This window comes from Wolbachia endosymbiont of Anurida maritima, from assembly GCF_042182995.1.
Lineage (GTDB): Bacteria > Pseudomonadota > Alphaproteobacteria > Rickettsiales > Anaplasmataceae > Wolbachia.
The window spans coordinates 634,384-692,054 of sequence record NZ_CP102058.1 but is presented as its reverse complement, the minus strand read 5'-3'; the positions used below and the strand labels follow the sequence as shown (position 1 = coordinate 692,054).

65 protein-coding genes and 4 pseudogenes (1 of these 69 running past the window's edge) are annotated in these 57,671 nt (G+C 34.4%); 24 read left to right on the top strand and 45 right to left on the bottom strand.

Features of this window, described 5'->3' with window-relative positions; all coding sequences use genetic code 11:
• Positions 1-92 precede the first annotated feature (92 nt).
• Positions 93-254: a hypothetical protein gene (locus NOX90_RS03820; protein ID WP_375603609.1), complete on the bottom strand. Its 162-nt coding sequence runs from the start codon at positions 252-254 to the stop codon at positions 93-95.
• A 243-nt stretch (positions 255-497) separates the two neighbouring features.
• On the bottom strand, positions 498-1,370 hold the full coding sequence (locus NOX90_RS03815) for an ankyrin repeat domain-containing protein (protein ID WP_375603608.1): 873 nt from the start codon (positions 1,368-1,370) through the stop codon (positions 498-500).
• Positions 1,371-2,098: 728 nt separating this feature from the next.
• On the opposite strand from NOX90_RS03815, the gene NOX90_RS03810 reads away from it, so the two are divergent.
• Positions 2,099-3,268 carry an IS4 family transposase gene (locus NOX90_RS03810; protein ID WP_253303197.1) on the top strand — a complete coding sequence of 390 codons (1,170 nt, stop codon included), beginning with the start codon at positions 2,099-2,101 and terminating at the stop codon, positions 3,266-3,268.
• A gap of 24 nt (positions 3,269-3,292) precedes the next feature.
• Entirely contained in the window at positions 3,293-4,240 is a 948-nt protein-coding gene (locus NOX90_RS03805) for an IS5 family transposase (protein WP_375603607.1), read from the top strand.
• On the opposite strand, the gene NOX90_RS03800 is transcribed toward NOX90_RS03805, so the two are convergent.
• Together NOX90_RS03800 and NOX90_RS03795 are read right to left on the bottom strand one after the other, a co-directional pair.
• Positions 4,175-4,483 (bottom strand): JAB domain-containing protein, encoded by a 309-nt coding sequence (locus NOX90_RS03800; protein WP_375604599.1) that lies wholly within the window; start codon positions 4,481-4,483, stop codon positions 4,175-4,177. The two genes, NOX90_RS03805 and NOX90_RS03800, sit on opposite strands and share 66 nt — an antisense overlap.
• Positions 4,484-4,513: 30 nt before the next feature.
• Positions 4,514-4,801 carry a hypothetical protein gene (locus tag NOX90_RS03795; RefSeq protein WP_375604564.1) on the bottom strand — a complete coding sequence of 96 codons (288 nt, stop codon included), beginning with the start codon at positions 4,799-4,801 and terminating at the stop codon, positions 4,514-4,516.
• A gap of 450 nt (positions 4,802-5,251) precedes the next feature.
• Here NOX90_RS03795 and NOX90_RS03790 point away from each other — a divergent pair, with 450 nt between their 5' ends.
• Entirely contained in the window at positions 5,252-6,184 is a 933-nt protein-coding gene (locus tag NOX90_RS03790) for an Rpn family recombination-promoting nuclease/putative transposase (RefSeq protein ID WP_375604563.1), read from the top strand.
• 145 nt (positions 6,185-6,329) lie between these two features.
• Here NOX90_RS03790 and NOX90_RS03785 read toward each other — a convergent pair whose 3' ends face one another.
• From NOX90_RS03785 to NOX90_RS03765, 5 genes are all read right to left on the bottom strand, one after another.
• Positions 6,330-7,331, bottom strand: a complete 1,002-nt coding sequence (locus NOX90_RS03785) for a hypothetical protein (protein ID WP_375604562.1) — start codon at positions 7,329-7,331, stop codon at positions 6,330-6,332.
• Between the two features lie 19 nt (positions 7,332-7,350).
• A complete protein-coding gene (locus NOX90_RS03780) occupies positions 7,351-7,857 on the bottom strand; it encodes a hypothetical protein (RefSeq protein WP_375604561.1) in 507 nt (168 codons plus the stop codon).
• 142 nt (positions 7,858-7,999) lie between these two features.
• Entirely contained in the window at positions 8,000-8,383 is a 384-nt protein-coding gene (locus NOX90_RS03775; RefSeq protein ID WP_375604573.1) for a transposase, read from the bottom strand.
• 17 nt (positions 8,384-8,400) lie between these two features.
• Entirely contained in the window at positions 8,401-8,766 is a 366-nt protein-coding gene (locus tag NOX90_RS03770) for a transposase (RefSeq protein WP_375603639.1), read from the bottom strand.
• A gap of 37 nt (positions 8,767-8,803) precedes the next feature.
• Entirely contained in the window at positions 8,804-9,640 is an 837-nt protein-coding gene (locus tag NOX90_RS03765; RefSeq protein WP_375604560.1) for an IS5 family transposase, read from the bottom strand.
• 100 nt (positions 9,641-9,740) lie between these two features.
• On the opposite strand from NOX90_RS03765, the pseudogene NOX90_RS03760 reads away from it, so the two are divergent.
• Positions 9,741-10,052 (top strand): annotated as a pseudogene (locus NOX90_RS03760) (transposase); the annotation flags it as partial.
• Positions 10,053-10,120: 68 nt separating this feature from the next.
• Here NOX90_RS03760 and NOX90_RS03755 read toward each other — a convergent pair.
• The 8 genes from NOX90_RS03755 to NOX90_RS03720 form a co-directional block, all read right to left on the bottom strand.
• A complete protein-coding gene (locus tag NOX90_RS03755) occupies positions 10,121-11,449 on the bottom strand; it encodes a hypothetical protein (RefSeq protein ID WP_375604559.1) in 1,329 nt (442 codons plus the stop codon).
• A 4-nt stretch (positions 11,450-11,453) separates the two neighbouring features.
• Positions 11,454-15,185, bottom strand: coding sequence for a hypothetical protein (locus NOX90_RS03750; RefSeq protein ID WP_375604558.1), 3,732 nt, complete (start codon positions 15,183-15,185; stop codon positions 11,454-11,456).
• A 21-nt stretch (positions 15,186-15,206) separates the two neighbouring features.
• Positions 15,207-15,857, bottom strand: coding sequence for a hypothetical protein (locus NOX90_RS03745; RefSeq protein ID WP_375604557.1), 651 nt, complete (start codon positions 15,855-15,857; stop codon positions 15,207-15,209).
• Positions 15,858-15,969: 112 nt separating this feature from the next.
• The gene (locus NOX90_RS03740; RefSeq protein WP_375604598.1) at positions 15,970-16,335 is read right to left on the bottom strand and encodes a transposase; all 366 of its coding nucleotides are present in this window, start codon (positions 16,333-16,335) and stop codon (positions 15,970-15,972) included.
• Between the two features lie 117 nt (positions 16,336-16,452).
• A complete protein-coding gene (locus NOX90_RS03735) occupies positions 16,453-16,644 on the bottom strand; it encodes a transposase (RefSeq protein ID WP_375604556.1) in 192 nt (63 codons plus the stop codon).
• Positions 16,645-16,704: 60 nt separating this feature from the next.
• Positions 16,705-17,865, bottom strand: coding sequence for a hypothetical protein (locus NOX90_RS03730; protein ID WP_375604555.1), 1,161 nt, complete (start codon positions 17,863-17,865; stop codon positions 16,705-16,707).
• 224 nt (positions 17,866-18,089) lie between these two features.
• Positions 18,090-18,755, bottom strand: a complete 666-nt coding sequence (locus tag NOX90_RS03725) for a glycoside hydrolase family 25 protein (protein ID WP_375604554.1) — start codon at positions 18,753-18,755, stop codon at positions 18,090-18,092.
• 54 nt (positions 18,756-18,809) lie between these two features.
• Positions 18,810-19,499: a glycoside hydrolase family 25 protein gene (locus NOX90_RS03720; RefSeq protein WP_375604553.1), complete on the bottom strand. Its 690-nt coding sequence runs from the start codon at positions 19,497-19,499 to the stop codon at positions 18,810-18,812.
• A gap of 79 nt (positions 19,500-19,578) precedes the next feature.
• On the opposite strand from NOX90_RS03720, the gene NOX90_RS03715 reads away from it, so the two are divergent.
• Positions 19,579-20,166, top strand: coding sequence for a hypothetical protein (locus NOX90_RS03715; RefSeq protein WP_375604552.1), 588 nt, complete (start codon positions 19,579-19,581; stop codon positions 20,164-20,166).
• A gap of 329 nt (positions 20,167-20,495) precedes the next feature.
• On the opposite strand, the gene NOX90_RS03710 is transcribed toward NOX90_RS03715, so the two are convergent.
• The gene (locus NOX90_RS03710) at positions 20,496-21,563 is read right to left on the bottom strand and encodes a hypothetical protein (RefSeq protein WP_375604551.1); all 1,068 of its coding nucleotides are present in this window, start codon (positions 21,561-21,563) and stop codon (positions 20,496-20,498) included.
• Between the two features lie 701 nt (positions 21,564-22,264).
• On the opposite strand from NOX90_RS03710, the gene NOX90_RS03705 reads away from it, so the two are divergent.
• Both NOX90_RS03705 and NOX90_RS03700 read left to right on the top strand, forming a co-directional pair.
• Positions 22,265-23,317, top strand: coding sequence for an RDD family protein (locus NOX90_RS03705; protein ID WP_375604550.1), 1,053 nt, complete (start codon positions 22,265-22,267; stop codon positions 23,315-23,317).
• 196 nt (positions 23,318-23,513) lie between these two features.
• Positions 23,514-25,454: an ankyrin repeat domain-containing protein gene (locus tag NOX90_RS03700; protein ID WP_375604549.1), complete on the top strand. Its 1,941-nt coding sequence runs from the start codon at positions 23,514-23,516 to the stop codon at positions 25,452-25,454.
• Between the two features lie 133 nt (positions 25,455-25,587).
• Here the strand turns inward: NOX90_RS03700 and NOX90_RS03695 are convergent, their stop codons facing one another.
• From NOX90_RS03695 to NOX90_RS03675, 5 genes and pseudogenes are all read right to left on the bottom strand, one after another.
• Positions 25,588-26,814, bottom strand: coding sequence for an IS256 family transposase (locus NOX90_RS03695; RefSeq protein WP_375604548.1), 1,227 nt, complete (start codon positions 26,812-26,814; stop codon positions 25,588-25,590).
• Positions 26,815-26,901: 87 nt separating this feature from the next.
• The gene (gene ltrA / locus NOX90_RS03690) at positions 26,902-28,224 is read right to left on the bottom strand and encodes a group II intron reverse transcriptase/maturase (RefSeq protein WP_375603644.1); all 1,323 of its coding nucleotides are present in this window, start codon (positions 28,222-28,224) and stop codon (positions 26,902-26,904) included.
• Positions 28,209-28,637: a hypothetical protein gene (locus NOX90_RS03685; RefSeq protein ID WP_375603645.1), complete on the bottom strand. Its 429-nt coding sequence runs from the start codon at positions 28,635-28,637 to the stop codon at positions 28,209-28,211. Before NOX90_RS03685 ends, ltrA begins: the two co-directional genes overlap by 16 nt.
• A gap of 186 nt (positions 28,638-28,823) precedes the next feature.
• Positions 28,824-29,480, bottom strand: coding sequence for a RadC family protein (locus tag NOX90_RS03680; protein ID WP_375604547.1), 657 nt, complete (start codon positions 29,478-29,480; stop codon positions 28,824-28,826).
• Positions 29,481-29,651: 171 nt separating this feature from the next.
• A pseudogene (locus NOX90_RS03675) lies at positions 29,652-30,029 on the bottom strand (helix-turn-helix domain-containing protein); the annotation flags it as partial.
• Here NOX90_RS03675 and NOX90_RS03670 point away from each other — a divergent pair.
• Positions 29,984-30,844: an MBL fold metallo-hydrolase gene (locus NOX90_RS03670; RefSeq protein ID WP_375604597.1), complete on the top strand. Its 861-nt coding sequence runs from the start codon at positions 29,984-29,986 to the stop codon at positions 30,842-30,844. The pseudogene NOX90_RS03675 and the gene NOX90_RS03670 overlap by 46 nt on opposite strands.
• Positions 30,845-30,879: 35 nt before the next feature.
• The gene (locus tag NOX90_RS03665) at positions 30,880-31,152 is read left to right on the top strand and encodes a transposase (protein ID WP_375604546.1); all 273 of its coding nucleotides are present in this window, start codon (positions 30,880-30,882) and stop codon (positions 31,150-31,152) included.
• A 105-nt stretch (positions 31,153-31,257) separates the two neighbouring features.
• Here the strand turns inward: NOX90_RS03665 and NOX90_RS03660 are convergent, their stop codons facing one another.
• The 10 genes from NOX90_RS03660 to NOX90_RS03615 all read right to left on the bottom strand — a co-directional run bounded on the left by NOX90_RS03660 (position 31,258) and on the right by NOX90_RS03615 (position 39,515).
• Positions 31,258-32,793, bottom strand: a complete 1,536-nt coding sequence (locus tag NOX90_RS03660; RefSeq protein WP_375604545.1) for an ankyrin repeat domain-containing protein — start codon at positions 32,791-32,793, stop codon at positions 31,258-31,260.
• A gap of 41 nt (positions 32,794-32,834) precedes the next feature.
• The gene (locus NOX90_RS03655; protein ID WP_375604544.1) at positions 32,835-32,975 is read right to left on the bottom strand and encodes a hypothetical protein; all 141 of its coding nucleotides are present in this window, start codon (positions 32,973-32,975) and stop codon (positions 32,835-32,837) included.
• A 10-nt stretch (positions 32,976-32,985) separates the two neighbouring features.
• Positions 32,986-33,369 carry a transposase gene (locus tag NOX90_RS03650; protein WP_375604573.1) on the bottom strand — a complete coding sequence of 128 codons (384 nt, stop codon included), beginning with the start codon at positions 33,367-33,369 and terminating at the stop codon, positions 32,986-32,988.
• A 17-nt stretch (positions 33,370-33,386) separates the two neighbouring features.
• Positions 33,387-33,752, bottom strand: coding sequence for a transposase (locus NOX90_RS03645; RefSeq protein ID WP_375603639.1), 366 nt, complete (start codon positions 33,750-33,752; stop codon positions 33,387-33,389).
• Between the two features lie 12 nt (positions 33,753-33,764).
• Positions 33,765-34,154 (bottom strand): hypothetical protein, encoded by a 390-nt coding sequence (locus NOX90_RS03640; protein ID WP_375604543.1) that lies wholly within the window; start codon positions 34,152-34,154, stop codon positions 33,765-33,767.
• 483 nt (positions 34,155-34,637) lie between these two features.
• Positions 34,638-36,620, bottom strand: coding sequence for an ankyrin repeat domain-containing protein (locus NOX90_RS03635; protein WP_375604542.1), 1,983 nt, complete (start codon positions 36,618-36,620; stop codon positions 34,638-34,640).
• The gene (locus NOX90_RS03630) at positions 36,617-37,507 is read right to left on the bottom strand and encodes an ankyrin repeat domain-containing protein (protein ID WP_375604541.1); all 891 of its coding nucleotides are present in this window, start codon (positions 37,505-37,507) and stop codon (positions 36,617-36,619) included. The genes NOX90_RS03635 and NOX90_RS03630 overlap by 4 nt, the downstream gene beginning before the upstream one ends.
• Positions 37,508-37,560: 53 nt before the next feature.
• Positions 37,561-37,842, bottom strand: a complete 282-nt coding sequence (locus NOX90_RS03625) for an ankyrin repeat domain-containing protein (RefSeq protein WP_375604540.1) — start codon at positions 37,840-37,842, stop codon at positions 37,561-37,563.
• 134 nt (positions 37,843-37,976) lie between these two features.
• Positions 37,977-38,924, bottom strand: coding sequence for an IS5 family transposase (locus tag NOX90_RS03620; RefSeq protein ID WP_375603607.1), 948 nt, complete (start codon positions 38,922-38,924; stop codon positions 37,977-37,979).
• A gap of 138 nt (positions 38,925-39,062) precedes the next feature.
• Positions 39,063-39,515: an Hsp20/alpha crystallin family protein gene (locus tag NOX90_RS03615; RefSeq protein ID WP_375604539.1), complete on the bottom strand. Its 453-nt coding sequence runs from the start codon at positions 39,513-39,515 to the stop codon at positions 39,063-39,065.
• Between the two features lie 228 nt (positions 39,516-39,743).
• Here NOX90_RS03615 and NOX90_RS03610 point away from each other — a divergent pair, with 228 nt between their 5' ends.
• The 3 genes from NOX90_RS03610 to NOX90_RS03600 all read left to right on the top strand — a co-directional run bounded on the left by NOX90_RS03610 (position 39,744) and on the right by NOX90_RS03600 (position 41,858).
• Complete coding sequence (locus NOX90_RS03610; protein ID WP_375604538.1) at positions 39,744-41,015, top strand: MFS transporter; 1,272 nt, start codon at positions 39,744-39,746, stop codon at positions 41,013-41,015.
• 122 nt (positions 41,016-41,137) lie between these two features.
• A complete protein-coding gene (locus tag NOX90_RS03605) occupies positions 41,138-41,338 on the top strand; it encodes a transposase (RefSeq protein ID WP_375604537.1) in 201 nt (66 codons plus the stop codon).
• Entirely contained in the window at positions 41,331-41,858 is a 528-nt protein-coding gene (locus NOX90_RS03600; protein WP_375604536.1) for a transposase, read from the top strand. Before NOX90_RS03605 ends, NOX90_RS03600 begins: the two co-directional genes overlap by 8 nt.
• 302 nt (positions 41,859-42,160) lie before the next feature.
• Here NOX90_RS03600 and NOX90_RS03595 read toward each other — a convergent pair whose 3' ends face one another.
• The 6 genes from NOX90_RS03595 to secG all read right to left on the bottom strand — a co-directional run bounded on the left by NOX90_RS03595 (position 42,161) and on the right by secG (position 46,902).
• The gene (locus tag NOX90_RS03595; protein ID WP_375604163.1) at positions 42,161-42,928 is read right to left on the bottom strand and encodes an IS5 family transposase; all 768 of its coding nucleotides are present in this window, start codon (positions 42,926-42,928) and stop codon (positions 42,161-42,163) included.
• A 37-nt stretch (positions 42,929-42,965) separates the two neighbouring features.
• Positions 42,966-43,124 carry a hypothetical protein gene (locus tag NOX90_RS03590; protein WP_375604535.1) on the bottom strand — a complete coding sequence of 53 codons (159 nt, stop codon included), beginning with the start codon at positions 43,122-43,124 and terminating at the stop codon, positions 42,966-42,968.
• Positions 43,125-43,206: 82 nt separating this feature from the next.
• Positions 43,207-44,376 carry an IS4 family transposase gene (locus NOX90_RS03585; protein WP_253303197.1) on the bottom strand — a complete coding sequence of 390 codons (1,170 nt, stop codon included), beginning with the start codon at positions 44,374-44,376 and terminating at the stop codon, positions 43,207-43,209.
• Between the two features lie 153 nt (positions 44,377-44,529).
• A complete protein-coding gene (locus tag NOX90_RS03580; protein ID WP_375604596.1) occupies positions 44,530-44,937 on the bottom strand; it encodes a nucleoside deaminase in 408 nt (135 codons plus the stop codon).
• 40 nt (positions 44,938-44,977) lie between these two features.
• A complete protein-coding gene (locus tag NOX90_RS03575) occupies positions 44,978-46,582 on the bottom strand; it encodes a CTP synthase (RefSeq protein ID WP_375604534.1) in 1,605 nt (534 codons plus the stop codon).
• Positions 46,582-46,902 carry a preprotein translocase subunit SecG gene (gene secG, locus NOX90_RS03570; RefSeq protein WP_375604533.1) on the bottom strand — a complete coding sequence of 107 codons (321 nt, stop codon included), beginning with the start codon at positions 46,900-46,902 and terminating at the stop codon, positions 46,582-46,584. Before secG ends, NOX90_RS03575 begins: the two co-directional genes overlap by 1 nt.
• Before the next feature lie 144 nt (positions 46,903-47,046).
• Between secG and NOX90_RS03565 the strand changes: the two genes are divergently transcribed.
• From NOX90_RS03565 to NOX90_RS03540, 6 genes are all read left to right on the top strand, one after another.
• The gene (locus tag NOX90_RS03565) at positions 47,047-47,586 is read left to right on the top strand and encodes a gamma carbonic anhydrase family protein (RefSeq protein WP_375604532.1); all 540 of its coding nucleotides are present in this window, start codon (positions 47,047-47,049) and stop codon (positions 47,584-47,586) included.
• Positions 47,587-47,623: 37 nt separating this feature from the next.
• Entirely contained in the window at positions 47,624-47,989 is a 366-nt protein-coding gene (locus NOX90_RS03560) for a transposase (protein WP_375603639.1), read from the top strand.
• Positions 47,932-48,390, top strand: a complete 459-nt coding sequence (locus NOX90_RS03555) for a transposase (protein WP_375604575.1) — start codon at positions 47,932-47,934, stop codon at positions 48,388-48,390. Before NOX90_RS03560 ends, NOX90_RS03555 begins: the two co-directional genes overlap by 58 nt.
• A 102-nt stretch (positions 48,391-48,492) precedes the next feature.
• Positions 48,493-48,648, top strand: a complete 156-nt coding sequence (locus NOX90_RS03550) for a hypothetical protein (RefSeq protein WP_375604531.1) — start codon at positions 48,493-48,495, stop codon at positions 48,646-48,648.
• On the top strand, positions 48,641-48,832 hold the full coding sequence (locus NOX90_RS03545; RefSeq protein ID WP_375604530.1) for a hypothetical protein: 192 nt from the start codon (positions 48,641-48,643) through the stop codon (positions 48,830-48,832). Before NOX90_RS03550 ends, NOX90_RS03545 begins: the two co-directional genes overlap by 8 nt.
• 434 nt (positions 48,833-49,266) lie before the next feature.
• On the top strand, positions 49,267-50,217 hold the full coding sequence (locus NOX90_RS03540) for an IS5 family transposase (protein ID WP_375604529.1): 951 nt from the start codon (positions 49,267-49,269) through the stop codon (positions 50,215-50,217).
• Between the two features lie 24 nt (positions 50,218-50,241).
• Here the strand turns inward: NOX90_RS03540 and NOX90_RS03535 are convergent, their stop codons facing one another.
• From NOX90_RS03535 to NOX90_RS03515, 5 genes and pseudogenes are all read right to left on the bottom strand, one after another.
• On the bottom strand, positions 50,242-50,385 hold the full coding sequence (locus NOX90_RS03535; protein WP_375604528.1) for a hypothetical protein: 144 nt from the start codon (positions 50,383-50,385) through the stop codon (positions 50,242-50,244).
• Entirely contained in the window at positions 50,334-50,474 is a 141-nt protein-coding gene (locus NOX90_RS03530) for a hypothetical protein (protein ID WP_375604527.1), read from the bottom strand. Before NOX90_RS03530 ends, NOX90_RS03535 begins: the two co-directional genes overlap by 52 nt.
• Positions 50,475-50,525: 51 nt before the next feature.
• Positions 50,526-50,627: pseudogene (locus tag NOX90_RS03525) on the bottom strand (hypothetical protein); the annotation flags it as partial.
• Positions 50,628-50,644: 17 nt separating this feature from the next.
• Positions 50,645-51,010, bottom strand: coding sequence for a transposase (locus tag NOX90_RS03520; RefSeq protein WP_375603639.1), 366 nt, complete (start codon positions 51,008-51,010; stop codon positions 50,645-50,647).
• A 37-nt stretch (positions 51,011-51,047) separates the two neighbouring features.
• Entirely contained in the window at positions 51,048-51,479 is a 432-nt protein-coding gene (locus NOX90_RS03515; RefSeq protein ID WP_375604526.1) for a hypothetical protein, read from the bottom strand.
• A 192-nt stretch (positions 51,480-51,671) separates the two neighbouring features.
• On the opposite strand from NOX90_RS03515, the pseudogene NOX90_RS03510 reads away from it, so the two are divergent.
• Together NOX90_RS03510 and NOX90_RS03505 are read left to right on the top strand one after the other, a co-directional pair.
• A pseudogene (locus NOX90_RS03510) lies at positions 51,672-52,102 on the top strand (class I tRNA ligase family protein); the annotation flags it as partial.
• 108 nt (positions 52,103-52,210) lie between these two features.
• Positions 52,211-52,597: a transposase gene (locus NOX90_RS03505; RefSeq protein ID WP_375604595.1), complete on the top strand. Its 387-nt coding sequence runs from the start codon at positions 52,211-52,213 to the stop codon at positions 52,595-52,597.
• A 318-nt stretch (positions 52,598-52,915) separates the two neighbouring features.
• Here NOX90_RS03505 and NOX90_RS03500 read toward each other — a convergent pair whose 3' ends face one another.
• Entirely contained in the window at positions 52,916-53,590 is a 675-nt protein-coding gene (locus tag NOX90_RS03500; protein WP_375604525.1) for a septal ring lytic transglycosylase RlpA family protein, read from the bottom strand.
• A 26-nt stretch (positions 53,591-53,616) separates the two neighbouring features.
• On the opposite strand from NOX90_RS03500, the gene murC reads away from it, so the two are divergent.
• The 4 genes from murC to fumC all read left to right on the top strand — a co-directional run.
• The gene (gene murC / locus NOX90_RS03495; RefSeq protein ID WP_375604524.1) at positions 53,617-55,041 is read left to right on the top strand and encodes a UDP-N-acetylmuramate--L-alanine ligase; all 1,425 of its coding nucleotides are present in this window, start codon (positions 53,617-53,619) and stop codon (positions 55,039-55,041) included.
• Positions 55,042-55,045: 4 nt separating this feature from the next.
• On the top strand, positions 55,046-56,320 hold the full coding sequence (eno, locus tag NOX90_RS03490; RefSeq protein ID WP_375604523.1) for a phosphopyruvate hydratase: 1,275 nt from the start codon (positions 55,046-55,048) through the stop codon (positions 56,318-56,320).
• Entirely contained in the window at positions 56,308-57,330 is a 1,023-nt protein-coding gene (cgtA, locus tag NOX90_RS03485) for an Obg family GTPase CgtA (RefSeq protein ID WP_375604522.1), read from the top strand. Before eno ends, cgtA begins: the two co-directional genes overlap by 13 nt.
• Positions 57,331-57,624: 294 nt before the next feature.
• Positions 57,625-57,671 carry the beginning of a class II fumarate hydratase gene (gene fumC / locus NOX90_RS03480; protein ID WP_375604521.1) on the top strand. Its footprint extends 1,348 nt past the window's final position, so only the first 47 of its 1,395 coding nucleotides appear in the window; its start codon is at positions 57,625-57,627; its stop codon lies off the right edge, out of view.

Here is a 57,671-nt window from a genome sequence, read left to right as displayed (position 1 = left end):
GGCAAAAATGGAATGAAATCCTTCTGGTGATAAGTTTGCATTCGGTATTTCCAACCAATTCGGATATAGTATTTTTTGATATTTACTTATTCTTAAATTGACCTTATATTGGCTGATTTAAATGGAGAGTAAAAAATGGTTAATAAAAAGATATTAGCATTAACATCCGCTCCATTTCTTACTAGGAATTTTGCTCCGTTGTTTAAGTTATTATTTTGAACTGCATCAAATAATTGTTCTGTTGCTTGATTCATGACCCACACCTATAAACATATTATTTAAGTATATTTTAATTTGGTCTAGCAAGTAAAGCATCATATTTAGCTTACACTACAACAGCAGGCTTAGAGCTACAGCACTCAGGGGTCAGGACATTTGTAAGCGCAGTCCATGTGCTTATGTCTGGGTCCTTCATTTTCTTTTTATTGACATCTGCCTCGAGCTTTGCAATACCAAGGCCGATTAATGCGCCAACAACAGGAGCAAGAACTAATGTGCTAATAGCAGCAGTCATAGAGGCTGCTATGACGAGATATGCTAGTGCTGTAGTTATTACCAACAAATGCTCCAAGGAGAGAATAACATGAATCATATGTAACATAATCTAGAGGAGTTTTTCCAAGACTGTCTTTAGCGTTAACATCCGCTCCGTGTTTTACTAAAAGCCGTACTGCGTCGATATCACCCTTTTTTGCAGCCAAGTGTAAAGGTGTAGATCCATATTTATTTTTAATATTAATTTCAGCTCCCTTTTCTATGAGAAGTTGCGCTATGTCTGTGCTATAACTGTCAATAGCACAGTGTAGAGGAGTATTTCCATCGTTATCTGTAATGTTAACGTTGTTACATTTGCCTATCAGAAGTTGTGCTATGTCTCTATTAAGATGTTCTGCTATGTATCTATCAGGATTACGATAACGATAAAGATTCTTATGAAAAATATCAGCATCAACCTCGGCGCCATTTTTTATTAGAAATTTTATTATATCTTCACGCGAATTAACTATTCCTGACATAGCTAAGTATAGAGGAGTCCACCCATTATCATCTCGGGCATTAACATCAGCTTTGTGTGTTACTAGAATCTTTATTATCTCCATATTACCATGCTTCATAGCATAGTGTAAAGGAGTTTGTTTCACTCGACTAGCGTTAGGATTAGCTCCCTTTCCTATTAGAAAAATAACTACATCTGTATAGCCATTGAGTGTAGCATAGTGTAGAGGAGTATATCCATATTCATCTATGACATTAACATTAACATCACTACCACTTTCTACAAGATATTTTACACTATCTAAGTCACCTCTCTTAACAACAGTAAACAGCAGCCTATTTAATTTATCATTCTTTTTTAATTTATCATTCATTTTCAACCTCACAATTCATTAATTATTTTAAGTTTAACATATACTTTCAAGAAAATCAACATTATTAAATTTTTAAGAATAGATCTGCTGCGAATCAGGAAGGAAAAGTTTAGAGTATGAGGTTAGGAAAAAGCATTAAACCCGAATTCTGGATTAAGGATAAAAAAGAGCAAGAATATCAATAACTTATAATTTTAGCATTTACGATAGAAAAATTAATGGGCACCTAAATTTAAGCAGCAGGCACCTTAAAACTACCAATCAATTCAGTAAAATTCAAGAATTTCAATGACTTAGCCGTATGATGCATGTAATAAACTGTCATTTTTAAATTTGATCAGACTTAGTTAAAAAGTCAAGATTTTCAATAATTTACCTAAAATCTAATCCATAATTCGCGTTTTAGAGTAGCACAAGAGACCAACCCATCCCAAAAAAATACTTCTCACAACCTTCGGTTTCGGTTGCTGGAAATGGTTGTGTTATTTAAATTCTTAATAATAGATTTTATTGAATTAATAATAATTTATTTGGAAATAACAGAGAAATTTGTGATAGTTTTGTACTCCAACATGGCTTTGTTGCATAGCGAGTAGAGATAGGAGAAAAAAAGAGAGAAAATTAAAAAAGAAGTGGTTACTCTATTGAAAAATGAATGCTTTAGGGAGTGTATGCATAAGTGTTGAAAGTAACACAAAAAAGACATAAAGAACTATTATTGCAAGAAAATGGAGGCAATAATGGATCAAATAGAAAGAGTACTAAATTTAATAAAAGATGAGGATTTAGAAAGGCTAGGAAAATTAAGTGAAGTAGATAAATGTAATACTAAATTGTTGGGCAAGATTATATTTAAAGGTCTAATGAAGTTAATATTAATGGGGCAAAAAACAAGCCTAAGAGCGCTAGAAATGGTAATAAACAGGTGTATAATGGATAAGAATAGCGATAAAAGTACAGTAACATACAGTGGTTTGTCAAAAAGGTTAAAAGTTATAAATCCAGAATATTTTAAGGGAGTATATATTGATTTGATGAGCAAGATTAAAAAGCTATTACCCCAAAAAACATCAAATAACTTACATAAGTTTGATTCGACGATCATAAATTTATCGGGATATCTCATAAAAGATGGGCTAAAAATAGGCGGTAAAAGTAACGACAGTCAAGTTAAAGTGAGTGTAGGATTAAAGGATCAATTGCCGACAAGTATAAGATTTTGTAAAGGACAAGAAGAAAGTAGTGAAGATATAGCATTAGTGAGAGCAATTAATGAAGCTAAAGTTGAAAAAGAGGATATTTTATTATTTGATAGAGGAATCAGAAAAGTTGGAACTTTTGCCGAATTTGATGAAAAGGAGTACAAATTTATCACAAGAGTTAAAGTGGGAAGAAAACATGATGTTATAAGCAGGAACAAAGTTATAAGAGAACAAAAATCGGATGGATCAGAGATTTTAGAAGATATAATAGTTAATCTTTATCGTGCACGAGGTAAAGTGGCAGAAAAGCATGATCTACGGCTAATAAAAATCAGAAATAAAATTGGAGATGAAATATGGTTTTTGACAAACTTGTTTGAAATGCCAGCTTATGAAGTAACAGAGCTATATAGGCGCAGATGGGATATAGAAGTGTTCTTTAAATTTATAAAGCAAAATCTTGGATATAAGCACTTTTTAAGCCATACTATGAATGGCATGAAGGTGTATATTTACATGATTATTATTACGGCTTTGTTATTTCTTGTTTATAAAATCAAAAATAATCTACATGGGTTCAAAATAGCATTACTGCAATTCACATTGGATCTAAATGACTCTTTTATACGTTCGATTGTTTTACTGTCGGGAGGTAATTTACATGCCGTTGATCATCTCATATCACGTTATTTTTGATACTTTCAACACTTATGGGAGTGTATGCCACAGAAAATGAAAGTCAGTAACAATAACGAGTATAATCAATTTTTAGAAAAAAGAGGAAATGTCTTTCATTTCATTGATGAAGCTATAGAAAACTGGTATGAAATTTCAGAAAAGGTTGCAGGTGGAAATAACATTTACAGCGATAAAGTTGTCATTGCAATACATATAATTGTTAATCTATTTAGAATAGGTTTAAGGCAAGCAGTTGGATTCATAAAAGGATATTTAGAAGGTATAGGGAAGAATCTGCAAGTGATGAGCTATTCACAGGCTTGTCGCCGACTAAACAAACTTAATTTGAAACTGTGTGATCACAGAACAGATAAAAATGATATGGAGAATATTGAAATTGCTATAGATAGTACAGTAATCCATATTTATAGCAACAGCACTCAACATAACAAAGATAATGCCAAGATAAGGAAATATAATGGTAGAAATCAAGCAAGAAAGCTACATGTTGCTTTAGATATAAACAGTAAAAAGGCAATAACAACTCGATATACTAATTTCCTTTCACATGATAGCGTATCAGCATCGGAAATACTAAAAGAAATAGGTGATATCTATAAGATTAAGTCTCTTCGTGCAGATGGAGCTTATGATACAGCAAATTTATATAAGTTATGCAATAAGTATAATTTAAAACCCATAATAAAGCCGAGAAAAAATGCAAAAATCTACAATGATATAGATCATTTATCGGAACGAAATAAGAACATCAATATAAGAAAAGCATACAATTTAAGTCAGTGGAAAAAGAAGACAAGGTATGGAACACGATCACGTATTGAGAGTTTTTTCTTTAGGGTTAAAAAAACATTTGGATTTAGTTTTAAGAATAAATCCAAAATAAATCGTTCTCAAGAGATGATCTTAAAATGCTACTTGATTAACAAATTTACTGATATCGGTATGCCTATTTTCGAATTTGCCTCGTAAATCCCTTACATCACACCTTCTCATTGGTAGCCATGCAACAAAGCCCCCAGGGTGGTTATGTGACATTATTATGAATGTTGCATTTTTTATTAATGCTTTTCTTGTAATTTCCTTTATGTATACTGGTGCTTTTTCCATTTCACCAATATAGGATTCTTCTCCGATTAGCTGGCGCCTGTTATTCAAGTACAGTATTTTTTTACACATTCCCTTTCTGAGTGGCCTATACTTACGTTTAAGTATTCTACTAGCCCTTTTAAGTCCATTATTGGCTCACCCTTGAGCTTTTCTCTCAGCACCCTTTCTTAGTGTTTCCTTAACGCACATAATCATTGCTAATGCAGAATCAGTTACCCCTTCTATAGTTTTTAAATCATCCATTTCTCGGCCTAAAATCCTTCCTACTCCTGCATAGGTATTCACCAGATTTTTAGCAATTTCTTGAGCCTGCGGCCTTTCATGTACTGCACTTAGAAACGTTTCCATTATTTCACGATCAAGTAGTGCTTTGCCTTTGCTTTCTAATATTCTGAATTCGATTTCTTCTTTACTTTTATTCATATAATTTACCTTTCACTAACAACAAACTTTTTTTATATATTTACTGCTGTTTTTTTATCAGCATTGGCATAAAGCCATAGCTTTTGGGTGAAGTCAAATCAATTTCTCAATCTTTTTTATTTATTTTTTTATGAGATAGTAAAGATATTAATAGTTGCTAGTTTCTTTAAACGATGTCGTCGTATTTTTATACACCAATTTGATGTCTCCTACAGCTTCAAACTCATCGCATCTATTTGCTGGCCTTTTAAGATATTTTACAGCAGGGTTGATAAAAGATGTACAAAAATTGGACGTTTAAAGCAGAGGATGCTATTCTAGGATGATCTCTGACAGCCGTTTTTTTCTCTAACATACCCAAAGTTTAAAAAAATAAGATTTAAACACAAAAGAGTTGAATATTTCTTCAGAATTGTGTATAATTATTAATGCTTTTTTGGTTTATCTCTTATGGCTCTTTCGAAGTTTCTTGACGCACGAAATGATTGCGCCTTCAAGAGAATATTTGGTACTGAGAGGAATAAAGACATCCTCATTCATTTCCTCAACGATATTTTAGGCTTTACTGGACTAGCTGCAATTCAGGACGTTCAATTTTTAGCTACCATTTTGGATCCTGAGATTGCCGCTAAAAAGCAGAGTATTGTCGATGTTCTTTGTAAGGACTCTCAAGGCTCAAGATACATTATAGAGATGCAGTTCACTAAAACTAAAGGCTTTGAAAAGCGTGCTCAATATTATGCTGCTAAAGCCTATTCAAGTCAAGCAGATCAAGGTGATGATTATCATAACCTCAAGGAAATAATCTTTATAGCTGTTGCTGATTGCATTATTTTTCCAGATAAGGCTGAGTACAAATCTAATCATGTCATCTTAGATAAGAATAGCTTTGAACATGACTTGAAGGATTTTTACTTCGTATTTATAGAGTTACCAAAATTTACAAAAACGAAAGAAGATCAATTAGAAAATATAGTAGAAAAATGGTGTTATTTTTTTCGATATGCAGCAGAAACAAACGAAGAAGACCTAGATAAAATAGTTGGTAGTGACGCAATAATAAAACGAGCTTATGAAGAGATGAATAAGTTTAATTGGTCAGAAGAAGAGTTACTAGCATATGAACAAATGAAAAAACGCATAATGGATGAGATAGCTGCTTTTGCTCAAAAGTTTGATGAGGGTCTTAAGGTTGGACACGAAAAAGGCAGAGAAGAAGGCATCCAAATCGGACATGAAAAAGGCAGAGAAGAGGGCGAAAAACAGGCTAAAATTGCTGTGGCTAAAAATTCACTTAAGGCCGGTGTCTCTATAGATGTTATCGCTAAAATTACCGGCCTTTCCCATAATGAAATTGCACAACTTAAGGAAGAAACTTTCTAGTTCACTACCTTCTTTCTGGCATTGCCTGCAATGAATACATCATCTAACCTAATTCTAGGTCCAGGTAAACCTAAGTTTTGCTGTTCTTTTATATTATCCGTATTCTCATAATATAATAAAAAATATTAACCACATCCCCAAACTATTACCTATACCATGTAATATCTCCTCTTTTTACTCCAACTTTTAATCCTAAAGTTTCAGCTTGAGTTTTGCTAATATGACATGAGCCTTTTGGCATTTTATTATCTTTATATGAATGTGGTTGCTGATCTTTTACTTTCGTTATGCATCTTGTTATCATATTCACTGCAAATAGTGTACTTGGTATATCAACCTGTGCTGTAACTTGCGTTAAAGGTGCTCTTGATTGAAAATTACCTGATTGAGAATAAGAATTTTGCTGTTTTTGATTTGCATTTCCTATCATTTTTCTACTTTCATTACTGATTCTTTCACACCATTTATGCGTCCCTCCTATCATCATTTGATTGCTATTATGTAATTGATGACTAAATTGTTTTTGAGTTGCCATATGATGCTTTCTTTCACTAATTTCAGGTTGTTTTCTGCCAATATGAGTATTGTTGATAGAGGAGGTCTGTTTATTATTTGACCACTGCTGTTTTTCAGTGCTTATAACCTTAGATTGATTAATATTTCTAATCTGGTTGCACTTTGCAACATCTACTACTTCTTTACGTTGTTGTTTCTCTTGCTTGCCGTGTTTTTTACTATGGATATCAATAGTTTTATGCTTCTGCTTACGATTTGATCTATCATATTGTTCCATATATTCAAAATCTATATCTTGTATTCGATCATAGTTTTCATAGTACTCTGGACTTTCAGCATTACTACTTAAGTTTTCTGGTTGCTCAGCAGTACTTCTATACAATCCATTTATTATATTTGATACTAACTCTCCGCTTTTTTCTTTTACCCAATTAACTAGATTATTCATTGGATTAGAAACCCTTTTTGCTGAACTTGCCATATTTTCTTCATTAACTGCACGACGGCCGCGTTGACGTTCTGTAGCATTCTGGCCTGCTTGCCTGCTATGTTCATGCCTATGCTTGTGCCTTATCTCATGAGTTTCATTAACTTCCGAGCTAATATTTGCGCTCCTTGTATGATTAAACACATCGTTGTAAACTTGATCTTTATGTTCTTTTTTTCACAACCTCAATATCTCTTGCAGCGCTTGTTTGTTCCTGATGATCTATTAAGATCATTTCTTTATCATTAAATTTTATATCTAATGTCTGCATTTTTGCTTCTTGGTAGAATCCCTTCAGAGAAATAGTACAGAGTTTGTTATCCGTTAAATTACGATCAAAAGCATTAGTGATCATCAAGTCATTCCCTGAACGAGCAAAAGTGTAGTTACCTATTTCTTTTGACACTACTATCTTGTTTCCTTCTTCTATATCCTGAGGCCTTATGACAATAATATTTTTATCACTTTCATTAAACACCAAAGGTAGTGGCTTCAATTCAAATTCTTCAATCTTCATAGGTATATTATCTATAACCACATGCAACCTTTCATACCAGTTGGTTACTAATGCATACTTTAACTTTACTCTTACTATACTTTGATTTCCCTCAGCCGGCTTTGTTGCATGGCTACCAATGAGAAGGTGTGATGTAAGGGATTTACGAGGCAAATTCGAAAATAGGCATACCGATATCAGTAAATTTGTTAATCAAGTAGCATTTTAAGATCATCTCTTGAGAACGATTTATTTCGGATTTATTCTTAAAACTAAATCCAAATGTTTTTTTAACCCTTAGAGCATGTCTTCAAACTCAAGAATGAGCTAATTTGTGAAGCATAATAGTGATCATATTAAAAAAGATGTTATTTTTTGAAGTGAGAGGAGAATGCTCATAATCCTTACTCATACGTCTAAAATTGGAGAGCCAAGCAAAGGTTCTCTCAACAATCCAACGTTTAGGAATAACCTGAAATCCTGTATCAACTACTTTCTTGGTAATCGTCAACAAACATCCAGTTTCCAATAAACAGCGGTTTTGCAATTTACCTGTATATCCTTGATCAGCAAAAAACTTACGTAATGTTGGAGCTTTGCATTTGGCTTGAACAAAAAGATTTAGTGCACCATCACGATCTTGAATGCTTGCACTGTGTACTTCAGCAGCAATTACAAGACCTAGAGTATCTACAACGATGTGGCGTTTTCTACCCTTTACTTTCTTGCCAGCATCATATCCTCTGGATCCCCTTTTTGAGTGGTTTTTACTGATTGACTGTCAATTATTCCTACTGATGGAGTTTCATTCTTACCAATTATCTTTCTTAGTTTTTTAACTAGAAAATCATGAATTTCTTGCCATATTCCACTTTTTTTTAAACGCGAATTACAACTATACACGGTTTTCCATGGTGGAAAATTCTTAGGTAGTTGTCTCCATTGACAGCCTGTTCTCATCACATACCTTATTGCATCGATAATCGTTCTGATACTGTGTTTTCTTGGTCTGCCGGTCTTTTTAGGTTCAAAATATTGCTCTATCATCTTCCATTCTTTGTCACTTATATCGCTTGGGTACATTTAAAATATATCTTATAACACACTTCTTAACTCCTTTCTACTTAGTTTGAAGACATGCTCTAAAGAAAAAACTCTCAATACGTGATCGTGTTCCATACCTTGTCTTCTTTTTCCACTGACTTAAATTGTATGCTTTTCTTATATTGATGTTCTTATTTCGTTCCGATAAATGATCTATATCATTGTAGATTTTTGCATTTTTTCTCGGCTTTATTATGGGTTTTAAATTATACTTATTGCATAACTTATATAAATTTGCTGTATCATAAGCTCCATCTGCACGAAGAGACTTAATCTTATAGATATCACCTATTTCTTTTAGTATTTCCGATGCTGATACGCTATCATGTGAAAGGAAATTAGTATATCGAGTTGTTATTGCCTTTTTACTGTTTATATCTAAAGCAACATGTAGCTTTCTTGCTTGATTTCTACCATTATATTTCCTTATCTTGGCATTATCTTTGTTATGTTGAGTGCTGTTGCTATAAATATGGATTACTGTACTATCTATAGCAATTTCAATATTCTCCATATCATTTTTATCTGTTCTGTGATCACACAGTTTCAAATTAAGTTTGTTTAGTCGGCGACAAGCCTGTGAATAGCTCATCACTTGCAGATTCTTCCCTATACCTTCTAAATATCCTTTTATGAATCCAACTGCTTGCCTTAAACCTATTCTAAATAGATTAACAATTATATGTATTGCAATGACAACTTTATCGCTGTAAATGTTATTTCCACCTGCAACCTTTTCTGAAATTTCATACCAGTTTTCTATAGCTTCATCAATGAAATGAAAGACATTTCCTCTTTTTTCTAAAAATTGATTATACTCGTTATTGTTACTGACTTTCATTTTCTGTGGCATACACTCCCTAAAGCATTCATTTTTCAATAGAGTAACCACTTCTTTTTTAATTTTCTCTCTCTTTTTTTCTCCTATCTCTACTCGCTATGCAACAAAGCCTGAAGAGATGAATAAGTTTAATTGGTCAGAAGAAGAGTTACTAGCATATGAACAAATGAAAAAACGCATAATGGATGAGATAGCTGCTTTTGCTCAAAAGTTTGATGAGGGTCTTAAGGTTGGGGAAGAAAGAGGCATCCAAATCGGACATGAAAAAGGCAGAGAAGAGGGTATTCAAATCGGTGAAGAGAAGGGCGAAAAACAGGCTAAAATAGCAGTTGCTAAGGAAATGCTTGCTGATAAAATGGATATTAATACTATTGCCAAATTTACTGGATTGCCAGTCAGTGAAATTGAAAAGCTTCAAAAATAAAACACTATTCATGATCTTGAGACCTTGTTTTTGCTGGTTGTTCAATTGCTGTACATCTAAATATGTGATTAAAATAACTCTTGAGGAGTAGTATGGAGAGTTATATTGTCATTTTCTATTTCATCGTTTCCTGTAAGGTAAAATTCGCTATTTGCATCTGTTGCTGTGTATTTTTTATTAATTTTAGAAGGATCATAAACACCATACTCTGCTTTTGTATGGTAATCACAATACTGAAACTTACCCTCTTTATTGAAAGAGCTAGATTCATCAATTAATGTAGCCATTTTCCTACCTTTTTTACCACTTATGAATTCGAACACGGCAACTGAATAGTGACCTGGAGAGCCTGGTTCAGGAGATTCTTCTGTAATAAAAAATGATGGCCGATGGCTAAGTAACTCGCCAAGATTTGGGTTATATTCTTTTTTCATACAACTTAAACTTATGAATTTATATTCGTCTGAAACGTTTGAATACTGTGGATCGTATCTTTTATATTCAAAGAATTCATTACCTAAAAAATTACAAAACGTTAATTTATAATCATCATTACTAAATTTAACAACTTTTAAATAGTGAAAATCCCTTGGGATAACTACCTTCTCTTGTGTAACATGATTACGCATGACCAATTGATCATCGAACATATAGTAACCTATTTTTGGTAAAGTAGCTATGGGCTTACCATTTAAAGCAATATTTGCTTCATAGATATCATCCGATAACTCTTTCCCTTTTTGCAAAGTGAATTTATGCTTTTCGTTGTTAGTCTTGTTTAAACTGCCTATTATTGTTGATACATCACTTATTGTTAATACATCACATTCATTTTTTGTGTATTGATACTTATAGCAGCTGCCATCTCCACACACTGGAAGATACTTTTCTTCTTTGTCTATATAGATATAATCATCTTCTATTGTAACACAAAGTTCACCTTTTTCCTCTTTTTTAATCTTGTTGAGTACTGGATCATTTTCATCATTAAAATTAATAGAGTTTAGTGCTCCGGTTAATGGGTTTCCAGAATTATAAAGCGATAAACCGACACCAAAATCTGTATCCGTTGTGTTCTGCAATGTGACGCTTATTGTTTTTCCTCCTTGAAGTTTGTTTACAATAGCATCTTTATCTTTACCTATAATAGCTTCTTGTTCTATAACAAAGTCCTGGCCATTTAATTTCAGAGCTGAGCCCCCTTCATATAAAACTACTTTATCGTTTTCCCACTTTAATTTTACATTACGAGTACCCTTTATTTCCACCGTACCATTATTGTGTGAATCGATAGTATACCCGCTGGCATTTTTCTTTAATCTGTAATACGCAGTAGGAAGTTTCATCAGCTTTTTATAGAGCGGATCTTTATTATCTATTTTAAATTTATTTCCCATACTATTACCTTAAACAATTAACAGCCTTCAGATCAATCGCCTTAAAACTACTTGGAAGAGTAACATCGCTCATAAAACCCCTTGGCCGCTCATTATCTGTTGTTATTTTTTCAGTATTAACAGCATTTCTCGGCTGCTCATTGTTTGCTAATGTTCTTTCCATATGGTCTTTAAAAATAGCCAAAAATTTATCAGTTTGTTTGAAGTTTGAACAAGCTTCTTTTGCAGATGAATACAAAATCTTTGGTATTTTTGAATGCTGATCTTTGTTTATGTGTTCGAATATAGCTGATTGTACTGATACAGGATTAAAACTTAAGTTTTTAACTGATATACCAGATTTTACTGCTGCATATTTTAACACTCTCTCAAACTCTTCTGCAATCTGTGATGAATAACCTAGCGTCTCTGATGGAGATGCAGACTGTTCTGCTGTAGAAATATACTTTTGACCTGTGATTTTTCTTATAAATACATCTAACAACGAAAGTGTGCCATTTATATCAATATCTTGAGTTGTTATAGCTTTGGAAGGTTGAGAGTTATTGAAACCTATGGCAGGCCTGAAAGAAGATGCAAGCTGAAAAGCTCCCTTAATAGCACCTACAATAGTATTAGCAAAAACATTTATCCGTGAAGATGGCCTGCTTGTTCCACTTGTCACTAGTTGATCATTAAAATATTTCTTTCTTTCAGCTTCTCTCTTTCCTCTACGCACAGTACAGACTTGATCTGCAGGGCTTGTTTTACAAAATATATCTTTAGCTTTACTATAAAAAGCTTCAGCATTGTGTTTTGATTGCAATGCTTGGTCTGCAAATTCTTCAGTATCATCTTTCATGTTTTTTACTTCAGTATTTAATCCTACAACCTCTTCTTTAGCGCTTTTTGCTTCTTTGGCGAAATTTTCAGAAGCACTTCTAGCATCTTCTGCTGCCTTTTTAGCATTCTGAATTTCAAATTTTGTTTGATTCATCTTGCGCAGAAACTGATCAGCATCTGCAGCACCTACCCCATCTTTTCCCTTTGGACCTATTGGGCCTATATCTCCTTTCGGGCCTACTAAACCCTGTGGACCAGATCTACCAATTTGACCTTTAAAACCTTTATCACCCGTATCGCCTTTAGGACCTATTGGACCTTTATCACCTTTGGGGCCAGTATCTCCTTTTACTCCATCTATACCCTGTTCACCTTTTTGTCCCCGTAAACCTTGAAGACCTTGAGGGCCTATAGGACCAGGAGCTCCATCTACTCCTTGAGGACCTACTGAACCTGTATCTCCTTTTAGTCCATCTATACCCGGCTCACCTTTCTGCCCCTGTAAACCTTGGTCACCCATATTACCTTTAGGACCAGGTAACCCATCTGTACCAGGAATTCCATCTTCTCCTTTAAGACCTTGAGGACCTACTGAACCTGTATCTCCTTTCAATCCATCTATGCCTGGCTCACCCTTGGCACCTGGAAGACCTTGTGTACCATTAAAGCCCCTCAGACCTTGCTCACCTTTTATACCTGGTAATCCAATTTCACCTCTATCTCCCTTTAGACCTGGGTCACCTTTCTCCCCTTGCGTACCATTAACGCCTTGTGGACCTTGTATTCCTTTATCACCTGTGTTTCCTTGATGACCTATTGGACCTAAATCTCCCTTATCACCTTTGGGACCAGTATCTCCTTTTAGTCCATCTATACCCCGTTCACCTTTTTGTCCCTGTAAACCTTGAAGACCTTGAGGGCCTATAGGACCAGGAGCTCCATCTACTCCTTGAGGACCTACTGGACCTGTATCTCCTTTTAGTCCATCTATACCCGGCTCACCTTTCTGCCCCTGTAAACCTTGGTCACCCATATTACCTTTAGGACCAGGTAACCCATCTGTACCAGGAATTCCATCTTCTCCTTTAAGACCTTGAGGACCTACTGAACCTGTATCTCCTTTCAATCCATCTATGCCTGGCTCACCCTTGGCACCTGGAAGACCTTGTGTACCATTAAAGCCCCTCAGACCTTGCTCACCTTTTATACCTGGTAGTCCGTCTTCTCCTTTTGTACCTTGCACACCTGGCAACCCATTTGTACCTGTCGCTCCATCAATTCCTTTATCACCTTTAGGACCAAGATCACCTTTTTCTCCTTGCAAACCTTGCGTACCATTAAAGCCTTTTGGACCTTGTATTCCTTGATCACCCTTTGGACCTACTGGACCTTGTATTCCTTTGTCACCTTTGTTTCCTTGATGGCCTATTGGACCTATGTCTCCTTTATCACCTTTAGGACCTACTGGACCTTGCGCACCCTCATCACCTTTTGTACCAGCTTGACCAAGATCACCTTTCTCCCCTTGTGTACCATTAACGCCTTTTGGACCTGGAATGCCTATTGAACCTTGTTTTCCTTCAGGACCAGTCGGACCTGGGTCACCTTTCTCCCCTTGCGTGCCATTAAGGCCTACTGAACCTACATTGCCTTGATCACCTTTAGGACCAGGTATACCTGGCAATCCATCTTCTCCTTTGTCACCTTTAGAACCGGTTTCTCCTTTTAGTCCAGCCGTACCCGGCGCCCCAGTATCTCCTTTATTACCCTTTTTCCCAGTAGAACCTTGCTCACCCTTTTTCCCTTGAAGACCTTGTGTACCATTGAAACCTCTTTGACCTTGATCACCTTTCGGACCTACTGAACCAGGAGCTCCATCTACTCCTTTAGGACCAGGGGTTCCGTCTTTACCAGCTTGACCTGGCTCACCCTTATCACCTATTGGACCAGTAGCACCTTTATCACCTCGTGGACCATCTGGACCAGGAGCACCCTTATCACCTGGTGGACCTTTAAGACTAAGATCACCTCTTAACTCCTCAACTACATCATTTTTAAGAGAGGTTAAAATCTCGCCCATTTTTAATTTTTTAATCAGATCATTTATAGCGTCTACTGGGGCAGTACATCCCGCTTCGTTACAAACTGCATAATTCTTCACAATTTGAAACATTCCCGTATCGTGCTTGAGAAGCTCGAGTATTTTTTCACGCTCAGCTGAATCGTCTAATTTTGTTAATACCTTGTTCTTATTAGCAAGATCTTCATTAAGAAGAGCAGCTAAATTTTTGCTTACGTTTCCATTACTGTCTTTATCAGCATCAGCAATTGCACGAAGAGCTGCAGGTTTTATTTGATTAGCACCACCACCAATGTTAGTGATTGGAACTTGAGAAATGACAGCATCATTATGTGAGAGAAGTGCTTTACATTGACCATGTTCATCTGAGAAGCAACCAATATAATTCCCTCCTTCTTGTTTTATTGTAAAGTAAGGATTATTGTTTGAATCACCAAAATTAATAAAGTTTAATACTCCTTCTTTCTTATTATTTCCAGTTCCATAAGATAGTTTCAATGCAAACCTGTTGTAATCATTAGCTATCTTTGCAACCGAAATGCTAACGTTCCTATTTGAATCTAAAGAAGAAATAATTTCATTTCTATCTGCACCAATAATGTCTTCTTTGCTGACTTCAATTCCTTGGATAGCTGATCGTTTTTGATAGATTACGTACTTGCTATTGTCACCTTTTGTTAATTTTAAGCCAGCTGAAGATCTTATATCTATTGTCCGGTCATTGTAAATAAGCACTTTACTACTATTGTCATATACATAATAGGGTAGCGGCAGATTAATTAAGCCACCAGCTACCTTCCCTTGACTAACTTTAAAAATATATTTTTCTGACATTTTCAAAAATGTTATAGTTTCTTAAATAACAGAAAAAGAATTGAAATCAGTGATAGGAACAATAAATTCGCTATTATCGTATTGAAATGCTTGATTTATAGCATCTTCACTACTTTCTGACTCTTGCTCGATAGCTTCCCTTCTAGAACGAGTTGAACATCCTTGCTGTTCAGGATTCATTTTACAAGCTATTTCTTTTGCATTGCTTGCAAAAGCTGCTGCACTTTGTGATGATGATTCTGCTCCCATAAGATGCTCTTCAGATCCATTTGCTGCCTCCAGTGACCTTTGTTCATGCTTTTCAGATCCATCTGCCGCTTTCAGTGACCTTTGTTCATGCTCTTCAGATCTATCTGCTGCTTCCTGTGACCTTTGTTCATACCCTTCAGATCTATCAGCTATACTCTCCTCCTTTTCTAGAAGAGTATCGGCTTTATCACCATCCTTTTTTGTTAGCCCTTTAAAATATCCAGCCTTATCTGCCTCTGTTTTTGTTAGCCCTTCAAAATATCTAGCCTTATCTGCCTCTGTTTTTGTTAGCCCTTCAAAATATCTAGCCTTCTCTGCCTCTGTTTGAATAAATTCTTTCAAATGTTTAGCCTGATCTGCATGCTTTTGAATGTTAGATAGTAACTTGTCTGCTTCTATTACTTTCTCATCCAACTTTAGCATTATGTAAGAGCATCTCAAACTCAAGAATGAGCTAATTTGTGAAGCATAATAGTGATCATATTAAAAAAGATGTTATTTTTTGAAGTGAGAGGAGAATGCTCATAATCCTTACTCATACGTCTAAAATTGGAGAGCCAAGCAAAGGTCTCTCAACAATCCAACGTTTAGGAATAACCTGAAATCCTGTATCAACTACTTTCTTGGTAATCGTCAACAAACATCCAGTTTCCAATAAACAGCGGTTTTGCAATTTACCTGTATATCCTTGATCAGCAAAAAACTTACGTAATGTTGGAGCTTTGCATTTGGCTTGAACAAAAAGATTTAGTGCACCATCACGATCTTGAATGCTTGCACTGTGTACTTCAGCAGCAATTACAAGACCTAGAGTATCTACAACGATGTGGCGTTTTCTACCCTTTACTTTCTTGCCAGCATCATATCCTCTGGATCCCCTTTTTGAGTGGTTTTTACTGATTGACTGTCAATTATTCCTACTGATGGAGTTTCATTCTTACCAATTATCTTTCTTAGTTTTTTAACTAGAAAATCATGAATTTCTTGCCATATTCCACTTTTTTTTAAACGCGAATTACTAACTATACACGGTTTTCCATGGTGGAAAATTCTTAGGTAGTTGTCTCCATTGACAGCCTGTTCTCATCACATACCTTATTGCATCGATAATCGTTCTGATACTGTGTTTTCTTGGTCTGCCGGTCTTTTTAGGTTCAAAATATTGCTCTATCATCTTCCATTCTTTGTCACTTATATCGCTTGGGTACATTTAAAATATATCTTATAACACACTTCTTTAACTCCTTTCTACTTAGTTTGAAGACATGCTCTAAGAATTAGTAACTAGTTCATCTGCAACGGATTCAGGAGTTGGGCTCTCACCTTTCGCACCTGGTTCTCCTCGAAGTCCCTGTGAGCCTGTTTTACCCTTTACTGCTGTTTTAAAATCGGAATCGCCTTTTAGTAAATCTTTCACACCCTCTTTAAGGACATCATTACTCGCCAACTCCACTGCTAATTTACTCTTTTGATCTACATCTTTAATATTAAGCACTGCTCTTCCTAACTGATCTGCTTTTTGATTAACTAATAACTCAGCAACTGCTGATGGACTTGGATCTGCATCACGATCAACATGCTGTGTAAGTTTTTCATCTATATCTTGTGATTTTTGGTGCAACTTATTTACACGATGATCAGATTGCAGTATTTTCAACATGGCCGGGTTTGTAATTCTGATATCACTCAAGCGAAATTCTAAATTATCGATGCTTTTTCCATCTTGATCCGAAAAGTAATACTTATAGTGATTGTCTTTATCTCTCGTCATTGTCATATAGTGCTTAGTAGAACCTTCAGATTTTTTTATTTCACGTACACTCCCTAAATTGCTACACTGCAATTTACCATCATCAGTATGAACACAAGCTTTGCTTGGAAGATCAATACTTATGTCAGAGTTTGATGTATTTGCTCCTTGTACTGTAAGTACTTCACAGTCACTACCCTTTTTAACAAACTTAAATTCCATTTCTCGAGCGTATCGAACTCGATGATTCTTTTCTAATTCTGGTATTTCTTTTGTAGTGAATGATCTGCTATCCGTTATAGTCCCGCGCACCGCATTAGTAACCTGATCAACAATCTCTCCAATAATCTCAACAGCATCTTTAGCATTTTTGCCGGTTTGTTCATGGTACGTCTTTTTTAGTAATGGGTTCTTTATTATCCAAGCTTGTTTCTCAGAAGAATCGTTCATGTCTGAAATGTGTATTCCATAATAATTATGATCATCACACGGTTGGGAATTCCAGAACGCCTTAAGAGGAATTTTACCGACGACTTGGTTATCATCAACAATACGTACTTGTTTATCCTTTTGTGATAATAAAAGTTCAAAAGTATGGTAAAAAGCTATATTTGGATCATCTTTTGGATGTAGTTGTATATTTTGCCGATTTTCTTGTGAACGTATTAAATTTGTTGTCATAATTATATTACCCTCTATGTATGTTTATTAGATTTAGTTTTCTATAGCATAAAAGTTTATTATTCATTAACGGGTAGATATAAATTTTGAAATCAGACATCATTCCGCAAAAGAGAATCAACACGCACGTCTTCTAATGTTTCAATGTGAGATGGGGTTTTGGCTTACTTCAAGAACTATCATCTCTGTCACATGATGCCCTTATCCATTTACCATATATAAGATTATAGCCATTGCATTCTAGCCATAGGTACCCCTTCTTTACTATGTGGTTCTATTGTTATACCATCTACTACACCATTTGGAGTATAAGTCCAATAATCGTAGCTCTTTTCCGCATCTTTCCAATCTTTTGGTACTTTAGGCTCCTTATCTGTTGTCCAATGGGCGTCCCACAAATGGTATTCAGAAAAATTTAATTTTTCCTGCGTAAAATACTTATCCCAATGGTTTGGTGAACAATATATAATTACATTTTCGTATCCTTTCTCTTTTAATATTGTTATCAAAGAGTGTAAGTTTTTTGCTCTTTCCTCGTTAGTATGCGCCACAGGATTATCGCACTTTTCTGTTTTCCCTTCTGCGCAGATGCCTGTTGTAGCACTAATAACAAACTTATCTTTAGAATCAAAGCCAACGGAAGATAAGGTGTTAATAAAATTGTTAGCTTGGTCTTCAGGTGTAGAAGTCATTCTAAACACGTGGTAGGGAATAGCCTCAATTTTATTATCCCTAAGTTCTTTAAAATGATGTTGAAATTCACTGTCTTGAAAAGTTGCTCCCTCTGTTGCTTTTATAGCTGAAAATTTTATCTCTTGTGAGTCTTGAGAAACTTTTTTACCATCAATTTTCCCCTCGTAGTGAGATATTTCAATTCCCGTTTTTTTCATACATACTCCTATAAATTTAATAACATAATTTTTACTATACTTCAATAGTTATTATCAATTTTGCAATGTTGTTGACGCACTATGGACTCTTTCAGCCTGTCCTTCTTTGAGTTGCGAAGAGGGATCTAAATAAGTTTTGTTACGCTCAACCATACTTACCTCACCTTTTGCTTCATCCTTTATTCCATCAACATCTTTTGCAAGACCACAACTACGGTATTCATAGGTTTTTCCTGCCTCCTTCCAGTCTTTAGGTATATTTAATACTTCACCATCATAACTACCAAGCCATAACGAGTAACCAGAAAATTTATATTCTTCTTGTGCAATACGGCTATTCCAAATAGCAGGTTGAGCATAAATAATTAATGAAGGAAAACCGGCATCACTGAGTTGTACTAACAAACTGTTTAACTTTTTAGCTATTTCCTGATTAGGGTATTTTTTTCGCCAAGGCGATTTNGTGGCAATAGCTAGTTTAACTGACTTGGGATCAAGATCAGCTTCTTTTAGAGCGCTACAAATGTTTTGAAACTGTTCTTTAGGTTCTGAAGACATCTTAAACACATGATATGGAATAGGCTGAACACTATTTTTNTTCATACCGTCGATATATTCCTTAAATTTTATATCTTTAAAAGTTGTGCCTTCAGTTGCTCTAACAAATGAAAACTCTATACCTTGCTCAGCAACTTTTTTCCAATCAACTGAATTATTATAGCTAGATACTCTAACACCTTTCATATTTTTACTTGATTCAATATTTATATATTCTATTTATAGTATTCCCGTTCTAGAGTCAAGATAAAACTACGTAAATATTTTGAATGCACATAAAAATTTTAATGGGCGTATAGAAGTTGCAAAACTTGAGGAATTGCGTGCTAATATGGAAAATTCACCTTATACCAAGATGCATGGTTATAGCAGTGTACAAAAATTAACACCTAATTCTGTAGAGCCTATTTACGCTGAAGTAAATGACTATAAGGTTAGTAGCTCATTGGAGGAGAGTGGTTACTTAAGTACGTCGAAGGAATCTCTTTATGCCAAAATAGGTGCCTTACGTAATGAAAATTCATCTTTAGAGCCTATTTATGCTGAAGTGGACTATTCGGAGATTAGTAATTCATTAAGGGAGAAAGAACAGAAAAAGCCAGCTCAAAAAGAAGCCGTAGAAAATATTTATGCAACAGTAGATTTGGAGCAAAAGAGAAGAGATAGAAAAGAAAAATATGAAAAAAGTGGCAAGGAGTATATTAAAGAGATTGGACAAAGATTCGAAAATCGTGGTACAGTAGCACAACTTAATACTCAAAATTTACTACCGAAGCTGGATGCAGTGTTAGCACAAAAATTTGAGGTAGGTTATGACTCTGGCTATGAGTCTGATGAAAAGACGGAAAATTAAGAGTGAAGCATGGTCTTCCTAAAATTTCTCATTCTGGCTATAAATCGAGTGAAAAAATGGAACAGTCAAACTAGCTCTCAAGTAAATTCAGTAAATATTGAACGCGGTATAATACGAGATATAGTGCTCTCCTGATTTTTTAAAATAAGTCGTAGTACAAGTAGAAGATGCTGCTCTTGAACAATTGAGCTGCCTCTTCTCTCTTCTTGTTACCAAAAACTCTACACTTCATTGTATTTTACTACTATAATGGAAATTTATCATTCATTTTAGAAAATACTATAGCATAGCACTGCTACAAACAACATAACACTCTTTCTACATATTTTTCATTTCTGTATGCTTGTACCCGTAAACCTCTCAACACTATTTACTTGTACTTCTGTTGGAACTTGAATTTCATCCAATTGTGTATTATTTTTACTCAGTGAATGTATTTCTTGAATCTGTTCCTCTGTTAAATCATCTTTAATATGTTTAAATTTTTCAGTAAATTTTGTATTTATAATACGCGCAAGTTCTGCTAAACATGAAACGATTATAGTAGGAGATTCTATAAACTCTTCTTCAGTTATTCCTTGTCCAACACCGTATACTTTATAACCCTCTCCTAATTTAGACTGCATATCAAATTGTTGCCTCAGGATAAAAGGCTGGTTTGAGTATACAGCTATAATAGGTTTATCCATAGTGTTTTTGTACTCTAAGTAACTTTCAAGATAATCCTTTAAGCTTGCTGCTGTATCTCCAGTCTTCACACATGATGGATCTACACGAGTTACTACTGAAGAACTTGTATTTATTGGTTTGTACTTGATAGCTTCTTTTGTTTTTATACGTTGTGCAATAGCTGCCTCAACTATAGAACTTAACACATTCATTTCAGTATCTTCACCTAAATCTTGCAATCTATTAGCACTTGGTTCTCTTTTAGGGTCTAGCTTGCGGTTGCATCCAAGCCCAATTATTATATTTTCTGTAGGCATCACTCCCCTTTCATTGCAATCAGCTACCAGAGTGTTAACTCTAATCTCTATGCCTCGCTCATAGCCCCCTAACACAACCAAAAAATTAGGAGCTCCACTTTCCATATTGTAAGAAATTTCATCTATTAAACCTATCTTTTCAAACAAATTAAAGTATTTCTCTTTTAGGTCTCGATTAATATCTATACCCTCATAACGTGATCTATCATGCCCTTTAAACCATTGAGACTGCCCTATTGCCTGTATAAATTTAAACAGATCAACTTGTGTTTTGATTTCTTGTAGTTTTAAATCCTCTTCAGCATAATGTTGCGTTTTCCATTGCTCCTCTATACGAAGTAATTCTAAAAAAGAAAGCGCTGCTTCATGAGAAAAATCAAGAAAATTTTGTATTACTAATGCGATTAACATAACTCTAGCTAAGTTTAAATTATACAGATTATATTATTAATTATGCGGGAATGCTAGATTTAAATTATACAGATTATATATTAATTATGCAGGAATGCTAGATTTGACCTTAGCCAGAAAAAGTGGTAGAAAGGTTAGGAATGCTTTTTGAAAAAAGGACGATATCAATCAAAAGGATTTCATTTCATTTAAGGTATAAAACTATCATAAGTTTTTCTGTTATTTCCAAATAAATCATTATTAATTTAACAATATATATTACTAAAAACTTAAACTATATAACCATTTCCAGCAACCAAAATCAGCAAGCGTGAGAACAAGTTTCTTTGGGATGCGTTGGTCTACCAAACGATACATACGAACTTTTTTATATGGTGATTTTATTATACGCTAAAACTATCCATATTAGCCTACTTCAGCTAAATTCACATATGAACTAATTTACCTAGCTTCGGTGCAAATAATTTCAAGCTTTTACTTTTATAACCCCATTTTTACACAACGCGTTCTCACAAATATACGATGTTTTTTATGTTTTTGTAGAAAGTAAATGATTAAATTTTTTGTGATGCTGAAGGAACCCATATTTTCTACATGAATGTAAATATTTCTCATGCTCTCAACCAGTAGTATAAGGAACCAATTTTACTATTATTTAATTGCTAACATGATACATTAGATTAAGAGTGTTGGGTACAAAAATGGATAACTATGCGGGAATTAATAAACGTATTGCAGCGTATTTAGTTGACCAAACAATATTCCTAGTTTGCTGTTCATTCTTTNTTTTATTAATTTCATTTATATTACCAGAAGAATCCCTTGCCAACTTTTTTAATTATGTCTTTCCTGATACCGACACTGATGCTGGCCTTATATCAGAACGATATGAAATATTAGAAGACTTAGGTACATTACTAGAAAGTTTAGTATATATAGCATTAGAAGTATTAATGATAACAAGACTTGGTTGGACTCCAGGAAAATTGCTACTTGGTATATACATAAAAGATGCAAGCACACTTAAAAACGCTGCTTCAATGCAAGTAGTGATGAGAAGCACTCTCAAGGCGCTTTTGTTTATACCTCTCTATATTTCTGAGTGGTTTTTAATTTTACCAATCTTGGTTTTAATATTTGCAGCATTTGATAAACGCAAGCAGTTCTTTCACGATAAAATTGCAAAAACAGTAGTAATGGATTACAAACCTGAAGAATGTCATTTAAATTTAAACTATGCGGGAATAACTAGGCGCGTTATAGCGGACATTATTGACTATTTTATTCTTAAGGGAGTTTCCTTAGTCTTTGTGGTTTTTGTATGGGCAATTTTACGCACTACTATACCTCAATCATTAGCTATATATACTTGCTCATCTTTTTTGCTATCAATAGTATTTGGAGTATTCATGGTAAAAAAATCTGGTGGTACTCCAGGACAATTATCATGTGGTATTCACATAAAAGATGCCAATACACTTGAAAATGTTACCCTAGTGCAAGCAATAATTAGGTATAGTTTGATTAAAGTTGTTCATTTTCCTATACTCATTACAAGAAAGGAATTTTTTAATAAGTATACTTCTGAGTGGTGGATTGATCCTTCATCATGCTTAATCCTTATGGCCATAATACTAATTTTTGTATGTGCAATATTTGACAGACGCAAGCAGTTTCTTCATGATAAAATTGCAAAGACAGTGGCTGTAAAGATGAAAGCAGAAGTAATAGTAGTAAATAAACCTTCAAGCTGATTTCTTCCTCAGTCATGGGTTTATACTTACTTTTTTTCTATTCAATTTCTGATCTGTATAAAATTTACTTAAAAAGTTGTTGACACTAAAAATATTCGTGTTACAGGTGAGGTCATATTTGGTATTTACATAAATTGTCTACGACCATTTAGTTTTATAGTGGGGGTAATTTTTTAGTTACACTTAAGGGGGTGAAATGAAGCAACAACCAATTCGTGATACAGTTGATGAAGTTTGTACAGCGGTAAATAGCTTCATATATGATATTATCGCCGCAAATCAGAAGGATGATGCACGTAAACTTCTTAGTTTAGCGCTAAAAGTGAGGAAATTTTCGTCAAATGCTAATTTAGTTGGGTTTGTAAATACTCTTCGCAAGCATATTACTGGGGAACTTATAGATAAGTTTATAGAGCAGCTTATTGAGGAATATACAACTGAAGAACAACGTAAGGCTTTTATACAAGAAGTTTGTGAAATTGTTTTAGATCCTTTTCCTGTGCTCAGAGTTGCAGAGAAGTTTTCTCAGATATTAAATAAAGAACATGTCACAGAGGAATATAGCAATACATCTTTACACTTAGCCGCTGAGCAAGGTAATTTAGATGCAGTAAAATATTTTGTGGAAAAAGGTGGTGACGTTAGTGCTCAAGATGAAATAGGCTACACACCTCTGCATTTGGCTGCTAAGCAAGGTAATTTAGATATAATAAAATATCTTGTAGAGAAAGGGGCTGATGTTGATGTTTATCAAGGCGGATGGGGTTATAGCACTCCTCTTCACTTAGCTGCTGCAAATGGTCACTTAGATACAGTAAAATATCTTATGGGAAAGGGCGCTAATCCAAACGCTATTGATGGTGACGGCAAAACTCCTCTGCAAAGAGCTAATGAGAAAGGCATCTCAGATATAGTCGAATACCTTGTGGAGAGAGTGCAACAAGTTACAGAAGTACCACAAATTACAGAAGTACCACAGGTTACAGAGAATTATAGTAACACATCTTTACACTTAGTTGCTGAGCACGATAACATATGGGTTTATTTATCTAATACTGCAGAAGTTCGCTTAGATAACGGTAATGATACACCTTTACACTTAGCTGCATTGCGTGGAGAGGTAGAAAATGTGAAAGTACTGGTAAAAAGAGGTGATGATGTTAATGCTAAAAATAAATATAATATTACTCCCTTACATGTTGCTGCTATAAGTGGCAACTTAGAAATAGCACAGTTTCTACTTAATCATGATGCCAATATTAATGCTCAAGCTGTAAATGGTCTGACACCTTTAAACATTGCTACCTTACGTAATTATCTAGCAATGGTAAAATTACTTCTTGATCACTGTGCAGATGTTAATATTAGAGAGGGTGAAAGCTATGCAAGGTATAATTTTGGTTATGGTCGCACACCCTTAATATCAGCTGTTGTAGCTTGTAATACAGAGATAGCAAAGCTTTTACTTGATAATGGTGCTGACGTTAGTATTAAGGGGCGTGGTTTAACAGCATTGGATTTTGCTAATAATAACAAGGATAAATGCCCAGAAATGTTAACTTTATTGAAAGATGGTAATATTAAAAGTAGTTATAGTAGAAGTCATTGCACATTTACTGTGGCAACAAGCAGTGCAGCAAGAACATCTTCTTTTATAAATGGTATATTTGATTGGATAAAGAATATACTTCCTAAAAATACTGTTGCTTTATTTAACTCTCAGCAATCAAAAAGCAGTCGTAGCCGTCGTGACTTAGAAAGCAATTCATGGACAAACAATAGTATTGTCAATTGGGTCAAGAGTTTTTTACCGTCATCTACAGAATCTCCAGCTCTACTTACTTCCACAGGACACGACAATACTACTGTTACAGCAGTACCGGAAATAAACACAACTGTAGTAAATAACACAATCATGCTAGGCATTTTAACTGCTGGTCTGTTTTACAAAACAAAATATAAGCAACCAATTCATGAAAATCTTTTGTCACCAAGAGAACAGTCGATGAGGTTGAATAACATAGATGAGAACATGATTATAAGATCTATACAACAGGCTGAAGAAGATCTTAGAGATCCTAACACTGACATGGATGAAGTGAAAATCAGTGGTAACAAGACTGGAATGTGGAAATAAATAGTTACTGTACCTCCCATACCAAACTTGAAAGCGTATCTGTATGGTATATAGTTTTAATGTGGGAGGTCAGAAAAGAGGCTTTTGTTATGGTATGTAGGGAATGTTCAAAAAAGTGTGTCAAACCGCATTTTTAGTTCAACTCAATTTTCAATCTGCCGGGAAAGAAGATATCAAGTTGAGATATAGTTAAAGCCCAATTAGGTATAGCCATAGTCCAATTTTGCTCTGCCTTTTTTATAGCACAATATACCTGTTTGTACAAGGCATTTGTGCTGGTAAATGAACCCTTGGTTTTAGTGAATTTTCTGATCTGTCTATGTAGCCCCTCAATAGGATTGGTAGTATAAATTAGCTTCCTAACTGGACCAGAATACTTGAAATAACCGGACAAATTTTCCCAATTGTTCTGCCACGATTTTACAACCAATGGGNNTCCCCATTTTTCTTCCAACTCAAGCAAATAATTCTCGGCAATTTCTCTGCTTGCAGCACGATATATTTTTTTCAGATCATTCATGAAAACTTTCACATCTTTGCTCGATACATATTTCAGTGAATTCCTTATTTGATGCACTATACATAGCTGTACTTCTGCTTTANNGCTATTTATAGCTGCAGGAAAGCTTTTNAGCCCATCTACACATGCAATCAGAATATCTTCTACTCCTCTTTCTTTGAGGTCATTTAGCACTCCCAACCAAAAGTTAGCTCCTTCACTTTCAGCCAAATAAAAGCCCAGGACTTCTTTTCTGCCATTTTGGTCTATGCCCAATATATTATACATACATTTACTTACACAATGTCCGTCCTCCTTGACCTTAAAAAACATTCCATCCATGAACACTATCGGATATACAGATTGCAGCGGACGACTACGCCATTCATTGATTATAGGCAGTAATTTGTCGGTAATACTTGATATCTCTGCAACCGATATTTTGTGATCATAAATTTCCTCTACATGCGATGCTATATCTCTGTATCCCATACCACTGGCAAATGTGCTCAAAATCTTCGTTTCAAGCTCTGGATGTAGGCTTGTTTGCCTTTTTTTGACTATTTGTGGTNNTCCTTCTCTATCTCTTGGCGTCAAAAGCTCAAATGACCCTGCACTTGTCCGCAAAGTCTTTCCATTTCTCCCATTTCTTCGATTATTTTCTTCGCTTTCAGCTAACAAGTGGTTTTCTATTTCACCTTCCAAACTTACCTCTAGCAGCTTTTTTATAAACGGTGTTAATGCTCCATCTCTTCCTGTCAAAGGTCTTCCTTCTCGTATAGACGACAAGATATTTGTTTCTAATTCTTTATAATTTACCAAAGTTCTGTTTACTATTTTTTGACGTTCGGTAGAAGTCATAGTCCTATCCCCCTTGATTGAGTTTTGCTTCTATAACTCCCCCACAAGAACCGTGCATGCAGCTTTCCCGCACACGGCTCCACAATATTAGCGTTCACGACATACCTCCTGTGTATATAAGGAAAAACATATTTTTGGTTTTGGTGGTGGATTGACTTGTGTATAATGCATAAATTGTTCCCAATTCATGCTCTTTTTCTGGCTACGTCGGTTTATCCACTTAAACGTTAGCTTCTTTACTGCCCAATTAAACTTATTGAGCCATCGATAATTTCCGCTAATCCCGAAGTAGTTATAGTGTCCTCTTAGTTTGGCTTTGAGTATTTGCCACCAGTCTTTGAGACGAATAAGATTCCGAACCGCTTTCAACCACTCTTTGATTTCTTTAATCTTTCTGGCTAGGCTTATTTTTGAAGTTTTCTGCTTCATCATAAGTCTGCCATTTCGACTTTTCCCACAATAATGTGTAAATCCCAGAAAATTAAAGCTTTCCGTCTTTCGTTTCTCTCTTTCTGCTTGATACCATTCTTTCTTACCAAACTTTACTATTTTTGTTTTATTTTCAGATATTTCCAAACCAAACTTGGCTAATCTTTGTTTCAATGATTCTAGAAATTCTTTAGCGTCTTCCTCACTTTCACAGCACACCAGAAGGTCATCTGCGTACCTGACTAGCTCCATATACCCCTTAGATTCTTGTTTTACTTCCTTTTCAAACCATAGATCTAGTACATAGTGTAAATATATATTTGCCAATACAGGGCTTACTATTCCTCCCTGAGGTGCTCCTTGTGTGGTTGCTTCATAATGTCCAGCTTCGATGACTCCAGCCTTAAGAAATTGCTTTACTAGCCACAATAAATTTGGGTCAGATATTCGTTCCCTTACGCATCTCATCAGCCATTTATGTTGCATATTATCATAGAACTTCTTGATATCCACTTCTACAACGTAGTTAATTGGTTTGTGCATCACTGCTTTATCTAGTGCTTTGACTGCTTGATGACAGCTTCTACCAGGGCGAAAACCATACGAATTGTCCAGAAAGTTTGCTTCATAAATATTTTCCAATATCTTCTTTAACATTATCTGTACCAACTTTTCTTCTGTTGATGGTATTCCGAGACCGCTCTTTTCCTTGCTTCCAGTTTTGGGTATGTATACCCTTTTCACTGGTTGCGGTCGGTATTGCTTTCTCTTCATACTATCCACTAGCGTTTTAAGTTTCTCCTCTAGGTTTTCTCCATACGCCTCCACTGTCACTTGGTCTGCACCACACGCTTTGTTACGTTTTAGTTCCTTATAACACTCTGCAAGATTCTCCTCATTGATAAGGTGTATCAGCGATGTAAATTTTACCCGCTTATCTTGCTTCGCTCTTACCGCTATCTGGTTTAGTTTTCCTTGCATATTCCTCCAATCTCTGTTGTATCGGTATTGCAATCCTCATTCCAGTTGCTATATTGCTGACCGCTTCCCCTTGTATGTGGCTTTCCCACACTCTGAGTACTATCAGTCAGTCCGACTTCCTTTGTATCTTTCGTTGGTCCTTGCCTTTGTTGACTTGTTCCAGCATACCTTAGTAGGAATACAAAGGATCTCCCAAGTTCATTTAGGCTCCATCTCAATACATGATACGGCCTCGGATCCCGATAGAGTGAGTGATAACTTGCCTTATCGTTACCCCTCATGCTGTCTTCCACCACATGAACAGTGTCGACCTCTATAATGTTGGCAATTTCGGAACTCAATACCTTTACTTTCGTTGCACCCTGTATTGTCCATTCCATTAGCTTTACTACGCTCGTTACCTTACGCAGCATAATGGTCTGTTCTAGGCTGTTGGCTAGACTTTGCCTAGGTTGGATTTTCACCAACTGTTTTCTAAACGCTTCCCTTGGCGCACCCATATTAGCCTCCGCTATTAAATATACTTTCTAAGTGTATAGTTGTTATACACTCTATTACTCATTATAAATTATAGTGAGTAGATTTGCAAATACTTTCTGCTATAACAGTCCGTTTTCTCTAAAGCTAAAATAGCCTCCACTTGTGATGATAATATGATCAAATAATCTAACGCTTACAGTACTACATGCTGCTGCTAAGCTCTTTGTTACTGCTTGATCTTCTTCTGAAGGTTCTAAACTTCCCCCAGGGTGGTTATGTGACATTATTATGAATGTTGCATTCTTTATTAATGCTTTTCTTGTAATTTCCTTTATGTATACTGGTGCTTTTTCCATTTCACCAATATAGAGTTCTTCTCCGATTAGCTGGCGCCTGTTATTCAAGTACAGTATTTTTACACATTCCCTTTCTGAGTGGCCTATACTTACGTTTAAATATTCTACTAGCCCTTTTAAGTCCATTATTGGCTCACCCTTGAGCTTTTCTCTAAGTACCCTTTCTAGCGTTTCCCTAACGCACATAATCATTGCTACTGCAGAATCAGTCACTCCTTCTATAACTTTCAGGTCATCCATTTCTCGACCTAAAATCTTTCCTACTCCTGTATAGCTATTCACCAGATTTTTAGCAATTTCTTGAGCTTGTGGCCTTTCATGTACTGCACTTAGAAACGTTTCCATTATTTCACGATCAAGTAGTGCTTTGCCTTTGCTTTCTAATATTCTGAATTCTATTTCTTCTTTACTTTTATTCATATAATTTACCTTTCACTAACAACAAACTTTTTTTATATATTTACTGCTGTTTTTTTATCAGCATTGGCATAAGGCCATAGCTTTCGAGTGAAGTCAAATCAATTTCTCAATCTTTTTTACTTATTTTTTCATCAAAAAGTAAAGATATTAATAGATACTGATTTTTTTATTTTAAATTTGTTGAATTTCGTCTAAAGAGATGCCTACTGTTTTCAAAATAATATTGATAGAAATTCCTTTTTTTACTAAGTCTTTCGCAATTTTTACTTTTTCCGCTCTTTTTACTTTCTCCTCGCAAATCCGTATGCCTTCAAACAGAGATTTCATTAGTGCATTACTTGGCTTTCAATCTTTTTGTATTCTTCAATTAAATTCGGTAATTCATTTTCTACTATCTCATCTTCTTCTATTAGCAGATCTGTAATACTAATTGATAATGTTTCTGCTATTCCATATAATTTATCAAGTGGAACAGCAACCCTTCCTTGCTCATAGTTCGTGGCGTGTTGTACCCATTTTCTTTGCTAAATCTTCTTGAGTATACTCCCGCTAGAGTTACGGGATCTGATCTTAGGGTCTCTTATATTGGACATGTTACATTTCTTATCCAAACAAATGGTCTTAATATTCTTACTGATCCAGTTTGGTCTGATAGAGCGAGTCCTGTTAGTTTTGCTGGCCCAAAGAGAGTAACAGATCCTGGGATTAAATTTGAGAATTTACCACCTATTGATATTGTGTGGATTAGTCATAATCACTATGATCACTTAGATCTTGTAACTATTAACTCATTATGGAAAAAACATAAACCACGTATTATTACTCCTCTTGGCAATGATGTAATAATAAAAACCTACAATTCAGAAATAAAGGTTGAAGCTTATGATTGGGGAGATCAGGTAATAATTAATGATCATGTAAAATTCCACGTAGAGCCTATGCAGCATTGGTCAGCAAGGGGGTTATTTGACTGGAATAAAGCTTTGTGGGCGGCACTTAACATAGAAACCAATTCAGGTAATATATATTTTGTAGGCGATTCTGGGTATGGTAAAGGGCGATATTTTAAAAAAGCAAAAGAGAAATTTGGTAAATTTCGTTTAGCCTTACTTCCCATGGGAGCTTGTGAACCAAGATGGTTTATGAAATATGCACATATGAATCCTGAAGATATGATTATGGCTTATATTGACCTTGGTCAACCCTTTACCATACCTTCGCACTATGATGTATTTAAACTAGGTTATGAAGCAAGAGGTGAGGCTTTAGTTAATTCAGAAAAGGCAAAAAAGCTTTTGTCTGTAGGAGAAATGATAAAACCTATTGAACCAGGTCAGTTTTGGTTAGTACCTGAAACCCTATAATGGACTGAAAAAATTAGACAAAAAAGCAGGTATTTTTGTTTCTCAATAAGTATAGAATAATAAATAAAATTAAAGAGAAACAAATGGATAAAAAACAAATTAAAAATTTTAGTGCAGAAGCAAAAACTAAAATAGTATTAGAGATGTTAAAAGAAGAATCAACAATAGGTCAGTTATCGGCCAAATATGAAGTAACGGCTAAAACTATGCAAAACTGGAAACGACAATTTTTAGATAATGCGTCATTGGCATTTGAGCCAGCAAAAGCTGTTAGTAATACCAAACTTCGTTATTGGGAAGACAAATAGTACATATTATAAATTTGCTTAAACTCCGCAATTACAGGCAAAAGGGCTATTTTAAATTTGTCTTATTATTATGAGACTTGGTATTACATATTCCATATACAGGAGCTAAACTTCAACAAAGCTAGACTTTGCAGATGTAGTTGCTTCACACTGGATTCTATTCTCTCCAATTTTAGCACTTGGCTTTAATACCATATATGTAGTGCCACCAACCGCTAATGCAAATGTCGTAACTGCAGCAACCGCTGTCACTATAGGCAGCAGTCCAACTGTAAATACTGCTGTTGCAAAAAGGGTTGTCGCTACAGTTATACCTAATGCTCCTGCTGATCCGCCACTAACAACACTCCACTTGGTTGCATTATATTCTTGTTGTTTTATTTCTGCTTCCCCGAAAAGCTGTATTAAACTTTCATCTGTAGCTAACTCCCTTGGAGTTTTACCATTAGCGTCTTTCAATAAAGGATTTTCCCCTTCTGCCAGTAAAGATTCTACTACTTCTGTGCAGTTATAAATAGCAGCTAAATGTAAAGGAGTACGACCTTTTAGTAACGTATGTGTTCTGTCTTCTACTACACATCTCACTAAACTATCTACAACTACTTTCATGGTTGGTTCTTTTGCCATTAAGTATCTAACTATTTTTGGATAATTCTTATAGAAGGCATTATGTAAAGAAGTATTTCCATCCTTGTCCACTAAATGAATATTTGCTCCTTTTTCCACTAGAAGTTTTACTATTTCTATATAATTATTATTAGCAGATAAGTGCAGAGGAGTATCTCCGACTTTATTTACTGCATTAAGATCTGCTTCTTTTTCCACTAGAAGTCCTGCTATTCCTATATGACCTTTAACAGCAGATAAGTGTAAAGAAGTATTTCCATCTTTGTCCACTAAATGAATATCTGCTCCTTTTTCCACCAGAAATTTTACCATTTCTATATTGCCATTGGCAGAAAACAAGTGCAGGGGAGCATTTTCGTCATGACCTTTCTTATTAATATTTGCTCCTTTTTCCACTAGAAGTTTTACTATTTCTATATAATTATTATTAGCAGATAAGTGCAGAGGAGTATCTCCGACTTTATTTACTGCATTAAGATCTGCTTCTTTTTCCACTAGAAGTCCTGCTATTCCTATATGACCTTTAACAGCAGATAAGTGCAGAGAAGTATTTCCATCTTTGTCCACTAAATGAATATTTGCTCCTTTTTCCACTAGAAGTTTTACTATTTCTATATAATTATTATTAGCAGATAAGTGCAGAGGAGTATCTCCGACTTTATTTACTGCATTAAGATCTGCTTCTTTTTCCACTAGAAGTTCTGCTATTCCTATATGACCTTTAATAGCAGATAAGTGCAGAGGAGTATTTCCATTGTGATCTTTTACATCAACATTTGCTCCTTCTGCAAACAGTAATTTTGTAACATTTGCATCTCCGAAATTCGCAGCAAAATGTAATAATGTATATTCTCTTAAGCTATGGTTAGAGTCATCTTGTACCTTAAAAACATAATTTATATCGAGCCCGGATTTTTTCCATTGATCACACTCACCCTTTATGTGTTGTATGCTATTCCTCTCTTGATCTAATTTCTTGAGCTTGTTCTCATAATCTAATTTCTTGGATGTCATAAAACATTCCGCTTTGCTAAATTCACTATCATATTTGCTCTTTAAGTCACTTTTTTTTGTTCCATACTAGATTGTAATGTGCTAGATTTACTATCGTATTTGTAGTCTAATCTACTCTTCTCCCTTTCTATATCAGATTGTACTTCTATAAATTTCTTATCATATGCACTCTCTAAGAGCATGTCTTCAAACTCAAGAATGAGCTAATTTGTGAAGCATAATAGTGATCATATTAAAAAAGATGTTATTTTTTGAAGTGAGAGGAGAATGCTCATAATCCTTACTCATACGTCTAAAATTGGAGAGCCAAGCAAAGGTTCTCTCAACAATCCAACGTTTAGGAATAACCTGAAATCCTGTATCAACTACTTTCTTGGTAATCGTCAACAAACATCCAGTTTCCAATAAACAGCGGTTTTGCAATTTACCTGTATATCCTTGATCAGCAAAAAACTTACGTAATGTTGGAGCTTTGCATTTGGCTTGAACAAAAAGATTTAGTGCACCATCACGATCTTGAATGCTTGCACTGTGTACTTCAGCAGCAATTACAAGACCTAGAGTATCTACAACGATGTGGCGTTTTCTACCCTTTACTTTCTTGCCAGCATCATATCCTCTGGATCCCCTTTTTGAGTGGTTTTTACTGATTGACTGTCAATTATTCCTACTGATGGAGTTTCATTCTTACCAATTATCTTTCTTAGTTTTTTAACTAGAAAATCATGAATTTCTTGCCATATTCCACTTTTTTTTAAACGCGAATTACAACTATACACGGTTTTCCATGGTGGAAAATTCTTAGGTAGTTGTCTCCATTGACAGCCTGTTCTCATCACATACCTTATTGCATCGATAATCGTTCTGATACTGTGTTTTCTTGGTCTGCCGGTCTTTTTAGGTTCAAAATATTGCTCTATCATCTTCCATTCTTTGTCACTTATATCGCTTGGGTACATTTAAAATATATCTTATAACACACTTCTTAACTCCTTTCTACTTAGTTTGAAGACATGCTCTAAGCCATTTTTTTTCTCATAATCTTTTTGTGCAAAAATAATATTTTTATTACTTTCTAAAAGCAAACTCTGTATCCCTTTGTTATAATCTGAATTCAACAATTGTATCTCCTTGTTATAATCTGAATTCAACAATTGTATCTCCTTGTTATAATCTGAATTCAAAAAGTACATTTCTCTGTTAATAGAGTTATTAGAGTGATTAATTTCATCTAACCTTGTTGAACTATATTCTCGTAACTCATTTTCTATCTTTGTAGTTATGTCATTGCTACATATACTTGAATTATTCTCTATTCCTTGCAATACTGTTTCAAATATATTTTCCGTAAAATCTATCACACCACGCCTCAAAATTAAAACATATGGTAAAATTATACAGGTACTTAGTAAAAAAAGCAAGTTTTTGCTTGTCAGTTCTAATTTCTTATATTCTTTTCTTCTGTCTTTTTCTTGGTTATATATATATCTTTATGTAGATATTAAAACAATATTTCTACTATTTTACAAATTGACCTTATCCATAAAAATGGAAAAAAAGTTAGTATTTTTACAAAAAGTACAGTGCCAATAAAAAGGAGTTTATTCTACTCAGAGTACAAAACTATCACAAATTTTTTTTGCTATTCCAAAACAAATAATTGTTAATTCAGTAGTATATATTACTAAAAACGCAAGCAATACAACCATTTCCAGCGCCCAAAACCAGCAAGCGTGAGAAGTGTTTTTCTTGGAATGGATTGTTCTGGCACCAAACACAACCAAAATTGGCAGATCTGAAAAGAGAATAAATTAATTAATAATTTTACATCAATTTAGGCAGTTTTAGATGTGTGCAAAACTTTTTAAGCTCTCCTTTTTGGAATTAAAAAAACTTTCTAACTCCATGCAACTTTTTGGAAGCTCAATATTAGGTTCCTTGCTAGGCATTTCACTGATTAAAAAATATGCTCCTGGAACGCTAGCAAAACAACAAGCCATATATATACACATCGACAATCCTAAAACAATACAAGCAGTAGATGCAATGGGTACAGCATCAGGAAGAAGAGCTATTAAAGATACTGAAATAGAACCTATAGCACCAGGAAGAGTCGACAATATCGCATAGTGAACATATTCATTAACTTTATTATCTATTTGAATTTTAAGCTTTTGTTCTGTGTCTAACGCATTCTTATGTACATCACTACGAAATTCTCTGCATTTGGAAATTGCTTGATTTACATTTTTTATATACTGTGTCAAATTAAAGATTTTCTTTTCTTTAACTTGAATTTGCTCCTTTAATTTTGAAATCTCTTCTTTTGTGTTGTGAATAACTTGCTTCAAAGGTTCAACCAGCTTACTTTTATTTTCAATATCTTGTTTGACGTTTTCAAGCTTATTTCTTAGATTTACAATATATCCCTTTCTATCTTCAATCTCTTCACTTAAATCCGTAGTAACTAAATCACAATTACTATTCAACTCTTTTATTGTATCATTTTGTATGTGAAAACTAGCATTACTTTGTATCAAAGGGTGTACTTTACTCTCTGAAAGCGTAATTTCTGAAAGATTAATACTATCCTTATCAAATATTTTACTCATATTAATTTTAAGATAAACAAACCATACAAGACTGACCAAGCAACATGCAGCAGATGATAATGGTAATGCAACTGAAAAAGTTTCAAAATACATGATATACGGAAATGTAAGTATAAAAGCCAAAGTTCCTGCTGCGCTTAAACAAGCACAATATCTCACACTAGTATAAGTTTTTTGTTGCTTATCTCTGAGCTGTTTTTCTATATCTAAAGCACCCTTTTGTATACTTTCATAAAGCCCTCTTAACTTTTGGCTGCTCTCTTTTACACTTTCTAGATTGTTTGTTAAAGTTAAAATATCCTTCTCTTTGTTTTGCAAAGATCTTGTTAACTCTATAATTTGTGTTTCTTTGCGTTGTTTCTGCTGCTTTGAATCTAAAACTTCCTCTTCTATATCTTTAAGCCCTTCTTTTCTGAGGCAAAGGTTACGTTCTAAATCTATGATTTCCTTATCTTCATCATTAAGGCCAGCACTTTTTCCACCTTTTCTCTCTAAATATCTGCAAGTATAATCATTACCTACATATTTAGCACGATCAAATAAGCTGATTCCATTTCTTGATTGATTAACATCTACATTAAATATCTCTACTATATTTTCAATAATTTCACGATCTTCTATATGTTCAACATAAATCACACCGATTAAATAATTCCTTAAAGCTTGTTCAATTTCCGCTTTTACCTCTGGTTCACAACAATTCAACCAAGTTTTTCCTTCGTAATTTTTGCAATCAACCATAAATCGCACATCGTCATCAATAAGGTCAAAACAGCTTACTAACTTCAAAAGTGGTGTTAATAAGGATATAAGTCGATTTTTTACAATAAGATGTAGTAATGTATCTCCATTTTTATCAAAACAATTAATATCAACACCTAAATCCAAAAGTCTTTTCGCTTCTTTTATATCCCGCCTAGAAATAGCGCTCAATAGATCTCTTCCTTTACCTGCTTTTGGAAAACTATCATCCAAATTACTGAGTGGGTGAGTAGATAAAATTCTTTCAAAAACACTTACATAACGAACATTGTGCTTTCTCAAAAGATCCCTAGCTGTATCTAGCTTATAGATAGGAGTAGGAAGTTGCAAAGACATTATACGTTCGAATGCTCTATTTCTTTCGCTCAAGTCAAGACGACTACCAGCATAAGAACCACCAATCGATTTTATAGGAACTTCTCTATTTGCTTGCTCAAGTACTTTGTATCTCACCGCTCCTCGTAAGCACGTCTTTCATTTTCAGTCAAGCGCTCTTTACTTTGAGCATTAATATCTATATCCTTGTGGTGAATAAGCAACCTTACAATTTGTTTATAATTTTCAATGTCACATGTTCCCACTTTTATAATAGCAAGCATTAATGGTGTATAACCATCATCATTGAATGCATTGACATCAGCTCCTTTTTTGAGAGCTTTTTTTACATAATCTACGTTACCCAAAGAAATAGTAGCAAACAATTTCTCATTTAGACTTCTATAATTACTATCCCAATAATTTGATAACTCTTCATTTGTATTAAGAATGCTTGGCTTTTCAATATCTCGATCTTCTAGAAAAGGTTTTACCAACATATTCTGAATTAGAAGCTTTGCTACTTCCACCATGGAATCTTTTACAGCTACATCGAGAGGAGTATTTCCATCTTTATTTTTTATATAAAGATCAGCATCTTTTTTTATAAGAAATTCTACCACCTCTATATTATTTCCTTCTACAGCTACATGTAGAGGAGTATTGTTATTGTGATACTCATCTTGAAGATTGATGTCAGCACCTTTGTCTATGAGAAGTTTTATTACATCAGTAACTGGTTGTTGATAGGTATTATAATATCCATATGTGTGTCCCAAGTGTTGTGGAGCACAACGATGAAGTAAAAATTTCGTTCGCTTTTCATTATTTACCTTTATAGCATTGTTTAGATAAGTACCTACAAATCTACTACAGTTAAGAAGATTTATAAATTTACCTTCACCGATAGTACTTATTCCAACATCTAAACGTCTTATTTCAAGAATTCTACCATCTAAAAGTCTTCTTACTGCACCTACATCATCTTTTGTAATTGCATCTGATAATTCTGATAAAAAATCCACAACCACCCAGCCATAATATAATATTTTATTCTACACTAATTTGATATAAGAAGTCAATACAAGTTTACACCTGCTCCATTTTTCAAAAGCAACTTTACAATTTCTGTATACCCACTATAAGCAGCTACCTGTAAAGGTGTCTTTCCTTTATCATCCTGAACATTTGGATCTACACCTTTTTCAAGTAGAAGTCTTGTTTTTTCTAAATTGTGAACTTCTATAGCCCAAAATAGCGCTCTTTCTTGTGATTTCACATTTTGTGACTTTACATCAGATGCAAAAAGTAAGAATGTTAAACATATAGCACTCATAATAGATTTTATAACTTTTTTCATAAGATATTTTATAATATTTCAATAAATTAAATATGCCCTGTAAAATTAAAGAAATCGTAAAAGTGCACAGAAGGATATTGACCTTGGCCGGCTTTGTTGCATGGCTACCAATGAGAAGGTGTGATGTAAGGGATTTACGAGGCAAATTCGAAAATAGGCATACCGATATCAGTAAATTTGTTAATCAAGTAGCATTTTAAGATCATCTCTTGAGAACGATTTATTTTGGATTTATTCTTAAAACTAAATCCAAATGTTTTTTTAACCCTAAAGAAAAAACTCTCAATACGTGATCGTGTTCCATACCTTGTCTTCTTTTTCCACTGACTTAAATTGTATGCTTTTCTTATATTGATGTTCTTATTTCGTTCCGATAAATGATCTATATCATTGTAGATTTTTGCATTTTTTCTCGGCTTTATTATGGGTTTTAAATTATACTTATTGCATAACTTATATAAATTTGCTGTATCATAAGCTCCATCTGCACGAAGAGACTTAATCTTATAGATATCACCTATTTCTTTTAGTATTTCCGATGCTGATACGCTATCATGTGAAAGGAAATTAGTATATCGAGTTGTTATTGCCTTTTTACTGTTTATATCTAAAGCAACATGTAGCTTTCTTGCTTGATTTCTACCATTATATTTCCTTATCTTGGCATTATCTTTGTTATGTTGAGTGCTGTTGCTATAAATATGGATTACTGTACTATCTATAGCAATTTCAATATTCTCCATATCATTTTTATCTGTTCTGTGATCACACAGTTTCAAATTAAGTTTGTTTAGTCGGCGACAAGCCTGTGAATAGCTCATCACTTGCAGATTCTTCCCTATACCTTCTAAATATCCTTTTATGAATCCAACTGCTTGCCTTAAACCTATTCTAAATAGATTAACAATTATATGTATTGCAATGACAACTTTATCGCTGTAAATGTTATTTCCACCTGCAACCTTTTCTGAAATTTCATACCAGTTTTCTATAGCTTCATCAATGAAATGAAAGACATTTCCTCTTTTTTCTAAAAATTGATTATACTCGTTATTGTTACTGACTTTCATTTTCTGTGGCATACACTCCCTAAAGCATTCATTTTTCAATAGAGTAACCACTTCTTTTTTAATTTTCTCTCTTTTTTTCTCCTATCTCTACTCGCTATGCAACAAAGCCCCAGGCAGAGCAACTTTTATTAAGAAACCCTGCCTTGAAACTTAACTTATATCTATTTTCTTAACAGATGATTGTGCTGACTTTCGTATTGTTACTTCCAGCACTCCATTGGAAAAACTTACTGCTATATTTTCTTTATCTGTATCTAATGGTAAATTAATAGCCCTATAAAATGAACCGTATGACCTCTCTAAGCAATAATATTTTCTTTCTTCAGATTCTTTTTCATACTTTTTTTCACCTTTGATGTTTAATGTATCACCTGAAATACTAACATCTATATCCTCTTTACATATACCTGGTAACTCCATGGATAAACGGTAATCCTTATCAGTTTCATAGAAATCGCAAGTTGGCAATAAGTTACCATTCTTATCCAAAACTTCACATTCCCTAAAAAAATTATTAAACATTTGATTAGCAATTTTTTGTAATCTATTAAAACTCATATCATCGCGATATAAATCTCTTTTCCAAAGACTAATATTACTCATATCACCTCCTTAAGGATAAAGTCGACATAAAAACCAACTATATTGCAGAGTAATGTAAAAAAAAATAAATGCAATAAAATAAATTAGATTAAAAAAAATATTTTAAAGAAATGAATTGGTTGGAATCTATAGTAGGGTCTGGCCAATTTTATAACGTAAATTTTAAATACCATTTACTAAAATTTAAAAAAGTAGTAGAATATCAAAATTAGAATAAATAGCAAGCAAGTGCAAAATCACCAGATTAAAGAAGTACTAATATCAAGCTTGTTATGTAAATTGGCTATATGGTATGATTACATGCTTTTTATTGATTTAATCAATATTATTGGCAGAGAATTTTTTCCTAAAGCAAATGCTTATCAGAATTTACTTAAGATATTTGGAATATTTGCGCTTGGTGCTTTCATAAAACCAATAGGTGCATTTATATTTGGTTATATAGGTGATAAATATGGAAGAAAAATTTCATTATTTATCTCTATTTTGTTAATATCAATTCCTTCTAGTTTTATCACATTTATTCCAAGTTATGAAAGTATAGGTATACTTGCACCTATATTAATTATTTTAATACGAGTAGTGCAAGGTATTGCATTTGGTGCTGAGCAAGGAAGTTCTGTTTATTTAATAGAGCATTCAGCCGATAAGAAAAACTTAGGTATGTTTTTTGGAATAGTGGGATTAGGTAAATCTTTAGGTATTCTGCTTGCTGCAATTGCAATAATTATTTGTAAAAAAACTACTAGTTTTAATATCTGGGGATGGAGAATACCTTTCGCTTTCTCTTTTATTTTAGGATTAATTAGTGCATTCAGTAGGTATAAACTAAAAGAAACGCTAGCATATCAAACTAATAAAAGTGTGGGTAATTTATCTAGTACACCAATTTCTGAACTTCTGAAGAACTACAAAAGGACTTTAATATTGGCGATCTTAATTTCTATTCCTGCTAATGTTATTGTTGGTTTCATAATATTTTTTCGAGCGCTTACAAAAGAAATAGTATTAATGGATACATACTCTACTACATATATTAATGAAGTTGCTTTAATTGCAAGTAGCGTATTGATACAAATGGCTGCTATTATCTTTGGAATATTATCTGACAAAATAGGAAGAGAAAAAGTTGCAATTCCATGTATTATAACATCAATGTTAATGTATTGCCCTATGTTATTTATTGCATACCATTGTAAAAATTATCTCATTATTACCTTAAGCATAATAATCCTTTCTGTAATAGAAACTGGCGTTACGCCAATCGGTATAATTGTTTCTGAATTGTTTCCTACTAAAGTTAGATTTAGTGGCGTTAGCTTATCGCGTAATATCTCATCAGCATTATTTGGAGGATTGACTCCTATTGTATGCACATGGTTAACTATGAAGTTTACTCAAGTAAATTTTGTAGCTGGAATTTATGTGGTGTTTTGTTTATCAGTAAGCTTAATAGCAATGCTAAAAGTAAAACCACAAAATAAAAAGCTTGATTGGTAAAATATATTTACATCCACACAAGTTTTTGGTTATTTAAACGTTCGAAAATATTACTTATAGTAAGAGCTTGTTCGGAAACTAGTAAAAGGCTATAATATCTGAAATTTTAGTACGGGGTAAAGATGAGAAAAAAGTATCCAACAGATCTAAGCGAAAGGGAATGGGCAAGAATAGAAAAACACTTCAGAGTATCATACAAGAAAGGAGGAAGGCCGCCAAAGTATAGCAAAAGAGAAATATTAGAAGCAATTTTCTATGTATTGCGTACAGGGTGTCAATGGCGGTATTTACCAAATGNNTCCGCTATGGAAGACTGTGTATGAGCAGTTCAGGCAATGGAAGAAGCAGGGAATTTTTGAGAAAATGAATTATGAAATTACAAAATATAGTAGAAGAAAAATAGGAAGGAATGAGCAGCCGAGTGCCTGTATAGTAANNTCAATCTGTAAAGACTACAGAAAAAGGGGGATCAAAGGCTATGATGGAAGTAAAAAAGTAAAGGGTAGAAAAAGGCATATAATTACAGACACTCAGGGTTTTATACTAGGTTGTTACGTAGGTGCTGCTAACGAAAATGATAGAGATGGTATTAAAATAGCATTAAACAATATGAGAACAAAATATGCTAAAGTTAAAAAAATGTGGGCTGACATGGGATACCAAGGAAGAAATTTAAAGAATCACATAAAGGAAGAATATGACATAGATATTGAAATTGTTAAAAGGCCTCCATGTAGATTTTGGGTGCATAAAGATACGCCACCTGAGCTACTACCAACAAGAGAACAAGGGTTTAAAGTACAGCCAAGAAGATGGGTTGTAGAAAGGACTTTTGCTNTGTAATAGGAATAGAAGGCTATCGAAGGAGTATACAACATCCACTGAGAATTTCATATACCTAGCTATGAGTAGGGTTATGTTAAATAGGGAATATGCTTGAATTTACTAGTTTCCGGACAACCTCTAAAAGAAACTCTAGCTTATCAAACCAATAAAGCAAAAAATAATCTATCAACTTCACCAATTCTTGAACTGATAAAAAATTATAAAAGACCTCTAATACTGACAGTTGCTATATCTATATCCTCTCACATTATTGTTGGCTTTATTATATTTTTTCGAGCTCTAAGAGCATGTCTTCAAACTCAAGAATGAGCTAATTTGTGAAGCATAATAGTGATCATATTAAAAAAGATGTTATTTTTTGAAGTGAGAGGAGAATGCTCATAATCCTTACTCATACGTCTAAAATTGGAGAGCCAAGCAAAGGTTCTCTCAACAATCCAACGTTTAGGAATAACCTGAAATCCTGTATCAACTACTTTCTTGGTAATCGTCAACAAACATCCAGTTTCCAATAAACAGCGGTTTTGCAATTTACCTGTATATCCTTGATCAGCAAAAAACTTACGTAATGTTGGAGCTTTGCATTTGGCTTGAACAAAAAGATTTAGTGCACCATCACGATCTTGAATGCTTGCACTGTGTACTTCAGCAGCAATTACAAGACCTAGAGTATCTACAACGATGTGGCGTTTTCTACCCTTTACTTTCTTGCCAGCATCATATCCTCTGGATCCCCTTTTTGANGTGGTTTTTACTGATTGACTGTCAATTATTCCTACTGATGGAGTTTCATTCTTACCAATTATCTTTCTTAGTTTTTTAACTAGAAAATCATGAATTTCTTGCCATATTCCACTTTTTTTTAAACGCGAATTACAACTATACACGGTTTTCCATGGTGGAAAATTCTTAGGTAGTTGTCTCCATTGACAGCCTGTTCTCATCACATACCTTATTGCATCGATAATCGTTCTGATACTGTGTTTTCTTGGTCTGCCGGTCTTTTTAGGTTCAAAATATTGCTCTATCATCTTCCATTCTTTGTCACTTATATCGCTTGGGTACATTTAAAATATATCTTATAACACACTTCTTAACTCCTTTCTACTTAGTTTGAAGACATGCTCTTAGACCTTTAAATATAATCTTGCCCAACAATTTAGTATTACATTTATCTACTTCACTTAATTTTCCTAGCCTTTCTAAATCCTCATCTTTTATTAAATTTAGTACTCTTTCTATTTGATCCATTATTGCCTCCATTTTCTTGCAATAATAGTTCTTTATTCTTTTTTTGTGTTACTTTCAACACTTATGGGGGTAGTGGGCATAAGTGTTGAAAGTATCAAAAATAACGTGATATGAGATGATCAACGGCATGTAAATTACCTCCCGACAGTAAAACAATCGAACGTATAAAAGAGTCATTTAGATCCAATGTGAATTGCAGTAATGCTATTTTGAACCCATGTAGATTATTTTTGATTTTATAAACAAGAAATAACAAAGCCGTAATAATAATCATGTAAATATACACCTTCATGCCATTCATAGTATGGCTTAAAAAGTGCTTATATCCAAGATTTTGCTTTATAAATTTAAAGAACACTTCTATATCCCATCTGCGCCTATATAGCTCTGTTACTTCATAAGCTGGCATTTCAAACAAGTTTGTCAAAAACCATATTTCATCTCCAATTTTATTTCTGATTTTTATTAGCCGTAGATCATGCTTTTCTGCCACTTTACCTCGTGCACGATAAAGATTAACTATTATATCTTCTAAAATCTCTGATCCATCCGATTTTTGTTCTCTTATAACTTTGTTCCTGCTTATAACATCATGTTTTCTTCCCACTTTAACTCTTGTGATAAATTTGTACTCCTTTTCATCAAATTCGGCAAAAGTTCCAACTTTTCTGATTCCTCTATCAAATAATAAAATATCCTCTTTTTCAACTTTAGCTTCATTAATTGCTCTCACTAATGCTATATCTTCACTACTTTCTTCTTGTCCTTTACAAAATCTTATACTTGTCGGCAATTGATCCTTTAATCCTACACTCACTTTAACTTGACTGTCGTTACTTTTACCGCCTATTTTTAGCCCATCTTTTATGAGATATCCCGATAAATTTATGATCGTCGAATCAAACTTATGTAAGTTATTTGATGTTTTTTGGGGTAATAGCTTTTTAATCTTGCTCATCAAATCAATATATACTCCCTTAAAATATTCTGGATTTATAACTTTTAACCTTTTTGACAAACCACTGTATGTTACTGTACTTTTATCGCTATTCTTATCCATTATACACCTGTTTATTACCATTTCTAGCGCTCTTAGGCTTGTTTTTTGCCCCATTAATATTAACTTCATTAGACCTTTAAATATAATCTTGCCCAACAATTTAGTATTACATTTATCTACTTCACTTAATTTTCCTAGCCTTTCTAAATCCTCATCTTTTATTAAATTTAGTACTCTTTCTATTTGATCCATTATTGCCTCCATTTTCTTGCAATAATAGTTCTTTATGTCTTTTTTGTGTTACTTTCAACACTTATGGGGTAGTGGGATGACACCCTGCTGGTGAGACAATATTTGTATAGTTGTACGTCACGCGCTGGAATGACAGAGAAATCTAATTGAAATTGTTAGACCTAATTAGGTTCTTAGTTTCTCAAAAAAATCCTTTAACAAAAAAGAGCATTCTGTTTCTAATATCCCACCATAAACTTCAGGTATATGGCTGCAAAATTGAAATATCTTAGCACCATTTTCAATTCCTCCACCTTTTGGATTATAAGCTCCAAAGTACAATCGTTTAATTCTGGCAAAGGAAATAGCTTGAGCACACATCGGACATGGTTCTAATGTTACGTACATCTCAGCATCACAAAGCGTGGAAGTTGAAAATGCTTGTCTGATTGCTAACATCTCTGCATGTGCAGTTGGATCATTGGATATATTGTGTGCAGAAGAAACAACATTGCTTCCACTAACTATTACAGCACCTATGGGAACCTCATCATTTTTCTGAGCAAGTTTGGCTTGCTCTATGGCAAGCTCCATATATTGATACTTGAACACTTTCCTTTGCTAATCTTCTTTTTTAAATTTTATTAACTGCTGCCTTAATAAATGATACAAAAAGAGGATGAGGAGAAAACGGTTTTGATTGAAACTCTGGATGAAACTGCACACCAATAAACCACGGATGACTCTCTAACTCCACTGCCTCTACACATGTTCCATCTTCTGATATGCCACTGCATAGCAGCCCATTTTTTTCCAAATCATCTTTATAATCTGAATTGATTATGTATCTATGCCTGTGTCTTTCTGAAATAGTAGTGTTACTATATGCATCCATCATTTTAGAGCTTGCATTTATATTACATTTGTATGCTCCAAGTCTCATGGTTCCACCAAGATCGTCATCTTGATCGCCAGCTAACTTAACGATTGGATGTTTACAGTTATGAAATTCTTCAGAGTGTGCATCTTCAAGCTTAACAACATTACGAGCAAACTCAATAATTGCAAGCTGCATACCAAGGCAAATTCCGAAAAATGGGATATTATTTGTACGGGCATAATTTATTGCTAATATTTTACCCTCTACTCCGTCATCACCAAACCCCCCTGGGACAAGAATTGCATGAGAATTCTGTAATTTCTCTCCTATAAGTTTTTCATTTATAGGTTTTTCTTCCTTCTCTCTTGAGTTAACCCAATTTATCCTTACTTTGACTTTATTACTAATCGCACCATGATTTAGCGCTTCAACTAGTGATTTATACGCATCAGGGAATTCGGTGTATTTTCCCACTATAGACACAGTAACTTCCTGTGTTGGGTGCCTTATGGAATGCACTATTTGATCCCATTCAATCAAGCTTGGTTTTGGCTCACTTAAATGAAAGTGCTCCAAAATTTGCGTATCAAGCCCACATTGGCTATACAACACCGGTAACTCATATATATGACTCACATCAGGAGCAGGTATCACATTGGACAAAGAAACATTGCAAAGCTTAGCTATTTTCTCTCTCTGATTATCGAAAATTTCTTTCTCACTGCGGCATAATATAATATCTGGTTGTAACCCCGCAGAATTTAACTCTCGAACTGAATGCTGCGTTGGTTTTGTCTTTAATTCTTGCGCTGCGGTAAGATATGGTATTAAAGTTAAGTGAATCAGGATAACTCTTTGTTTTCCTAATGTGTAGTTAACTTGGCGTATAGCCTCCAAAAATGGTTGGCTTTCAATATCACCTACAGTTCCGCCTATTTCACATATTACAAAATCTAAACCTTCCGTACCATTAAAAATGAACGATTTGATCAAATCTGTCACATGAGGAATGACTTGCACAGTTTTGCCCGAATAATCACCACGCCTCTCTTTCTTCAACAACTCATGATATATCTTACCAGTTGTTATATTGTCATCTTTTGTTGCTTTAATTCCAGTAAAACGCTCATAATGCCCAAGATCCAAATCAGTTTCAGCACCATCCTCGGTAACAAATACCTCTCCGTGCTGAGTTGGGTTCATTGTCCCAGGATCAATGTTGAGATACGGGTCAAGTTTTCTGATACGGATCTTAAAACCATAAGCTTGAAGAAGCGCACCAACGCTTGAAGCAACTAAGCCTTTACCAAGCGACGATACAACTCCACCTGTGACAAAGATAAATTTAGCTTCCTTCATTAATTTTCAAATGGAACAGAAGTAGATTCACTTTCTTGCTTTTTTTCTAATATAATTTTTTCTGCGATCGATTTTTTATGTACGTCTTTTGAACATAATCCTGACAATAGCAATGTGTTTATAATAAACAATCCAGCAACAATAGCCGTTATTCTGCTGAGCGGGTTTTCAGAAGATTTCACTGGAATCATCGAATTGACTCCCTGTTGTGTATTACTAAAACCACTTAACGGACTACTTCCAGGCGGCTGCAAGAGCACTAAAATTACTAACACAACAACCAATATTATTTGAAATATACTTAATACCGCTACTGACATTATAGATAAGGCTGAAAATAAAAATCTTAGCAGTACAAAGCACGTAAGTCAAGAACATCTGTCACCCAAGTAGTTTGAAATCTAAGTATGTATTTACTGCTTACCTTATTTTGATTAACATATGCATAAGACTTTGGGCTTAATATGTATCACATTTTAAAATACAAAGATTATGAACCAAAAATAGACGAAAGTGCTTTCATCGCAGGTGGTTCGCATATCATAGGCAAGGTTAAAATAGGAAGAGATGCAAGCATCTGGTTTAATTGTGTAATCAGAGGAGACGTTGGATCAATAAAAATAGGTAATGGAACAAATATTCAAGATGGAACGGTAATTCATGTGGATAGAAACCCAGGTGGTGACACAATTATTGGTAGCATGGTAACAGTGGGACATTTTTGTATGTTGCACGCATGCACGGTGCATGATAAAGCGTTTATTGGTATGGGCTCTACCGTGATGGACCATGCAGTTGTGGAGCCTGAAGCTATGGTAGCTGCTGGCTCACTGGTAACACACGGAAAAGTGATAAAAAGTGGGGAAATATGGGCTGGCAGGCCAGCAAAATTCTTCAAAAAAATGTCGAATGAAGAAATTAAACATATCACGCAGTCGGCAGGCTTTGTTGCATGGCTACCAATGAGAAGGTGTGATGTAAGAGCATGTCTTCAAACTAAGTAGAAAGGAGTTAAGAAGTGTGTTATAAGATATATTTTAAATGTACCCAAGCGATATAAGTGACAAAGAATGGAAGATGATAGAGCAATATTTTGAACCTAAAAAGACCGGCAGACCAAGAAAACACAGTATCAGAACGATTATCGATGCAATAAGGTATGTGATGAGAACAGGCTGTCAATGGAGACAACTACCTAAGAATTTTCCACCATGGAAAACCGTGTATAGTTGTAATTCGCGTTTAAAAAAAAGTGGAATATGGCAAGAAATTCATGATTTTCTAGTTAAAAAACTAAGAAAGATAATTGGTAAGAATGAAACTCCATCAGTAGGAATAATTGACAGTCAATCAGTAAAAACCACTCAAAAAGGGGATCCAGAGGATATGATGCTGGCAAGAAAGTAAAGGGTAGAAAACGCCACATCGTTGTAGATACTCTAGGTCTTGTAATTGCTGCTGAAGTACACAGTGCAAGCATTCAAGATCGTGATGGTGCACTAAATCTTTTTGTTCAAGCCAAATGCAAAGCTCCAACATTACGTAAGTTTTTTGCTGATCAAGGATATACAGGTAAATTGCAAAACCGCTGTTTATTGGAAACTGGATGTTTGTTGACGATTACCAAGAAAGTAGTTGATACAGGATTTCAGGTTATTCCTAAACGTTGGATTGTTGAGAGAACCTTTGCTTGGCTCTCCAATTTTAGACGTATGAGTAAGGATTATGAGCATTCTCCTCTCACTTCAAAAAATAACATCTTTTTTAATATGATCACTATTATGCTTCACAAATTAGCTCATTCTTGAGTTTGAAGACATGCTCTAATAAGAAGATTTAATGAAATCCATAACTTTACTGAAGAAGAAGTTAAAAAACTGAGGGAATATATATTAATTGATAGCAATACTATGTTTAACAACATGTCCAATGTAGATAAATATATGGATGCATTATCTAACTTAATTAAAAATCCTGCATTAAGCGTAAAAGAAATATTTGGATTTAACAATCGCGTTGTAGTGATAACCACACAGGACTGCTTTAATAGATTTAATAATGAGTAAAAAACTACAGCCAGAGGAAGCAAGGGGAAAATCTTGTAAAGATTTAGAAGAACTTATTTGCACAGAATATAAAGATAGTTACCCAGTACCATTGAAGCTGCTGCCCAAAAAAAAAGCACCTGAAAGCAAAGTTGAAGATGTTTCGTTAAGTCAACGTGAACATGAACCTGCAATGAGTAAATAAATTCTACCTATCGTGTGTCAATGTAGTTAAGAAATTAGTAAATGTTGACACACTTAACTTATTTTGATACAATCAGTAGAAAGCCAGTATTAAGGTGAAGCATGATGAAGATCAAAGATTTTAGAGTACTATTTAACAGAGTTAGGCTCATATGGATTAGATTAAACTCCCGCTTTTTTCTTTCCTTTTATATTTTTGTTCACGGAGCCTAAGTCACAATTTCCCTTGAAAGGAAGATACAAAAAAACAAACGAGCCTTCTTCTTAATTTAACACATATGCTTTCAACTACAATTTTTATATTCCTTCATTAACATAATATAATTTTGTGCCGACTGGGCTTTGTTGCATAGCGAGTAGAGATAGGAGAAAAAAAGAGAGAAAATTAAAAAAGAAGTGGTTACTCTATTGAAAAATGAATGCTTTAGGGAGTGTATGCCACAGAAAATGAAAGTCAGTAACAATAACGAGTATAATCAATTTTTAGNNAAAAAAAGAGGAAATGTCTTTCATTTCATTGATGAAGCTATAGAAAACTGGTATGAAATTTCAGAAAAGGTTGCAGGTGGAAATAACATTTACAGCGATAAAGTTGTCATTGCAATACATATAATTGTTAATCTATTTAGAATAGGTTTAAGGCAAGCAGTTGGATTCATAAAAGGATATTTAGAAGGTATAGGGAAGAATCTGCAAGTGATGAGCTATTCACAGGCTTGTCGCCGACTAAACAAACTTAATTTGAAACTGTGTGATCACAGAACAGATAAAAATGATATGGAGAATATTGAAATTGCTATAGATAGTACAGTAATCCATATTTATAGCAACAGCACTCAACATAACAAAGATAATGCCAAGATAAGGAAATATAATGGTAGAAATCAAGCAAGAAAGCTACATGTTGCTTTAGATATAAACAGTAAAAAGGCAATAACAACTCGATATACTAATTTCCTTTCACATGATAGCGTATCAGCATCGGAAATACTAAAAGAAATAGGTGATATCTATAAGATTAAGTCTCTTCGTGCAGATGGAGCTTATGATACAGCAAATTTATATAAGTTATGCAATAAGTATAATTTAAAACCCATAATAAAGCCGAGAAAAAATGCAAAAATCTACAATGATATAGATCATTTATCGGAACGAAATAAGAACATCAATATAAGAAAAGCATACAATTTAAGTCAGTGGAAAAAGAAGACAAGGTATGGAACACGATCACGTATTGAGAGTTTTTTCTTTAGGGTTAAAAAAACATTTGGATTTAGTTTTAAGAATAAATCCAAAATAAATCGTTCTCAAGAGATGATCTTAAAATGCTACTTGATTAACAAATTTACTGATATCGGTATGCCTATTTTCGAATTTGCCTCGTAAATCCCTTAGAGCATGTCTTCAAACTCAAGAATGAGCTAATTTGTGAAGCATAATAGTGATCATATTAAAAAAGATGTTATTTTTTGAAGTGAGAGGAGAATGCTCATAATCCTTACTCATACGTCTAAAATTGGAGAGCCAAGCAAAGGTTCTCTCACAACAATCCAACGTTTAGGAATAACCTGAAATCCTGTATCAACTACTTTCTTGGTAATCGTCAACAAACATCCAGTTTCCAATAAACAGCGGTTTTGCAATTTACCTGTATATCCTTGATCAGCAAAAAACTTACGTAATGTTGGAGCTTTGCATTTGGCTTGAACAAAAAGATTTAGTGCACCATCACGATCTTGAATGCTTGCACTGTGTACTTCAGCAGCAATTACAAGACCTAGAGTATCTACAACGATGTGGCGTTTTCTACCCTTTACTTTCTTGCCAGCATCATATCCTCTGGATCCCCTTTTTGAGTGGTTTTTACTGATTGACTGTCAATTATTCCTACTGATGGAGTTTCATTCTTACCAATTATCTTTCTTAGTTTTTTAACTAGAAAATCATGAATTTCTTGCCATATTCCACTTTTTTTTAAACGCGAATTACAACTATACACGGTTTTCCATGGTGGAAAATTCTTAGGTAGTTGTCTCCATTGACAGCCTGTTCTCATCACATACCTTATTGCATCGATAATCGTTCTGATACTGTGTTTTCTTGGTCTGCCGGTCTTTTTAGGTTCAAAATATTGCTCTATCATCTTCCATTCTTTGTCACTTATATCGCTTGGGTACATTTAAAATATATCTTATAACACACTTCTTAACTCCTTTCTACTTAGTTTGAAGACATGCTCTTAGAGATATTGTAAATATTTCGCTGAGTGCTCTAAGCTCTCTAATGAACTGCACCCCTTCTCCTTCAGGATAAGACATTTCCTCTTTTTTATACTTTTTAAATAATTCTTGATCATAAGATTTTGTAGGGTCAAGCATTATCGCTAGTGCCAATTCTTTTGAGTCTAGTTTAAAAGTATCACTGAAGTTATTTGCGTTAGCATCTTGACCGCCTTCTACAGTGAACCCACAAACCCAAGAAACTTCCTTCATTAAATTATTATACTTCTCAATAGCCTCTTCTAAACAACTCTTAATATTATCTTCATCTAATCCTACTGTTGACAATAGGTCGCATGCTTTTTCCAAATTACCATTTGTTTGGAAGAGTAAATTTTCAATCTTTTCAATAATTTCTTTTTTATTCATAATTAATACCTTCAATAATTTCTTTTATTCATAATTAATACCTCTAAATTAAATTAAAACCAATATATCCACTTTAGAGTCAGTGGCTTTAGAAGTCAATGTTTAACTATGGTAAAGCTATTTGTATACAAAACACTATTGCCTGAAATCACTGGTTGTGCTAACTTAGAGCTTAAAACTTAAGAAATATTTATGTTAAAAGAAAAATACGGCTTTAAAGAAGTTGAAGATAAATGCAACATATTATGGGAAGGTAGTAAAGTTTATAAATGGAATGGTGAAAAGGATAACACTTTCACTATAGACACACCTCCGCCGACAATATCGGGAAAACTCCATATTGGCCATATATTTAGCTATTGCCACACGGACTTTATTGCAAGGTTTCAGCGCATGCTGGGAAAAGATGTGTTTTACCCAATTGGGTTTGATGATAACGGGCTTCCCACTGAAAGATTGGTTGAACAAACCTATAAAACCCGTGCAAAAGAAGTTGGCAGAGAAAATTTATAGAGATGTGCCATGAGGTTATTGAGAAATCAAAGCAAGAATTCAAGGAACTATTTAAGTCTGTTGGAATTAGTTACGATTGGGGTTTCGAATACCACACGATCAGCAAGGAAAATAGTGCAGACAGANACGGCTATGAGCAGACACAATGTAATGTTGAGTATAAAAAGTCANTAGCAGCAAAATACAGCAGCGGAGTTTATTCGGATCACTNNTGCGGTTTGTTAGAAGAAGTTCATACTGTAAAGGTATTATATGCAGATAGAGCATATGACAGGCATAAGCTTTACGAATTATGTAACAAGTTTGGTATAAAGACAAAAGTTCTTCCGAAAAACAACGCAACAGAGCACCAAAAATTGGATTACATGGATGATAGAAATGCTGCTGTTAGACTAATAAAGTCATATGATTGCATAAAAAAGTGGAAAGAAGAAGTAAATTACGGAAAAAGATCGTACATTGAAGGATTTTTCTCAAGATTAAAGCAAATACTCGGATTTAGTTTTAGGAATAAATCTGAGATAAATCGAGAAAAAGAACTANAATGCTATTTGCTCAATAAATTCACTGATATTGGTATGGCTAAATTTGAGATAGTTACATGAATTTACCATAAATCACCATCTCATAAAGTGCGTGCAACAAGGCCATTCCAGCGTCACGCGCTGGAATGACATCATAGGAGGCTGGGATGACACCTTGACAACCGTCATCTTGCTACGTGTTAGCGGGATCTAGAGATACCGCGGCGGTATGACGGTTCGCGGTGGTATGACGTAGGACTGCTGATATTCCGCTACTAGTTAGCACCGCGGTGGTATAGCTATAAATTGTTGATATCTTTTTTATATCACATTTTTAACTTATAATAGTTAGCTAGCGTTTCTGACATTAACCAAATCTTTCAAATTCTGCACTCACCACTACCTATAACTCACTTTCACGCAATATTGATCGTTCTTAAAAAGCAATCTAACATTTTTTATTCCTTGATTGCGAAGCTTTGATGCAGCTGATTTAGCAGCCTGAGCACTTTTAAAAAATGCAACATACCCCTTACTTTCTGCACTGTCTTGTTTTGGGTGACGTTTCTGCATTTCTTTTTCATACTGCTTTCGGTAATGAGGAGTATTTTGTATCAATTGTTCTGACATCTTTCTTAGGTATTGGACTTTTACTTTTGCAAGCCCAGATTTATGAAATCCTAAGACTTGAGCTGCTTTTTCTGATAAGTCTATTATTCTGCCTTCAATAAATGGTCCTCTATCGTTAATTCTTATAACAAGCTTTCTTCCATTTTCTAAATTAGTGACAAGAACAAAGCAGGGTAAGGGCAAAGTCTTATGCGCTGCAGAGATCAAGTGGCGGTTAAACACTTCACCATTTGCTGTAAGCGTGCCATGATCTTCTATTCCATACCACGACGCTATCCCTATCTCTTCGTAGTGTTTACAGTTTTTTGGATAATAAGTTATACCATTTATTGTGTAGCTGCTGCCAATTTTATAATGACCTGCAGTGCAGTTAAATCTGTTGCTAAAACTGCAACTGCTTATCAAAACAAATGTTAGACATAGAAAGGTTAGGTTTTTTATCATTGTATTCGGTAAGAGGGTTCGATACTATGAAGATTTTAAATTACACTATAATAAATTTAGTAATGAGTAAACATCTACTGCTAAATATTAACAAAACTCAAAAAGGAATAATACATATTATTGGTATAGGTGGAATCGGAATGAGTGCCATTGCTGAAATTCTCCATAATTCCAATTACAAAGTTCAAGGCAGTGATGCACAATCAAACAATAATGTGGATAGATTACGAGAGCTGGGTATAGAAGTTCACATTGGTCACAATGCTGATAATATAAGCCAAGCTCAAATAGTCGTACATTCTTCTGCAATAAAATCTGATAATGTGGAGTTAATTGCGGCAAAAAATAACAATAAAATCGTTTTGCATAGATCAGACATACTTACTGAAATTATGAAAGATAGGTGTGTAATAGCGGTTTCAGGTTCAAGCGGAAAGACAACAACAACCGCTATGATTGCTTCCATTTTTGATCATTCTGGCATTGATGCGACTGTAACTGTAGGAGGGATATTAAATTCCTATAAGAGCAACTTCAAACTTGGAGGGAGTGACACTTTTCTGATCGAGGCTGATGAGTCTGATGGAACTATGCTAAAAATCCCTGCAAAGATTGCTGTCATAACAAGTATCAACAATGACCACATAGATTATTACGGCACATTTGATAATATCAAAAATGCATTTTCCCAATTTGTGAATAATGCAGGTTCTGCAGTTTTACCTGATTCTGTAGACATCGATTATGATGCGAGTAATTCTATAACGTTTGGGTTTGAGAATGGTAGCATAAGAGCCAGCAACATCGAACAACATAATAACAGCATGGAATTTGATGTGTTGATTGACAATGACCACAGAATAAAAAACGTGGTACTATCAAACACAATAGGAATGCATAAAGTCAGTAACGCACTAGCTGCAATATCAGTTGCGATAAAGCTCGGGATTAGCAATGCAGAGATTAAAAAAGGCCTTTTGGAATTTCAAGGAGTAGCAAGAAGATTCTCTTTGATTGCCAATATTAAAGGTGTTAAGTTAATTGAGGATTATGCCCATCATCCAAATGAAATATATGCAACTTTAACGGCTGCACGTTCGATTACTAAAGGAAAAGTAATAGGAATTATCGAACCACTTCGTTTTGCTCGCGTTCGTAATTTTTTTGGTGAATTCATAAGGATCTTTATGATGTTTGACTATGTAATCCTTACTCCTATTCATCCCCCAGAAGACAAGCCTATTCCTGGTTGTGGAATTGATGATATACAAAAAGCTTTAATCAGTAATGGATTTAATAACACAAAAATTATGAATGATGCTTTGCTCATTTCACATTTTATTAGTGATTCGACAAGTCCAGGTGATATAGTATTATTTATTGGTGCTGGTAGTAATATAGCTAAATTGGCAAAGGAAACTGCAGCACTTATTGCGGAAGTTAAGGTTTAATGCAATGAATAAGATAATCAACAACGTATTTGCAAGAGAAATTTTAGATAGTAGGGGTTACCCCACTGTTGAGGTGGAAATTGAACTCTGTGATGGAGCAATAGGTAGGGCATCTGTACCTTCTGGAGCTTCAACCGGTAAATTAGAAGCCTTGGAACTCAGGGACCAAAATGAGAAAAGGTATTGTGGTAAAGGAGTGCTGAAAGCTGTTCAAGCTGTAAATGGGATAATAGCAGATGAAATCATTGGAATGAATGCAGCGGATCAAAATGCAATTGATAAAGCATTAATTGAACTAGATGGAACAAAAAATAAATCTAAACTCGGAGCAAATGCAACTTTGGGTGTGTCTCTTGCAGTTGCAAAAGCAGCAGCAAACAGTTTCAAAATGCCGCTATATAGATATTTGGGAGGAGAGCAGACGAGTGTTATGCCGGTTCCACTCATTAACATAATTAATGGTGGAGTACATGCAGACAATAAGCTTGATTTCCAAGAATTCATGATTCTTCCGGTCGGTGCTGAGACTTTCAGTGAAGCAATCAGAATATCTGCGGAGGTGTTCCACAACTTACGTAGCATTCTTAAGAAAAAAGGTTATAGCACAAACGTAGGAGATGAAGGTGGTTTTGCACCGAATATTGAAAGTACTGAAGAAGCACTTGATTTGATCATATACGCTATAGAATCTGCCGGTTATTCAGCGCAAAGTGATTTTGCACTAGGCCTTGATGTTGCTTCATCTACTTTTTATGAAGATGGAATTTACAAATTTGAAAACAAAGAGCTTACTTCAAAAGAATTGACTGAATATTATTGTAATCTTGTGGAAAGATATCCAATAATTTCTATAGAAGATGCAATGAGTGAAGACGATTACGAAGGTTGGAAATTACTTACTGCAAAATTGGGGAGTAAAATTCAATTGATTGGGGATGATTTATTTGTTACAAATTGTGAACTAATAGGCAAAGGAATAGAAGAAAAAATGGCAAATGCTGTACTGATCAAGCCAAATCAAATAGGGACGTTAACAGAAACTTTTTCTGCTATTGAAATGGCAAAATCAAACAACTACAAAGCTGTTATTTCTCACCGCTCAGGTGAAACAGAAGACACAACAATATCTCATATAGCAGTTGCATCAAATTGCGGGCAAATAAAAACCGGGTCGCTATCGCGTTCTGATAGACTCGCGAAGTATAACGAGCTAATCAGAATAGAAAGCGCATTAGGAAAAGATGCTAAATATTATCGTGGGTTAGCATGGGTTTTATAGACGAAGTAAAATTGTGTTTAAAAGCCGGTGACGGTGGTGATGGCTGTGCAAGTTTTCGTCGAGAAAAGTTCGTTGAATTTGGTGGTCCAAATGGTGGTAATGGAGGAAAGGGTGGAAACATAGTTTTCATCAGCGACGCTAATCTCAACACTTTGCTTCATTTTCGTTATAGAAGACACATTAAAGCAGATAATGGGAAAAATGGTGCAGGCAGGGATAGATCTGGCACAGCAGGGAAAGACGTTATACTTCGAGTTCCAGTCGGTGCACAAATAATTGATGAAGAAAGTGAAGAGATAATAGTAGACCTTGACAAGCCTGGTATGGAATTTCAAGTAGCACAGGGTGGAAAAGGTGGACTTGGAAATACTAATTTTAAATCTTCTACTAATAAGGCACCAAGACATTTTACTTACGGTCAGCCTGGCGAAGAAAAACATGTATTATTAAAACTAAAAGTTTTATCAGATGTTGGAATTATTGGCATGCCAAACGCAGGTAAATCAAAATTTTTGACTCGCTGCTCAAATTCCGATACAAAAGTAGGCGATTATCCATTTACCACCGTAAGACCTCATTTAGGCGTGGCAAAAGTGGATGATAGCGAAGTTGTAATAGCAGATATTCCTGGAATAATCACCGATGCTCACCTTGGAGTTGGACTCGGACATAAATTTTTAAAGCACATAGAAAGGTGTAAAATTTTACTTCATTTAATTGATGTAACTCACGATGATGTGATAGCAGCTTATAATTGTACACATAATGAGCTGGAGCTTTACGATAGCGATCTTGTTAAAAAAGAAGAAATTTTAGTACTAAACAAATGCGACTTATTGAGGGAAGCAGAAATTCTGGAAAAGAAGAATCACTTAGCTAATTACCTTAATAAAGAAGTGCTGTGCTTATCAATTAATGATGATTTACAGCCCATTTTGAGATTATTAAGTAAAAAATTGAAAAAGAGTAATCCTAAAGAAATCGATGTATATGATCCTTTTAAGATGTGAATTTCATTTATTTTATCATGTAACTAGAATATATTTGTACGAACATTGTTTTTGAAGGTGATTTGCTCAGTAAATGGTCAGCGCGTGACGCACAACTGTACGAACATTTGTTTTTGTTAAACACAACAAATCCCAGTGTCAGCTACTTGCATCTACCACACAAGTTACCTGAAAATTGCAATGTTCGTACACTTGACTACTTGGATCTAGTATGATTTAATTAACCAAGAAATTGAGATGTTCATATGGCAAAATTATGTGGTGAACTAGTTTGCATAACACCAGGAGGAAAATATGGATAGAAAGACGAGAATAGAATCAGATAGCTTAGGAGAAGTAAA

What these genes read in the sequence shown, in the direction of transcription:
- NOX90_RS03750 (WP_375604558.1), bottom strand. Translation starts at nt 15,185, where the DNA reads ATGTCAGAAAAATATATTTTTAAAGTTAGTCAAGGGAAGGTAGCTGGT.
- NOX90_RS03815 (WP_375603608.1), bottom strand. Translation starts at nt 1,370, where the DNA reads ATGAATGATAAATTAAAAAAGAATGATAAATTAAATAGGCTGCTGTTT.
- NOX90_RS03625 (WP_375604540.1), bottom strand. Translation starts at nt 37,842, where the DNA reads ATGAAAAAAGTTATAAAATCTATTATGAGTGCTATATGTTTAACATTC.
- cgtA (WP_375604522.1), top strand. Translation starts at nt 56,308, where the DNA reads ATGGGTTTTATAGACGAAGTAAAATTGTGTTTAAAAGCCGGTGACGGT.
- NOX90_RS03660 (WP_375604545.1), bottom strand. Translation starts at nt 32,793, where the DNA reads ATGACATCCAAGAAATTAGATTATGAGAACAAGCTCAAGAAATTAGAT.
- NOX90_RS03755 (WP_375604559.1), bottom strand. Translation starts at nt 11,449, where the DNA reads ATGGGAAATAAATTTAAAATAGATAATAAAGATCCGCTCTATAAAAAG.
- NOX90_RS03575 (WP_375604534.1), bottom strand. Translation starts at nt 46,582, where the DNA reads ATGAAGGAAGCTAAATTTATCTTTGTCACAGGTGGAGTTGTATCGTCG.
- NOX90_RS03560 (WP_375603639.1), top strand. Translation starts at nt 47,624, where the DNA reads ATGTACCCAAGCGATATAAGTGACAAAGAATGGAAGATGATAGAGCAA.
- NOX90_RS03615 (WP_375604539.1), bottom strand. Translation starts at nt 39,515, where the DNA reads ATGAGTAATATTAGTCTTTGGAAAAGAGATTTATATCGCGATGATATG.
- NOX90_RS03565 (WP_375604532.1), top strand. Translation starts at nt 47,047, where the DNA reads ATGTATCACATTTTAAAATACAAAGATTATGAACCAAAAATAGACGAA.
- NOX90_RS03700 (WP_375604549.1), top strand. Translation starts at nt 23,514, where the DNA reads ATGAAGCAACAACCAATTCGTGATACAGTTGATGAAGTTTGTACAGCG.
- NOX90_RS03745 (WP_375604557.1), bottom strand. Translation starts at nt 15,857, where the DNA reads ATGCTAAAGTTGGATGAGAAAGTAATAGAAGCAGACAAGTTACTATCT.
- NOX90_RS03545 (WP_375604530.1), top strand. Translation starts at nt 48,641, where the DNA reads ATGAGTAAAAAACTACAGCCAGAGGAAGCAAGGGGAAAATCTTGTAAA.
- NOX90_RS03550 (WP_375604531.1), top strand. Translation starts at nt 48,493, where the DNA reads ATGTTTAACAACATGTCCAATGTAGATAAATATATGGATGCATTATCT.
- NOX90_RS03795 (WP_375604564.1), bottom strand. Translation starts at nt 4,801, where the DNA reads ATGAATAAAAGTAAAGAAGAAATCGAATTCAGAATATTAGAAAGCAAA.
- NOX90_RS03520 (WP_375603639.1), bottom strand. Translation starts at nt 51,010, where the DNA reads ATGTACCCAAGCGATATAAGTGACAAAGAATGGAAGATGATAGAGCAA.
- NOX90_RS03810 (WP_253303197.1), top strand. Translation starts at nt 2,099, where the DNA reads ATGGAGGCAATAATGGATCAAATAGAAAGAGTACTAAATTTAATAAAA.
- murC (WP_375604524.1), top strand. Translation starts at nt 53,617, where the DNA reads ATGAAGATTTTAAATTACACTATAATAAATTTAGTAATGAGTAAACAT.
- NOX90_RS03620 (WP_375603607.1), bottom strand. Translation starts at nt 38,924, where the DNA reads ATGCCACAGAAAATGAAAGTCAGTAACAATAACGAGTATAATCAATTT.
- NOX90_RS03580 (WP_375604596.1), bottom strand. Translation starts at nt 44,937, where the DNA reads ATGGAGCTTGCCATAGAGCAAGCCAAACTTGCTCAGAAAAATGATGAG.
- NOX90_RS03790 (WP_375604563.1), top strand. Translation starts at nt 5,252, where the DNA reads ATGGCTCTTTCGAAGTTTCTTGACGCACGAAATGATTGCGCCTTCAAG.
- NOX90_RS03765 (WP_375604560.1), bottom strand. Translation starts at nt 9,640, where the DNA reads ATGCCACAGAAAATGAAAGTCAGTAACAATAACGAGTATAATCAATTT.
- NOX90_RS03725 (WP_375604554.1), bottom strand. Translation starts at nt 18,755, where the DNA reads ATGAAAAAAACGGGAATTGAAATATCTCACTACGAGGGGAAAATTGAT.
- NOX90_RS03515 (WP_375604526.1), bottom strand. Translation starts at nt 51,479, where the DNA reads ATGAATAAAAAAGAAATTATTGAAAAGATTGAAAATTTACTCTTCCAA.
- NOX90_RS03710 (WP_375604551.1), bottom strand. Translation starts at nt 21,563, where the DNA reads ATGTTAATCGCATTAGTAATACAAAATTTTCTTGATTTTTCTCATGAA.
- NOX90_RS03685 (WP_375603645.1), bottom strand. Translation starts at nt 28,637, where the DNA reads ATGCTGCGTAAGGTAACGAGCGTAGTAAAGCTAATGGAATGGACAATA.
- NOX90_RS03645 (WP_375603639.1), bottom strand. Translation starts at nt 33,752, where the DNA reads ATGTACCCAAGCGATATAAGTGACAAAGAATGGAAGATGATAGAGCAA.
- NOX90_RS03820 (WP_375603609.1), bottom strand. Translation starts at nt 254, where the DNA reads ATGAATCAAGCAACAGAACAATTATTTGATGCAGTTCAAAATAATAAC.
- secG (WP_375604533.1), bottom strand. Translation starts at nt 46,902, where the DNA reads ATGTCAGTAGCGGTATTAAGTATATTTCAAATAATATTGGTTGTTGTG.
- NOX90_RS03770 (WP_375603639.1), bottom strand. Translation starts at nt 8,766, where the DNA reads ATGTACCCAAGCGATATAAGTGACAAAGAATGGAAGATGATAGAGCAA.
- NOX90_RS03500 (WP_375604525.1), bottom strand. Translation starts at nt 53,590, where the DNA reads ATGATAAAAAACCTAACCTTTCTATGTCTAACATTTGTTTTGATAAGC.
- NOX90_RS03655 (WP_375604544.1), bottom strand. Translation starts at nt 32,975, where the DNA reads ATGCTCTTAGAGAGTGCATATGATAAGAAATTTATAGAAGTACAATCT.
- NOX90_RS03585 (WP_253303197.1), bottom strand. Translation starts at nt 44,376, where the DNA reads ATGGAGGCAATAATGGATCAAATAGAAAGAGTACTAAATTTAATAAAA.
- eno (WP_375604523.1), top strand. Translation starts at nt 55,046, where the DNA reads ATGAATAAGATAATCAACAACGTATTTGCAAGAGAAATTTTAGATAGT.
- NOX90_RS03590 (WP_375604535.1), bottom strand. Translation starts at nt 43,124, where the DNA reads ATGGAGGCAATAATGGATCAAATAGAAAGAGTACTAAATTTAATAAAA.
- NOX90_RS03735 (WP_375604556.1), bottom strand. Translation starts at nt 16,644, where the DNA reads ATGTACCCAAGCGATATAAGTGACAAAGAATGGAAGATGATAGAGCAA.
- ltrA (WP_375603644.1), bottom strand. Translation starts at nt 28,224, where the DNA reads ATGCAAGGAAAACTAAACCAGATAGCGGTAAGAGCGAAGCAAGATAAG.
- NOX90_RS03680 (WP_375604547.1), bottom strand. Translation starts at nt 29,480, where the DNA reads ATGAATAAAAGTAAAGAAGAAATAGAATTCAGAATATTAGAAAGCAAA.
- NOX90_RS03805 (WP_375603607.1), top strand. Translation starts at nt 3,293, where the DNA reads ATGCCACAGAAAATGAAAGTCAGTAACAATAACGAGTATAATCAATTT.
- NOX90_RS03730 (WP_375604555.1), bottom strand. Translation starts at nt 17,865, where the DNA reads ATGACAACAAATTTAATACGTTCACAAGAAAATCGGCAAAATATACAA.